Source organism: Paenibacillus sp. GYB004, from assembly GCF_036577605.1.
Taxonomy (GTDB): domain Bacteria; phylum Bacillota; class Bacilli; order Paenibacillales; family NBRC-103111; genus Paenibacillus_AB; species Paenibacillus_AB oceani.
Window position 1 is genome coordinate 1 of the sequence record NZ_JARBDB010000009.1, and the last position, 57,671, is coordinate 57,671.

The 57,671-nt window shown below is 56.2% G+C and carries 42 protein-coding genes (1 of these 42 running past the window's edge); 33 read left to right on the forward strand and 9 right to left on the reverse strand.

Annotated features, from left to right (window positions below; genetic code table 11):
- Positions 1-1,622 (forward strand): hypothetical protein (locus PV433_RS05610; RefSeq protein ID WP_442951482.1); only part of this gene is annotated, 1,622 nt, incomplete at its 5' end.
- Positions 1,623-1,640: 18 nt separating this feature from the next.
- Positions 1,641-2,210 carry a CvpA family protein gene (locus tag PV433_RS05615; RefSeq protein WP_332071200.1) on the forward strand — a complete coding sequence of 190 codons (570 nt, stop codon included), beginning with the start codon at positions 1,641-1,643 and terminating at the stop codon, positions 2,208-2,210.
- A gap of 155 nt (positions 2,211-2,365) precedes the next feature.
- Here PV433_RS05615 and PV433_RS05620 read toward each other — a convergent pair whose 3' ends face one another.
- The 3 genes from PV433_RS05620 to PV433_RS05630 form a co-directional block, all read right to left on the reverse strand.
- Positions 2,366-3,067, reverse strand: a complete 702-nt coding sequence (locus PV433_RS05620; RefSeq protein WP_332071201.1) for an SDR family NAD(P)-dependent oxidoreductase — start codon at positions 3,065-3,067, stop codon at positions 2,366-2,368.
- Between the two features lie 996 nt (positions 3,068-4,063).
- The gene (locus tag PV433_RS05625) at positions 4,064-4,432 is read right to left on the reverse strand and encodes a cupredoxin domain-containing protein (protein WP_332071202.1); all 369 of its coding nucleotides are present in this window, start codon (positions 4,430-4,432) and stop codon (positions 4,064-4,066) included.
- A 303-nt stretch (positions 4,433-4,735) separates the two neighbouring features.
- Entirely contained in the window at positions 4,736-5,104 is a 369-nt protein-coding gene (locus tag PV433_RS05630; RefSeq protein ID WP_332071203.1) for a phage holin family protein, read from the reverse strand.
- Positions 5,105-5,367: 263 nt separating this feature from the next.
- On the opposite strand from PV433_RS05630, the gene PV433_RS05635 reads away from it, so the two are divergent.
- Positions 5,368-7,737: an endonuclease MutS2 gene (locus PV433_RS05635; RefSeq protein ID WP_332071204.1), complete on the forward strand. Its 2,370-nt coding sequence runs from the start codon at positions 5,368-5,370 to the stop codon at positions 7,735-7,737.
- 103 nt (positions 7,738-7,840) lie between these two features.
- Here the strand turns inward: PV433_RS05635 and PV433_RS05640 are convergent, their stop codons facing one another.
- Positions 7,841-9,316 carry a hypothetical protein gene (locus tag PV433_RS05640; protein WP_332071205.1) on the reverse strand — a complete coding sequence of 492 codons (1,476 nt, stop codon included), beginning with the start codon at positions 9,314-9,316 and terminating at the stop codon, positions 7,841-7,843.
- Between the two features lie 283 nt (positions 9,317-9,599).
- Between PV433_RS05640 and PV433_RS05645 the strand changes: the two genes are divergently transcribed.
- From PV433_RS05645 to cysK, 8 genes are all read left to right on the forward strand, one after another.
- Positions 9,600-10,349 carry an IclR family transcriptional regulator gene (locus tag PV433_RS05645; protein ID WP_332071206.1) on the forward strand — a complete coding sequence of 250 codons (750 nt, stop codon included), beginning with the start codon at positions 9,600-9,602 and terminating at the stop codon, positions 10,347-10,349.
- 595 nt (positions 10,350-10,944) lie between these two features.
- Complete coding sequence (locus tag PV433_RS05650) at positions 10,945-12,258, forward strand: ABC transporter substrate-binding protein (protein ID WP_332071207.1); 1,314 nt, start codon at positions 10,945-10,947, stop codon at positions 12,256-12,258.
- 231 nt (positions 12,259-12,489) lie between these two features.
- Positions 12,490-13,158, forward strand: coding sequence for a tetratricopeptide repeat protein (locus PV433_RS05655; RefSeq protein ID WP_332071208.1), 669 nt, complete (start codon positions 12,490-12,492; stop codon positions 13,156-13,158).
- Positions 13,159-13,280: 122 nt separating this feature from the next.
- Positions 13,281-13,961: a PspA/IM30 family protein gene (locus PV433_RS05660; RefSeq protein WP_332071209.1), complete on the forward strand. Its 681-nt coding sequence runs from the start codon at positions 13,281-13,283 to the stop codon at positions 13,959-13,961.
- 260 nt (positions 13,962-14,221) lie between these two features.
- Positions 14,222-14,641 (forward strand): DUF350 domain-containing protein, encoded by a 420-nt coding sequence (locus PV433_RS05665; protein WP_332071210.1) that lies wholly within the window; start codon positions 14,222-14,224, stop codon positions 14,639-14,641.
- Positions 14,642-14,740: 99 nt separating this feature from the next.
- The gene (locus tag PV433_RS05670) at positions 14,741-15,205 is read left to right on the forward strand and encodes a hypothetical protein (protein WP_332071211.1); all 465 of its coding nucleotides are present in this window, start codon (positions 14,741-14,743) and stop codon (positions 15,203-15,205) included.
- Positions 15,206-15,596: 391 nt separating this feature from the next.
- On the forward strand, positions 15,597-16,982 hold the full coding sequence (locus PV433_RS05675) for an MFS transporter (RefSeq protein WP_332071212.1): 1,386 nt from the start codon (positions 15,597-15,599) through the stop codon (positions 16,980-16,982).
- A gap of 71 nt (positions 16,983-17,053) precedes the next feature.
- A complete protein-coding gene (gene cysK, locus PV433_RS05680; RefSeq protein WP_332071213.1) occupies positions 17,054-17,974 on the forward strand; it encodes a cysteine synthase A in 921 nt (306 codons plus the stop codon).
- A gap of 75 nt (positions 17,975-18,049) precedes the next feature.
- Here the strand turns inward: cysK and PV433_RS05685 are convergent, their stop codons facing one another.
- A complete protein-coding gene (locus PV433_RS05685) occupies positions 18,050-19,255 on the reverse strand; it encodes an ROK family transcriptional regulator (RefSeq protein ID WP_332071214.1) in 1,206 nt (401 codons plus the stop codon).
- Positions 19,256-19,664: 409 nt separating this feature from the next.
- Here PV433_RS05685 and hepB (PV433_RS05690) point away from each other — a divergent pair, with 409 nt between their 5' ends.
- The 9 genes from hepB (PV433_RS05690) to PV433_RS05730 all read left to right on the forward strand — a co-directional run bounded on the left by hepB (PV433_RS05690) (position 19,665) and on the right by PV433_RS05730 (position 33,801).
- A complete protein-coding gene (gene hepB / locus PV433_RS05690; protein WP_332071215.1) occupies positions 19,665-21,962 on the forward strand; it encodes a heparin/heparin-sulfate lyase HepB in 2,298 nt (765 codons plus the stop codon).
- Positions 21,959-23,419, forward strand: coding sequence for a sulfatase family protein (locus tag PV433_RS05695; protein WP_332071216.1), 1,461 nt, complete (start codon positions 21,959-21,961; stop codon positions 23,417-23,419). The genes hepB (PV433_RS05690) and PV433_RS05695 overlap by 4 nt, the downstream gene beginning before the upstream one ends.
- Positions 23,420-23,485: 66 nt before the next feature.
- Positions 23,486-25,759: a heparin/heparin-sulfate lyase HepB gene (hepB, locus tag PV433_RS05700; protein WP_332071217.1), complete on the forward strand. Its 2,274-nt coding sequence runs from the start codon at positions 23,486-23,488 to the stop codon at positions 25,757-25,759.
- 21 nt (positions 25,760-25,780) lie between these two features.
- Positions 25,781-27,037 (forward strand): hypothetical protein, encoded by a 1,257-nt coding sequence (locus PV433_RS05705; RefSeq protein ID WP_332071218.1) that lies wholly within the window; start codon positions 25,781-25,783, stop codon positions 27,035-27,037.
- The gene (locus PV433_RS05710) at positions 26,955-27,674 is read left to right on the forward strand and encodes a heparinase II/III domain-containing protein (protein ID WP_332071219.1); all 720 of its coding nucleotides are present in this window, start codon (positions 26,955-26,957) and stop codon (positions 27,672-27,674) included. The genes PV433_RS05705 and PV433_RS05710 overlap by 83 nt, the downstream gene beginning before the upstream one ends.
- 36 nt (positions 27,675-27,710) lie before the next feature.
- On the forward strand, positions 27,711-29,222 hold the full coding sequence (locus PV433_RS05715) for a hypothetical protein (protein ID WP_332071220.1): 1,512 nt from the start codon (positions 27,711-27,713) through the stop codon (positions 29,220-29,222).
- A gap of 34 nt (positions 29,223-29,256) precedes the next feature.
- Positions 29,257-30,648 carry a sulfatase family protein gene (locus PV433_RS05720; protein ID WP_332071221.1) on the forward strand — a complete coding sequence of 464 codons (1,392 nt, stop codon included), beginning with the start codon at positions 29,257-29,259 and terminating at the stop codon, positions 30,646-30,648.
- Between the two features lie 27 nt (positions 30,649-30,675).
- Positions 30,676-32,043 carry an extracellular solute-binding protein gene (locus tag PV433_RS05725; protein WP_332071222.1) on the forward strand — a complete coding sequence of 456 codons (1,368 nt, stop codon included), beginning with the start codon at positions 30,676-30,678 and terminating at the stop codon, positions 32,041-32,043.
- Between the two features lie 231 nt (positions 32,044-32,274).
- The gene (locus PV433_RS05730; protein ID WP_332071223.1) at positions 32,275-33,801 is read left to right on the forward strand and encodes an MATE family efflux transporter; all 1,527 of its coding nucleotides are present in this window, start codon (positions 32,275-32,277) and stop codon (positions 33,799-33,801) included.
- A 518-nt stretch (positions 33,802-34,319) separates the two neighbouring features.
- On the opposite strand, the gene PV433_RS05735 is transcribed toward PV433_RS05730, so the two are convergent.
- From PV433_RS05735 to PV433_RS05745, 3 genes are all read right to left on the reverse strand, one after another.
- Positions 34,320-35,021: a nucleotidyltransferase domain-containing protein gene (locus tag PV433_RS05735; protein WP_332071224.1), complete on the reverse strand. Its 702-nt coding sequence runs from the start codon at positions 35,019-35,021 to the stop codon at positions 34,320-34,322.
- A gap of 107 nt (positions 35,022-35,128) precedes the next feature.
- On the reverse strand, positions 35,129-35,758 hold the full coding sequence (locus PV433_RS05740) for a pyridoxamine 5'-phosphate oxidase family protein (RefSeq protein ID WP_332071225.1): 630 nt from the start codon (positions 35,756-35,758) through the stop codon (positions 35,129-35,131).
- A 118-nt stretch (positions 35,759-35,876) separates the two neighbouring features.
- A complete protein-coding gene (locus PV433_RS05745; RefSeq protein ID WP_332071226.1) occupies positions 35,877-36,407 on the reverse strand; it encodes a GNAT family N-acetyltransferase in 531 nt (176 codons plus the stop codon).
- Positions 36,408-36,778: 371 nt separating this feature from the next.
- Between PV433_RS05745 and PV433_RS05750 the strand changes: the two genes are divergently transcribed.
- The 3 genes from PV433_RS05750 (at position 36,779) to PV433_RS05760 (ending at position 41,823) form a co-directional block, all read left to right on the forward strand.
- The gene (locus PV433_RS05750; protein ID WP_332071227.1) at positions 36,779-38,611 is read left to right on the forward strand and encodes a right-handed parallel beta-helix repeat-containing protein; all 1,833 of its coding nucleotides are present in this window, start codon (positions 36,779-36,781) and stop codon (positions 38,609-38,611) included.
- 20 nt (positions 38,612-38,631) lie between these two features.
- Positions 38,632-39,975 carry an ABC transporter substrate-binding protein gene (locus PV433_RS05755; protein ID WP_332071228.1) on the forward strand — a complete coding sequence of 448 codons (1,344 nt, stop codon included), beginning with the start codon at positions 38,632-38,634 and terminating at the stop codon, positions 39,973-39,975.
- Positions 39,976-40,158: 183 nt separating this feature from the next.
- Positions 40,159-41,823, forward strand: a complete 1,665-nt coding sequence (locus PV433_RS05760) for an extracellular solute-binding protein (protein WP_332071229.1) — start codon at positions 40,159-40,161, stop codon at positions 41,821-41,823.
- A gap of 159 nt (positions 41,824-41,982) precedes the next feature.
- On the opposite strand, the gene PV433_RS05765 is transcribed toward PV433_RS05760, so the two are convergent.
- Complete coding sequence (locus tag PV433_RS05765) at positions 41,983-44,250, reverse strand: helix-turn-helix domain-containing protein (protein ID WP_332071230.1); 2,268 nt, start codon at positions 44,248-44,250, stop codon at positions 41,983-41,985.
- A gap of 401 nt (positions 44,251-44,651) precedes the next feature.
- Between PV433_RS05765 and PV433_RS05770 the strand changes: the two genes are divergently transcribed.
- The 10 genes from PV433_RS05770 to PV433_RS05815 all read left to right on the forward strand — a co-directional run.
- Positions 44,652-45,161, forward strand: a complete 510-nt coding sequence (locus PV433_RS05770; protein WP_332071231.1) for a DUF4912 domain-containing protein — start codon at positions 44,652-44,654, stop codon at positions 45,159-45,161.
- Positions 45,162-45,400: 239 nt separating this feature from the next.
- A complete protein-coding gene (locus tag PV433_RS05775; RefSeq protein WP_332071232.1) occupies positions 45,401-48,499 on the forward strand; it encodes a 1,4-alpha-glucan branching protein domain-containing protein in 3,099 nt (1,032 codons plus the stop codon).
- 30 nt (positions 48,500-48,529) lie between these two features.
- The gene (locus tag PV433_RS05780; protein ID WP_332071233.1) at positions 48,530-50,935 is read left to right on the forward strand and encodes a sugar phosphate nucleotidyltransferase; all 2,406 of its coding nucleotides are present in this window, start codon (positions 48,530-48,532) and stop codon (positions 50,933-50,935) included.
- Between the two features lie 59 nt (positions 50,936-50,994).
- Positions 50,995-51,252 carry a hypothetical protein gene (locus PV433_RS05785; protein ID WP_332071234.1) on the forward strand — a complete coding sequence of 86 codons (258 nt, stop codon included), beginning with the start codon at positions 50,995-50,997 and terminating at the stop codon, positions 51,250-51,252.
- 136 nt (positions 51,253-51,388) lie between these two features.
- Positions 51,389-53,398, forward strand: coding sequence for a glycoside hydrolase family 15 protein (locus tag PV433_RS05790; RefSeq protein ID WP_332071235.1), 2,010 nt, complete (start codon positions 51,389-51,391; stop codon positions 53,396-53,398).
- Positions 53,399-53,864: 466 nt separating this feature from the next.
- On the forward strand, positions 53,865-54,281 hold the full coding sequence (locus tag PV433_RS05795; RefSeq protein WP_332071236.1) for a VOC family protein: 417 nt from the start codon (positions 53,865-53,867) through the stop codon (positions 54,279-54,281).
- 353 nt (positions 54,282-54,634) lie between these two features.
- Positions 54,635-55,021, forward strand: coding sequence for a hypothetical protein (locus PV433_RS05800; RefSeq protein WP_332071237.1), 387 nt, complete (start codon positions 54,635-54,637; stop codon positions 55,019-55,021).
- Between the two features lie 71 nt (positions 55,022-55,092).
- Positions 55,093-55,692 (forward strand): GyrI-like domain-containing protein, encoded by a 600-nt coding sequence (locus tag PV433_RS05805; protein ID WP_332071238.1) that lies wholly within the window; start codon positions 55,093-55,095, stop codon positions 55,690-55,692.
- Positions 55,693-55,809: 117 nt separating this feature from the next.
- Complete coding sequence (locus PV433_RS05810; RefSeq protein WP_332071239.1) at positions 55,810-56,559, forward strand: sugar phosphate isomerase/epimerase family protein; 750 nt, start codon at positions 55,810-55,812, stop codon at positions 56,557-56,559.
- A 281-nt stretch (positions 56,560-56,840) separates the two neighbouring features.
- Positions 56,841-57,671, forward strand: the 5' portion of a protein-coding gene (locus PV433_RS05815; RefSeq protein WP_332071240.1) for an IS4 family transposase. 378 nt of this gene lie beyond the right edge of the window; the window shows 831 of its 1,209 coding nt (coding positions 1-831); its start codon is at positions 56,841-56,843; its stop codon lies off the right edge, out of view.

The following is a 57,671-nucleotide window of genomic DNA, read 5'->3' on the forward strand; positions in this document are numbered from 1 at the left end:
CGAAGCAGGAGCGTCAGAAGGCGGAGGAAGTGCGCAAGGTCGAAGAGGCGCTGGAGGACGAAATGGTTCGCGCCGAAGAAGCGCTGGAGCAGGAACGGCTGAAAGCGCAGCAGGCGCTTGCGGAAGAACAGGGTAAGTGGCGGCAATTGCTGGAAGCCGAGCGCCAGAAGCGAGAGCAGCAACGTTTACAGGCGGAGCAGGCGCTGCAGGAGGAGCTGGCGAAGCAGGAGCGTCAGAAGGCGGAGGAAGTGCGCAAGGTCGAAGAGGCGCTGGAGGACGAAATGGTTCGCGCCGAAGAAGCGCTGGAGCAGGAACGGCTGAAAGCGCAGCAGGCGCTTGCGGAAGAGCAGGGTAAATGGCAGCAGTTGCTAGCGCAGGAACGTCAGCAGGCCGAGCAAGCTCTACAGGAAGAACGGAGCAAGGGACAGCGGCTTCTGGAGGAAGAGCGTCGTAAAAGCGAGCAAATTCTTGTTGAAGAGATTATGAAAGCCGAACAGACGCTGGAAGAGGCGCTTCATAAAGGAAAACAGTCGCTGGAGCAGCAGTGGAGCGACAAGGAGCGGACGCTGCTGGAGCGCATTGGCCAACTCCAACAGTTATACGAGGAAGAGCGGCGCAAAGCAAGCCAGGAACTGGAGCAAGCGCGTCTTCAAGCACAACGGGCGGTTGAGCAGGAACGGCAGACTGCGGCAGCCTTTGCGGAGCAGGAGCGCCTGAAGATCCACGAAGCGCTGGAGGAAGAGCGTCTTCAAGGCATGCTCGCTCTGGAGGAGGAGCAGTTGAAAGCCGCGAAGGCTTTGGAGGAAGAACGTGCTAAAGCGGTTCAGGCTCTCGAAGCGGAGCATCGTAAGGCGATGCAGGCCGAAGAAGAGCGCAAGAAGGCGGTACAGGCGCTGGAGGTAGAGCTGCGTAAAGCGAAGCAGGCACTTGCGGAAGAACGTTCGATTCTTGAAGAAATGCTGGCGGAGGAACGTTCCAGAGCGAAGCAGGCTTTGGATGACGAACAGGACAGAGTCGGGCGGATTGCCGAGCAAGCGCGCGCTGAATTCGAACAAACGCTGAAGGAACAGCAAAGGAAGTTCGAACAGGCGCTTGCGGAAGAGCGGGCGAGAAGCGAATCGCTGCTGGCGGATGAACTTGCGAAAGCCAAACAAGCTCTCGAGGAAGAGCGCAGCAAGGCTAGAGCGGCTCTCGAAGAAGAGCGCAGCAAGGCCAAGCAAGCGCTGGAAGAGGAGCAACTGGTCGGGGAAATCGCCTTGGAGGAAGAGCGGGATGCCGCGCAGCGCAAGATCGCATCGTTGGAGGCAGAGCTCTCCGGACTGCGTTCCCAGCTTGAGGCTGCAGCGACTAGCGTGCGGGATGAGCTGACGGCGGAGCGTGAACGGGCTGCCAAGCTGGAACAGACGCTCCAGAATGAACGAGCGGAGTTCGAGGCGGAGCGGGACGACATGCGGCTTTCATTCGGCCGGGAGTGCGGCAGGCTGAAGCACGAGCTCGAGCAGCTGCAAGATGAACGACTGAAGGATAGCGAGCTGGTGGTGCAGCATCGGAAACTCCAGGAGGAATACGCGAAGCTGCAAAACGAATTCAACGAATGGATTCAACTCGTTGAGAAGGATTAGACGAGGGGCGCCGGGCGTATGAGCATGAATGAACTCAATACGCTGGACATTATCGCCGCCGTGCTGGTAGTCGGGGCTCTTGCTCTTGGCTACCACCGCGGCTTGATCGCCCAGCTCGTTTCCATCGTCGGCCTGTTCATCGCCTATTTGGCGGCTTACTGGCTGTACGATGACTTGGCCCCGATCATAGGACGGTTTATTCCGCTTGACAAGCTTAAGGGTTATCAGGAGTACGCGTTTCTGCTCGACAGTATCAATTGGAACGTCTACTTCAACAATGCCGTTGCTTTTGCGGTCATTTTTATAGTTGTCAAAATCGGATTTACGGTCGTCGGGCGAGTGCTGCACTGGATCGCTTCGATCCCGGGCCTCAAGAAGGTGAACAAATGGAGCGGCGCCCTGCTGGCCTTGTTTGAGGTAGTAGTGCTGTTTACAATCGCGGTGCTCATCATGAGCATCATCCCTTCGGACTCGCTGCAAAAGACTTTGTCGGAGTCCAGCGCGGCCACTTTCGTTATGGACCGGCTGCCCGAGCTTGCAGATCGGCTGCGGGAATTGTGGAATCAAATTCCGGTGGAAAGCGTCTAGTCGCGGCAGCGATGGTGGTGTTTATGGAGGATCGTGGTGACCGCATAAGAGCTTCCAGCATCCCTTATCTAGTCCCGAGGTGCGTATTTCGGGGAAATAGAGGGGGCTGGAAGCTCTTATTTGCCTCCGTTGCTTGGCCTAAGCTGGCTTGATTTTTAGCCTCCAGCCGCGAGTGGTAAGCCGCCGGCTTCGAACAGCTTGCCGTTCGGCCCATGTTTGGGCAACGAGGCCAGCGCTAGTATATCCGGCACCACGGCCGCCGGTTCTTGGCCGCTCGCGTGCATTTCCGTGCGGATTGTACCGGGGTTGTACGTATTGGTCAAGATGCCGTGCGTGATTTCTTCTTCCGCGATCGTGCGGGTTAGCGTTTCGAGGCCGGCCTTGCTAACGCTGTACGCGACGTAGCCGCCCGCTCCGTTCTCGGCCAGGCTGGAGGTGATATTTACGATCCGCCCATATTTGCGTTCGCGCATAAGGGGGAGGCATGCTTTGGTCATCAGGAATGCACCGGTTAAGTTAACGGATATTTGGTAGTTCCACGAATCCAACGAAGTATCAGCTACCGAGCCGAGTTCGACTACAGCAGCGTTATTGATTAATAAGTCGATGCGGCTGTAAGCGGTCCGGACAAATTCCTGCATCCGAAGAACGTCGCTCTCCGAAGCGATGTCCAGGCGAAGCGCCTGAGACCGGCCTCCGGCGGATGCAATTAGACGGGCCGTCTCTTCAAGTCTGCCGAGCCTCCGCCCGCACAAGATGACGATAGCCCCTTCCTCCGCAAATCGTAAAGCGGTTGCCCTTCCCAATCCGGAACCTGCGCCAGTCACAACTGCAACTTTCTCAGACAGTATTCCCATAATACCCACCTCTTTACTTTGTCTTTATCAAAATCATCTTAACAGAAATTTCCGGGTCCAGATAGACGTTTACGGTATAAAAATTTTTGATGAAAATGGAAACAATTGTTTAATAAAGGATCATGGGATGAAGGCCGTCCACAAGGGAGATATCCAACTAAAAGTATGAGCGGGAACAGAGCGGGTGGTAGATGGGTTGCCCAAAAGCAAGCGGAGAGGAAGTAAAGAGAAAGGGGAGGAGTTTGAGGGACGAAGAAAAAGTCGAAGGAACACAATGAAGAGCCGCAGGAACACGATATAAGGTCGAGGGGCGAAATAAAGGTCGAAGGAACGACGAGCAATAAAGTCGAAAAAAGAGAGATAAGAAATCGAGGGAACTAGATACAAGTCGAATGAAGCGAGATCAGAAAAGTCAGAGGAACGGCGCAAATGTCGAAGGAAAGGAGATAAACAGTCGAATGAAGTTAGTTAAAAGTGGAAGGAATGGATAAGAACAATCGGAGTAAGTCAAAAGAACGAGACAAGAAATTGAATGAGTTCAAAGTTGTAAGAGTCGAAATAAAAAGTCGAAGGAATGCGGTGAAAAGTCGAAGAAGGTGAGATAAAAAGTCGAAGAGTGCGAGCTAAGAAAAGCCGAAGAGTAGAGATAAGAGTCGAAGAACCGCGATAAGAAAAGTCGAAGAAACGTGACAAGAAGTCGAAAAAGTGAGAGAGGAATTCGAAGAAAGCGAAATGAGAAAGTCAGATGAAAAAACTTACTTAATAAAGAAACCCAAGCAAGCAAAACTAAATTCCAAGAACCCATTAGACAAGTACAAGTTTACCTTACGCTTTGCTTTACTCACTTTCTCACTCTCTCGCTTTAAAATTTTAATACTTTAACACGTAATACACATAACCGCCACAGCGTACGACAACAAAAAAACCTCCAAAGCCTGACGGAATTGGAGGTGTTGGTACCACAAGCGGCCATACATCGCTTGCAGCGGTTATAAATTACTCTACAATCAGCTTAGCTTTCATAGTGCTATGGCCGGAGCCGCAAGGCAAGCTGCAGATGATGTCGTAAGTGCCTGCTTTATCGAACGTAACGTCTTTCGATTTGTTGGTGCCCACGTCGATATTCAAGCCGTTGATTTTGATGGCATGTGCGCCTTCTTTGCTTTCCAGCGTCACTTTCAGTGTGTCGCCTTTTTTCACTTTGTATTCTTTTTGGTCGAAGTCCCAGTTGGTTGCTACTATTTTCAAGTCGCCGGTAGCTGGTCCGGAAGCGGTATTTACAGGCGCTTCTTCTTTTTTGCCGCAGGCGGCTACCACTGCCAGCACAGCGATCAGCGCGAGCAGGTACAAGATCGTTTTCTTCATACGGAATCCCTCCATAAGTGTAGTCCATCGGACTGTTGATCTTACGGCTTCATTATATCGAAATGGCGGGATAAAGTCAGTGACAGTCTCGTGAACCCTTAATGAAAAAGTTATGAACCTTTTTGTAAGTTTCGCTAAACCGCTTGCAAAAAAGCGGGGATTCGTTCCCGCGGCTTCCGGCATGAGCTGTTTGGAGTCCAATTCAGGGGGTCAACCGTCTGTGTAACGTCCATCGCCTGAATCAAAAAGCCGCGCATGCCAAAAGCCTGCCCGACGGGCAGGCCGTTAGCACAGCGAAGCAGTTTAACGGGCTTCTTCCCGGTTGCCCCGTCCCGCATCGAACGGTGTTGCGATGGGGATGAACAGGTCGATGATCCCGATAACCAGCGCCGCCAAAATAGCACCGACAATCGTTACAGATACGCCGCCTACGATGAACTGGGCTAGCCAGATGACGGCTGCGCTCGCCAGAAAACCGACGATACCCCGGCCGAACGGTGTAATCCGCTTGCCGAAAATTCCTTCCACGATCCAACCCAATACCGCGATGACTAAGGCGAGGAACAAAGCGCTCCAGAAGCCCCCTACGGCAAAATTCGGTACGATCCAGCCAACGAACATAAGCACGAAGGCCGCAACGATAAATCGGACAACATGGCCAAGAAATCGCATGTACGCTTCCTCCTTTGGAATGGTTCGCATAAACGGCTCGGGACAGCTTGTATGCCAGCTGCATCCGTCCGAATGGCGGCGATATCGGTGCACCCTTTATTTTTGCCTCATCTTGTCGCGCTATGTAGTCCAATTATTGGCGGCGACCGATTGCATCCGGTGGATAAAATAGGTCTAACCGTTCGTTCAATAGCTAATCCGGAACGCTTCGGATATAATAACTAACATACAGGTTTCGCGGATGGGAAGGAGTTTGAACGGTTTTGAACCCGAAAGTACTGCATACGCTTGAATATTATAAAATTCGTACGAAATTGGCGGATCACGCCGCTACCTCGCTTGGCAAATCGTGCGCCGAGTCGGTCGAACCGAGCTCGGACTTCGAAGAAGTCAAGAGGCTGCTGAAGGCGACGGACGAAGCCGTCAAAGTAGACCGGCTAAAAGGGGGCGCTCCGTTCGGCGGAATCCGGGACGTACGGGCGGCTCTGCACCGGGCCCGGATTGGCGGGACGTTAAATCCGGCCGAGCTGCTGGACATCGCGAACACGATCGCCGGAGGCCGGAAGCTGAAACGCTTTTTGCAAACGATGGACGAGCATGAGCCGATCCCTTCTCTCGTAGAGGCGGCGGAACCGGTTAGTGAGAACCGGGCCGTCGAGGAGAAAATCAAATCTTGCATCGACGATCAGGCGGATGTTCTGGACAGCGCCAGTCCAGAGCTGTCCAGAATCCGCAGCGAGCTGCGCACGAGCGAATCGCGCGCCAGAGAAAAGCTCGAGCAGATGATCCGGACGCCGTCCATTCAGAAGATGCTCCAGGACGCATTGATCACGATGCGCGGGGACCGTTACGTCATTCCGGTCAAGCAGGAATACCGCGGCAGCTTCAGCGGCGGGATGATCCACGATCAGTCCGCGTCGGGCGCTACGCTGTTTATCGAGCCTGAGGCAGTAGTGACTTTGAATAACAAGCTGCGTGAGCTAAAGCTGAAGGAAGAGCGCGAGATCGAGAAAATACTGATCATGCTGACCGGCTTCGTCGCCGAAGCGGCGGATGAGCTGACAGTATCGGTCGAGGCGCTGGGCGAGCTCGATTTCGTATTTGCCAAGGCGGGACTGGCCCGGGAATTAAAGGCCACGCTGCCGGTGATGAACGACCGGGGCTTTCTCAAGCTCAAAAAAGGGCGTCACCCGCTGTTATCCCCCGATCACGTCGTGCCGCTTGACGTGGAGCTCGGCAACCAGTTCGCCTCGATCATCGTCACGGGCCCCAACACAGGGGGCAAGACGGTTTCCTTGAAGACGATCGGTCTGCTCAGCCTGATGGCGATGACCGGCATGTTCATTCCGGCCCAGGACGGCAGCCAGATGTGCGTCTTCGATGCGATCTACGCCGATATCGGCGACGAGCAGAGCATCGAGCAAAGCCTGAGTACGTTTTCCAGTCATATGACCAATATTATATCCATTCTGAAAGGAATGACGCCGAAAAGTCTCGTTCTGCTCGATGAGCTCGGAGCGGGAACCGACCCGTCGGAAGGTTCGGCGCTGGCGATCGCCCTTCTTGAATATATTCACCGGATCGGCTGCCGGGTCGTGGCGACGACACACTACAGCGAGCTGAAGGCGTACGCCTTCGAGCGCAAAGGCGTCATTAACGCGAGCATGGAGTTCGACGTGCAGACGCTCAGTCCGACGTACCGGCTGCTCGTGGGCGTTCCTGGCCGAAGCAACGCCTTCGCGATTGCGGAACGGCTCGGACTGCCCCGCCCGATTCTCGAGATGGCACGCGGACATGTCGACGAGGACGATCGACGGGTGGAGACGATGATCGCTTCGCTCGAAGCGAACCGGGCTACGACCGAAGCCGAGCGAAGTAAGGCCGAGCAGATGCGCGCCGAGGTCGAGCGTCTACGCAACCAGCTGGAGGACGAGCGGGAGAAGTTCCGCGAACAGCGCGACAAGCTGATGGCCAGAGCCGAGGAAGAAGCGCGAGGCGCGGTAGCCAAGGCGCGCAGCGAGGCCGAGGAAGTAATCCGCGAGCTGCGGCGGCTTGCGCTGGAGGAACGTGGCGCGGTAAAGGAGCACAAGCTGATTGACGCCAAGCGGCGTCTCGATCAGGCGGTACCGGAGCTGAGGGACAAACGCGCTGCGCCGAAGAACGCCCAGAAACGTGCGGAAACGATCGGCGTCGGCGACGAAGTGCGGGTCGTATCGCTTGGCCAGAAAGGTCACGTCGTCGACATGCACGGCGAGACGGAAGCGACCGTACAGCTCGGCATTTTGAAGATGAAGGTGAACAAGTCGGATCTGGAGCTGATCAAGCCGGCGCAGGATGCAAAGCCGGTGCAGCAGGTGACGGCAAGCGTCAAGCGAAGCCGGGACGAGAATATCCGGACCGAGCTCGATTTGCGCGGCAGCAATCTGGAGGAAGCGATGATCGAGACCGACCGGTTTCTGGACGAAAGCTTCCTGAACGGATTCGGCCAAGTGTATATCATTCACGGCAAAGGCACAGGTGTTCTGCGCACCGGACTTCAGGAATATTTCCGCAGGCACAAACACGTCAAAAGCTACCGGCTGGGCAATTACGGCGAAGGCGGAGCGGGCGTTACAGTAGTCGAGTTGAAATAACCGACAATGAGCGCACAAAGACGCCTCCTGCTCCCTCTTAGGTGAGTATGGAGGCGTCTTCTGCATAAGAACATAAGACAAGATGGCGGACCATTCTGAGACTCTAGATCGACCGGAAGTTTTCGATCCGGTGGAATGTTATATAGTTGGCGTTATGAAAGTTGTGCGCTCCGTTAATCGCCGTTCTCGAAGCGACCAGTATATCGTCCCCGTTGAACAGCCAGTCCACGTACTGGAATCCGACCTTTTTGCAGTCTTCCGGCCAACCGTTATGCTCATAATCCAAAATATCAGCCGTGATGTGCCAATGCTCCAGATCTTCGGAATGAACCAGAGTCAGGATGTTGCGTTGCGAGATGCTCGGGTTTGTTACCCGGTTAACCAACGACCAATATTTCGACGATTGTGCATCCCAATAAACGGTGAATTTCGACAAATTGCCGTGAAAGTCGATCACTTTGCCAAAAGTAAGCGAACGTTCCGGATGATCCGTATCGGCGTACAACATGATGGCGCGGCCGTAATTGGGCGTGCCGCCGTTGGTCTGGTAGCGAAGCAGGTTGACGAGCGTCCCGTCCGGCTTCACGACCGCATTGCCTTCCAGCAGTCCGGCCAGGTTGCCTCCGCCTACGGAGCCGGGCCAGTTCACATCGTATTTGAGGAACGGCATCGTCGTCCAGCTCGCGGGATCGAGCAGATCCGCATCCGCAGGGGCCGAGATGAGACCCGACGCGTGCGAGCCCGTCGTCCACGAGCCGTAGTCGATTGCCGTCCACAGTCTCCCCTTGTACTCGATGACCGGCATCGGCGCCTTGTGCGGTCCGCCCGCTTCCCGGCTTCCGGCCGGAATGATGACGGTCGGCTCGCTCCAGGTCGCTCCCCCGTCGTCCGATCGACCGATCAGTAATGCTCCGTACTCCGTGCTTGTCGCAAGCATATAGAGCCGGTTCCGGTGCAGGAACAATTTCCCCCAGAAGCACGGATACAGGAAGTTAACAAACGCCCACGTCTCCCCATCGTCCTCGCTGCGGCAAATAACCGACGTATTCTGTCCTTCATTCCCCCAATAAATGTCGTGCGAAGCAAGCAGCACCCCGTCCTCCAGCCGGACGATCGAAGGGCTGGCAGGCGACCGGCCGGAAAACCCGTACGTGTAGTCCTCGGGATGAATGTAATTAACAACAATCCCCGGCACAACACCCGGACGGAATAAGCGAACCGGGCTGGACGATGCCGCAGACTTGCTGTCGCCGGCGCTGTCCGTACGGGTAACCCATACTTCGTACTCCTGGTCATTCGCCAGATCTGTAATCGTGATGCGCTCGTCCGAGGCGGACAACGGAACATGCACCGCCTCATCCTGTCCCCGCAACCGGTATGTAAGCGAATACGCGCGTCCGGAAGTGGAGCCCGAGGACGGCTCGAAGTCTTTCCAATCCACCGTCAGACGGCGGTCCCCGGGAGCGAGTCGCATAATATGGACGCTGCCATACGCCTTAGCCGACGGGTCGGCCGTTTTGTATAAATCTCTGGGGTCGGAATAATTCCAGCCTGAGTTGGCCGCATTGGTTCGATCCATGAGTACACACTCCTAATTGTTGTTTTGTTCCTTAATACAGAACAATGTTCAAAAAACATTCTTCGGATCTAGCATAATGGAAGATGCTGCCGTTAGCAATACTTTTTTATTGACAGTTAAATGTGTTAGGTCATTTACAATTAACCCCGCAAAATTCCGCAAAACCACTTTGATAAACGGGACATCTTCCTATAAGATAGAAGTAGGAATGAAACCGGTCCCGTGCTGGATAAGGCACGAACAGCTTCCCTTCCCTACTATTAGCGGATAAGAGGTAACGACGATGGCAGAAGAAATCAAAGTGAAATCTTTATATAAAGCTCTTAGAATCCTCGAGTGCTTTAACGTCCATAATCCGGAGCTCGGCATAACGGAAATCAGCGAGCAGCTCGGCCTGTACAAAAGCAATGTGCACAATATCGTCGATACGTTCGTCAAAGCGGGTTATTTGGAGCAAAATCCGGAAAACGAGAAGTATCGGCTCGGGATGAAAATTTTGGAGCTCGGCAACGTGATTTCAAGCAATATGAATATTCGCAAGCTGATGCTGCCCTACATGCAGGAATTGGCGGATTACACGAACGAGACTGTTTATTTGGGGATGCCGAGCGAAGCGGAAGTCATCTACCTGGATTCGTCTTCTCCCAAAAATCAGCTGTCCACACGATCGATGCTCGGCGTAAAGGCCCCGCTTTACTGCACAGGGATCGGCAAAGCGATGCTGGCTTTTTTGCCGGAGATCACGGATTCGCTATGCGCCAGAGGCCTTCGTAAATATACGGATCATACGATTACAGATCCGGCGGAGCTTCAGGCCGAATTGACGGCGATCCGAAGCCGCGGCTACTCGATCGACAACATGGAGCACGAATACGGAATCAAATGCGTAGGGATGCCGATTCTGAACAAGAAGAGACAGCTCGTGGCAGGAATTAGCGTATCCGGTCCTTCGCTGCGATTTGACGATGAAAAGATCCGGGACTACGCCTTGAAATTGGGCGAAATTGTACGGGCGATCGAAGAGAAGGTCTAAGGCGGACGCTTGGTATACAGGAACAAAAAAAGGGGCGATACGGTGCCGGAAGCGGACTTGTCCTGCCGTCGGGCTGTCCCGTAGCGCTCCCCTTTCAAGCCTAAAACTAAATGTTGTATTAGCGAAATCGATGTGATAAAGTGAAGCTGACTACAACTTATACGGAACTGCGTTCTTCGACAGAGAACATAATGGTGAAACGGCTATATTTTTTTGATTAAGAAAGTGAACAATGTTCTTTATTGGGGAACGATGTGGGGGTGAGAAAACGGTTAACCGGATACGGTATGGAAGCTGACGAGTGTGAGTGTGGATACTGACCTATATGTACTGACGTGTATGGATACAGGCCCGCAGGTAATTGACGTCGTATAGAAAATGGTCATATGCAGCCTAAATGCGGCCCCTAGCGAAGTGGTTTTATCATTTTCCTCGAATATGTAAGCGCTACCGTTTCTGTAATTTTCGAAAGCAGGCGGGATGCCACCTGCCGACAGGATGATAAGGATGGAATTGCGTAAGAGGTACGATATCGTTTTATTCTTCCCTCCAGTTTATTCTTATACCACAATTATGAGATAAAGGGGACGTTACGATGCGGAATTGTACAGCGAAGCTTCTGCTTGCAGGGATGGTTGCGGCAACCGGACTATTGGGCGGGTGCGGCGGAGGAGGACAGAAGGAAGCGGAGAGCGACGTTAAAAACGCGGTTAAAGCTCCCGATCCGGTTACGTTAAAGTTTTATACAAGGACGGTTATCGACGATTACGAGAAGTACGTTAACCAGTATGTGAAAAAGAAGTTCCCCCATGTAACGCTGCAGGTGGTGGAGAACAAAAAGGGCAGCACGATCGAAGAGCTGATCGCCATGAACGATATTCCCGATATTATATGGGAAGGGGTTACGAATCTGCAATCGGTTCTGCCCCTGGAGATCGCTCAGGACCTCCGGCCGCTGGCGCAAAAGCACGGGCTTGACTTCGGCGTGTACGATTCGAAGCTGGTGGACAGCATCAAGTCTTACTCCAAAAACGGCGAAGTGTATTATTTGCCTTATAATGTGCTTGCATTCGCTCTGCATTACAATAAAGACATCTTTGATAAATTCGGGGTTCCCTATCCGACGAACAACATGACCTGGGACGACGTGATCGCACTCGGCAACAAATTGACGCGCACCGACGGCACGATTCAATATGTCGGACTTAAGCCGCCGATCAATATTAACCGTCTGCAGATGCAGGCTTCGCTCCCCTATGTCGATCCGAAAACCGAGCAGGCTCTTGTGGCGAGCGAAGGGTGGAAGGAACTGTTCGAGACAGCGAAACGGATGTTCCCGAACCCGCTTCCGGCGCCAATCAAATCGCTGGGCGATTCGAGGAACGAATTTACGACGGCCAAGACGCTGGCTATGCTCCCGGATATTTTGCTCCTGCACAATACGGATATGGCAAAGCTGGAGCGGGAAGGGTTCAAGTGGGATTTCGTCACGTATCCCACCTTTAAGAACAAACCAAACGTAGGCCAGGGACTGTTCTCGGACGGATTCATTTTAACCAAGGCCAGCAAGCATCAGGACGTCGCCTTCCAAGTGATTTCCTATCTCAGCACGGACCCCGAGGTGCAGTTGGGAGCGACGAAGGACGGCAGAATTACCGGTCTTAAAAACGAAGACATCCGTAAGCAGGCGTTCGCCAACAATGAGCTGGCCAAAGGCAGAAATACGGCGGCGCTGCTCGGACAATCGTATCCGGTTCCCGCCCCGTCAAGCGTATATGACCGCGATGCCGCAAGCCTCGTTAACGGCAAATTGCTTTCCTTCATCAACGGGTCGATTGACGTAAACACGGCTTTGAGAGAAGCGCAGGATCTCGTTACCAAAAAAATAGCGGAGAAAAAATCGCAGTAAAAAATGCCGATCGAGTAAATGGCGACTCCGGCTGCAGCATCATCCTATACGATTCAAAGAAGCCTTTCGGGCTTCTTTTTTCTGTCTATCTGCAACGGCTCCCGCCTGGCGGCCAGCCCTCGGATAGAGACAGTTTTACAAACCCGTAAAACGATTTGCGCCGGCTCGTAGGCCGGGTCTGTATTCGGCTTCTCCGTCTTATGTTAGAATGGGAGAAGATGGAGGTGGATCATGAGTAAATTTTTCTTGTTCGCATTGTTGTGGTGGCTTGTAGGCAATCCGTTTTTAGCGCTGATCGTCCTGCTTGTCGTCTTGTACTTCATAGACCGGAGATTCATCGGACTCTCCCCCAGCCTGACCGCGCCTTTGCGCCGCAACCGGCGGTTGTCCCGTCTGAAGCGCGAGCTGCTGCTGTCGCCGCACAATGCGACCGGTAAGCTGGAAGCGGCCCGATTGTATATAGAGAAAGGGAAATATGCGGAAGCGCTGGAGCTCCTGGAGCAGGTCAGCTCCATCTACGATTCGGCCGACGTCGTGTATGAGATCGGACTGTGCAGGCTGAAGCTGGGACAGTTGGAAGAGGGCGAGAAGCTGATTTTGCAAAGTCTGGAGTCGAATCCGAAAGTGAAGTACGGAGAGCCGTATCTAAGGCTAGGCGAGGAGTTCGCTCCGGTGAAGCCGGATAAAGCGATCGGCTACCTCGAGCAATTCCGCGGGATGAACTCCTCTTCCAGCGAAGGGAGCTACAAGCTCGGACGGATCTACGAACGGCTCGGACACCGGGAGGAAGCGAAGCGGGCTTACGCGGAAGCGCTTCTCGTCTACAGGGGACTGCCCCGTTACAAGAGGCGGGCGGAACGGCGGTGGGCGTTCTTATCCAAATGGCGACAAATTTTTTGAAGAAAAACCGGTCCGTTTTGAAACTTCTTCACGCACGCCACGTATGAAATGGGTGTAAACAACGCGTTGATTTCCAATCGAATGTAAAGATGAACCTATAAACCCTGAGGAGGAACCAAAAGATGGGAATTTTCAAAAGATTGCGCGATTTAACGATGGCTTCGATCAATGACCTGCTGGATAAAGCGGAAGATCCGGTTAAAATGCTCAACCAATTTCTCCGCGATATGGAAGAAGATATTTTGGAAGCCGAGTCTGCGGTAGCGAAGCAGATCGCAATCGAGAAAAAATTCAAGCAGCAGGCCGATGAAGCGGAAGATATGGTCAACCGCCGCACGGAGCAAGCGATGAAAGCTCTCGAGCAAGGCAACGAGGAGCTGGCCCGCAAAGCGCTGCAGGATAAGAAAGAGCATCAGACCCGCTACGACGAGATGAAGCGCCAGTACGACATCGCCAAGACGAATGCCGACCAGCTTCGCAGTCAGCTTGCCGAGATGAAAGACGAATTCAACAAAATGAAAAACAAAAAAGACCTGCTGGTAGCCCGCGCCGAAGCGGCCAAGGCGCAAAAGCAGATCAATCAGGCGATGACGGGCTTCGGAACCGACAACGCAGCCAAAGGCTTCGACCGGATGACCGAGAAAGTGCTTCAGATGGAAGCCGAGGCGGAAGCGAGCAAAGATATCCGCAGCTCCAGCCGCACGCTCGACGACGAGCTGGCTCAGCTCGACAAAACCGGCGGGGTAGACGACGAACTGGCGGCTCTGAAAGCCCAAATGGAAGCCAAGAAGCGTCAATCCTGATCCGACGTCTTAACAAAAGATACGGATTCCTTCCCTTCGCGAGGGGATACAAGGGAACCTGACCGATACACAAACAGAAAATAGTGCGGAACCAGCGCATGCGGAATCGGCCTTCAGGGCCGGTTTCGCGTTGTTCTGCGTCTTTTTCAATATATCGGAAAGTATGTCTTAGAAGTGGCTCCAAATCTTGATAAATGCCAGCGTCAAAGACGCCTGTAGGCGTTTATTCTTGGCCATTTCGGGGAAGGCGGTTGATTCTGATGAACGAAGAGGTGGATGTTTTGTTGTCGAATCCGTTTTTGGAAACGCTCGCTTTTTTCTCCGTCGCCGTACTGGCCTTAGTCGTGTTTTTGGCGATATTTGAATTCGTTACAAAATATAACGACTGGGAAGAAATCAAAAACGGCAACGTGTCCGTAGCGATGGCGATCGGTGGTAAAATTTTCGGGATATGCAACATATTCCGGTTTGCGATCATGAACAACGACTCGATTTTGCACTCGCTGATCTGGGCCAGCATCGGTTTTGTGCTGCTGCTCATAGCGTATTTTATTTTCGAGTTTCTGACCCCTGTGTTCAAAATTGACGCGGAAATCCAGAAGGATAACCGGGCCGTCGGCCTTCTGGCGATGATTATTTCCATCTCGATGTCTTACGTAATCGGCGCAAGCGTGGTGTGATTATGAAATATTTATGGGGAACGTTACTGGCGCTATCGCTTGCGTTTCTAGCCGTAGGCGTTTATTATTTCGTTAAATACGCCTGATGGGGGAATGGTCATGAGCGACAATCCCGCCGCGGTATGTCCGTGGTGCCAGACGGAGATCGTCTGGGATGAAGAGATCGGTCCGGAGGAGACTTGTCCGCACTGTTTCAACGAGATAAACGATTACCGGAGTCTGCATGTCAAGCTGGACGGCGACGATCTCGAGCTTCTCTCGGATTCAGATGATGAGGAATTAACGGAGCTGAACGCCTATGAGCTGTCGGTCAAGAAACGTTTGGAGCAGCAGGACGACGGGATGGAATGCCTGCGTTGCCATGACGAGATGGTGGTGGCCGGCGAGATGAAAGTAGGCGAAGGGCAGTTTGTGCCGGTACAGCCGTCCGGCGAAGCGCCCGCTTTTCTGAAGCCTCCGTTTAAGCTGAATATGTTCGTATGTCCGTCCTGCTTTCAAGTATCCTACTCGTTGTCCGATGAGGACCGGGTCCGGCTCGTTAATTCGTGGTCGAAAGGATCGTAAGGCCGCGAGGCGCCCGCTTCTTCGGAAGCGGGTTTTTTATCGTTACAGAAGTTTAGATTTGCTAAAGTGGTAAAGCTCCAAAGCGTTACTTCAAAAAAGTAAATTGCGAGTTTCTGTACCAAGAATAGCTACCGCTTACGCAGGGTCATTCATCGTGGAAAAGGCTTCGTTTAGATGCTTTTCTTATTTTGTCCGGTGCCGGTGCAAGCTGCCGTCCAAACTACACGGAGCGCGGATAGCAGGAAAACAGGCTAATTTTTTTCCCGCTTTGGGGAACGTTATAAGAAGCCGCAGACGCCTGGCGTTATATTCAAGCTGGACAAGCAGAGGCAGGAGACTGACGATGCCCGTTCCGCTTGCAGGTGGCAATTTGAGCATATAGGTGAGGCACATGCAGCTAGATCGACAGCGTACCGGGGAGATGGCCGTAACGGGCGGCGAAGCGGGAGGGGTCGGTCCCTTCGGGCCAAAATCGAAGGAAAAGCAGAATGGGTACTTCCGGGACCGGGATCGGGATCAAGGCCGGGATACGGATAACGATTCGAGCCGCCCCGCCGGCGGCAGTTCGAACCAATCGTCGCAAGCGTTCGATTCTCAAACGTGGCTGCTGCTGATCGTAAATACGTTGTTCGGAGCAGCCAATGCGTTGTCGGGCACGTTCGTTAACGTTTATTTATGGAAAGCCAAAAACGACTTTGCTTTGATCGGCTGGTTCGCTTTTTTTCACCAAATATCGATGGCCCTGACGTTTTGGCTCGCAGGCAAATGGGTGAAGGAAGGAAATAAGATGAACAGTCTGCGGCTTGGCGTAGCCGTTGCCGCTCTTTTTTATATGATCGTGCTGCTGCTCCAGCAGCAGGCTGTCGAATACGTATGGCTCCTCGGCTTCGTGCAGGGGATGTCTTCGGGGTTTTTCTGGCTGGCGTTTAATGTCGTATATTTTGAAGTCACATCGGCCGACAACCGGGACCGGTTCAACGGATGGGCGGGCCTGCTCGGCTCCTCGATCGGGATGGTCGCTCCCTGGATATCGGGCTGGCTCATTACGAGACTCCCCGGAACGAGCGGGTATCGGCTCATCTTTGCCATATCGCTGGCCGTTTTTGTCGTCGGCGTGGTAGTCAGCTTTTTTCTCAAAAAGCGGAAGGTGGCCGGAACTTACGAATGGGCGCACGGATATCGCACGCTGAAAAACCCCGAGAGCCCTTGGAGAACGGTGTTTGCCGCTTTAATCGCCCAGGGGGTGCGAGAGGGCGTATTTGCCTTTTTGATCGGCTTGATGATCTACATCGCCACCAGCAACGAAATGCAGATCGGCAACTTCTCGCTGATTACGTCGGCGGTTGCTCTGGTCAGCTTTTACGTGGTCGGCAAATGGCTGAAGCCTCCGCACCGCAAAGGGGGAATGCTGATCGGGGTCGTGTTTATGATCGCCGTCATTCTACCTTTTTTCTGGCAGGTGAGCTTTACGACGCTGCTGCTGTTCGGGATCGGAACGTCGCTGTTTATTCCGCTGTACACGATTCCGATGACTTCCTCCGTATTCGATATTATCGGACGTGACCGCGACAGCTCCGAGCACCGAGTCGAATATGTCGTCCTGCGGGAGCTTGGACTGAATGTGGGACGAATTGCCGGGACACTCGTCTTTATCCTGGTCGTCTCCTGGACGACGGCTCCTCAGGCGATCAATTGGCTGCTGCTCGGAATCGGCAGTTCGCCGTTGTTGGCATGGCTGTTCATGCGCGATAAGCTTGTCGTCCGTTCAAATCAGTAAATCCCGATAACGATACCATGAATTATATGATATAATAGACGTACATCAGAAATGGGAGGCACGTACGTCACATGAAACCGAAGATGGTGCAGAGCGTAACCGAGCTGATCGGCCAGACGCCGGCAGTCCGGATTAACCGGCTTGTAGGGGAAAACGACGCGGAAGTGTATGTCAAACTTGAATATTTCAATCCGAGCGGAAGCGTCAAGGACCGCGCTGCTTATAATCTGATCGCGCAAGCGGAGAAGGACGGCAGGCTGAAGCCCGGCGCTACGATCATCGAGCCGACAAGCGGCAATACCGGGATCGGGCTGGCGATGAACGCCGCGGCCAAAGGGTACCGCGCCATCCTGATCATGCCCGACAATATGACGAAGGAACGGATCAACATCCTGAAAGCGTACGGAGCGGAGGTTGTCCTGACGCCGGCGGCCGAGCGGATGCCAGGTGCGATCCGCAAAGCGAAGGAGCTGCACGAGCAAATTCCGAACAGCTTTATCCCGCAGCAGTTCGAAAATCCGGCCAATCCGGATATTCACCGGGTAACGACAGCTTTGGAAATTATCGAGCAGACGGACGGCAGGCTCGACGCATTCGTCGCTACGTCCGGAACGGGCGGGACAATTACCGGAACCGGGGAAGTGCTGCGCGAGCATATTCCGGGCATCCAGATTTACGTTGTGGAGCCCAAAGGCTCGCCGGTGTTGTCCGGAGGGCAGCCGGGACCGCACAAGCTGGTCGGGACGAGCCCCGGATTTATTCCGCAAATCCTGAATACGGACGTCTACGATGAGATCGTGCAGGTAGCCGATGAAGACGCGCTCCGTACGACGAGGGAGCTGGCGGCGCGCGAAGGGATCCTGGTAGGGCCTTCGGCCGGAGCTTCGGTATGGACCGCGCTTCAGGTGGCCCGGAAGCTGGGTAAAGGCAAGCGGGTGTTGTGTATCGCTCCGGATACCGGAGAGCGGTACCTCAGCATGGATATTTTTTGAGCGCAATAAAAAAAAGAAGACCGGCCGGACTTTGGTGTCCGCAATAGCCGGTCTTTTTGTTGTTTTGCGAATCGTTTACGGAGCGAAAAAGGAGAACGACATATGTTGATCGAGCGCCATATTCGCCGCGCCGAGCGAGCCGCCGGCTTCCTTGAACTCGCCGATATGGACGACGGTGGAGCCGGACAGAAGACCCATGGCCCGCTGATGCATCACTTTGACGGCAGTTTGGGTATAGGTGCTGCACGATTTGGGAATGGAGCCGCCGAGAATGATCGCTTCCGGGTTGAGCAAATTGACGAGATTGGCTAAAGTAACGCCCAAATAGGCGGCAGCGTTCGTCACGACCTGTATCGCCAGTTCGTCGCCCTGTTCCGCCGCTTGGCAGATGTCTTCGGCGCCCAGCATCTGCAGATCGAAGCCCTGCCGGAGCTGCAGCGAAGAGTGAGCCCCGGACCGCAGAAGCCTGCGCGCCTCCAGCTCCATGGCGGGAGCGGCGGCCATCATTTGCAGGCAGCCGTTGTTGCCGCACGGGCATAACGGCCCGTCGATCGCGACCGTCGTATGGCCGATTTCACCGGCGCCGCCGATCGCTCCGTGAATGAGCTCGCGGTTGACGTAGATGCCGGCCCCGATCCCGGTATCCACCCCGATATAGATCATATGCCGGTAGTTTTTGCCGGCCCCGTACCGGCACTCGGACAAGCCGCGGGCGCGGCTGCGGTTCATGACGACGGCCCGCCAGCCTAACGCCTGCTCCAGCATGGTGCCGAGCTCGACTCTCTGCCAGCCCAAAACCGCCGAGCTGAGCAGCAGACCGTTGTTCGAATCTACCAATCCGGGAACGCCGATCCCGATCACGGGGATGACTTTGGGGCCCAGCGTTTGGATAAAGTTCGGGATTTCGGCGGCGAGTGCGGCGACGGCCGCTTCCGGCGTCAGCGGAGCGAACGGGATCTGCTTCTTCTCCACTGTATTGCCGAGCAGATCGAAGGCTCCTATTATCCAGGATTGATGATTCAAATCCGCGCCTAATATGCAACGGGAATAAGGGACCAGCTCCAGATTGGTTGCCGGTCTTCCCCCGGTAGATGGACGGACTTCGGTTTCGTGGACAAGTCCCAGCTCGATAAGTTCCTGGATCGCGACGGATATTGTCGCCCGGCTTAAGTCGGTCTGCCGGGTGAGTTCGATCCGAGACATCGGTCCGTACACCCGGAGCATCTGGAGAATGGCGACTTTACTCCCTTTTTGATCGTACAGTTTGCGGCTAGGTTCCAAAACGTTTCCCTCGCAATTCGTTCATAGGTTGCTGCGCTGCTTCTACCATAACAAACGGAAGACGGATTGGCAATGTTTTTAGTGGAATCTATTGATTGAAATTATTCATAACTAGTTGGTTTTCGATAAAAAATCTGAACAAAAATTAAATGATTTGCGAATCTAAGTTTAAATATTGACATAAGTTAAAAGTGTAGCTTATGATCGAACTGTTAGCGAACGACCGGCGAAAGATGCGACTGTGTCAGAATGGCAGCGGTTGCAGAAATCGCCCTGCTTTCCTCATGCGGGTACGAGCCGGCGGCAGCTTTGTAAGATGAGGTCTGACAGCAGAATCAGATGCGGCACGATGATAGAGCGGATGGTACAAAAACAGCTGGCTGTCCGCAAGCAAGGGAGGTTAGATCGAATGTTTCCAAAACCACCAATAACACCGCCTTCCGGTCATCCCCGGCTATTTATGCGGAAGGAGCATGTGCCGGAGCTGAGAGATAAGGCGGCGAGGCCCGAGGTCAAGCAGGCTTGGGAGCGTCTTCTTCAGTACAGTTCGTTTTCAGTGGAAGAAGCCGGCACCGAGAGTTGCCCGGGAGACGTCTACGTCATCGAAGCGAATGCGCTGTTGTATGTGCTCATGGACGACCGGGAGGCCGGGGAGAAAGCGAAAGCGCTTGCGTTGTCCAGTATTACGAAACCCTTTAATCCGGCCTATCAGGACATCTCGAGGGAGATCGGCCGGCTGATGCTCGCGGGGGCGATCGTGTACGATTGGTGCTACGATTTGATCACGGATGCGGAGAGAGCTTTCCTGATCCGGCATTTCAAGCGGCTGGCGGAGCTTCTTGAATGCGGTTACCCGCCCGTCCGCGAAGGCGCCTTCGTCGGCCACAGCAACGAGTGGATGATCCAGCGGGATATGCTGGGAACGGGCATTGCGATCTACGACGAGGAGCCGGACATGTACGATTGGGCGGCCGGGCGATTTTTCGACCAGATGCTGCCTGCGCGCAATTTCTTTTATCCGTCGGGCTGGCATCATCAAGGAGACGGCTACGGCGGTGTCCGCTTCCAGGGAGAGTTGTTCCCGACCTTCCTGTTCGACAGGATGGGCTTCGGCAACGTATACGACGAATCGCAGCGGGAGGTCGGGTACCAGTGGATCTACACCCGGCGTCCGGACGGCAAGCTGCTGCGGGACGGAGATACGACGCCGGTTATGTTGAAGCAGACCAAGTATACGCGGCTTCATTTCCTTTATTTGATACTCGCCGGATATTATAAAGATCCATATTTTACATCCCAATGGCAAAGGGACGAAGGCAGGCTTCAGGACAAGGACGTGTTGTTCGCGTTCCTGTTCGCCGATCCGGACGTGGAAGCGAAACCGCTGCACGAGCTGCCGCTAACCCGGTACTTCGGAGAGCCGACGGGCGTCATGGTGGCGCGCACGGGGTGGGACGAAGGCATCGGCTCTGCGACGGTCGTCGCCGAGATGAAGGTGGGCATGTACCAGTACAACAACCACCAGCATCTGGACGCAGGCGCGTTCCAATTGTATTACAAAGGCCATCTGGCGATCGATCCGGGTTCTTACAAAGGCTCGTCAGGCAAATACCATTCCCCGCACAACAAGTATTATTTCAAGCGGACGATCGCGCATAATTGTGTGCTCGTCTACGATCCGGGCGAGTTGGAGAAGGTTCCGTACGTCAAGGACGGAGGGCTCGTATGGCCGAACGTGAACGACGGCGGGCAGCGATGGCCCAATGAAGGTAGACCGCCGCTGACGCTGGACGATTTGCTGACCCAAGACTTCAAGCGGGCGGATGTGCTGGCCCATGCGATCGGACCGGACAAGGCAGTCCCCCGCTACTCCTATTTGAAAGGAGATCTGACGGCGGCGTATTCGGACAAAATGAAGCAGTTCCAGCGGTCGTTCCTGTTTCTGAACTTCCAAAACGAAACGCATCCGGCGGCGCTGATCGTCTTCGACCGGGTCGTCGCTTCGAATCCGGGGTTCCCGAAATATTGGCTGCTGCACAGCATCGAAGAGCCGGAGACCGAAGGCGGCCGAACGGTCGTGTCGCGCCGCGAGGACGGCTACAACGGGCAGCTGGTTAACGATACGCTGCTGCCGGAGGGCGGCAATCGGGAGATCGTCAAGGTAGGCGGCCCCGGCAAGGAGTATTGGGTGTTCGGCACCAACTACGTGAACGATTATCCCGGGACGAAGGAGCAGGGCGAATGGCGGATCGAAGTGAGCCCGCGCGAGCCGTCCGGGCTGGACTACTTCCTGAACGTCATGCAGGTGAAGGATGCGGACGGTCCGGCGGCGCTGTGCACGGAGAAGCTGGAGAGCGACGCGCTGGTCGGCGCGGCGATTCACGATTGGGTCGTCCTGTTCGGCAAAAGCGGGATGCCGCTCGACGATGGTCCGGCGATCCTTCCGGTTCCTGCGGAAGCGAGCGAGAGAGCCGGCGGGATGCACTTGTTCATCGCCGATCTGTCGCCCGGACGGTGGGCGATCGAACGGTCCGGCGGCGGGACCGGCCCAGAGACGGAGTGGGGCCAGGCGGCGTCTTATGAAGTGTCCGAGGCAAGCGGCGTATTGTACTGGCGGCAAAACGGAGGATCGGCAGGGGAGTATCGCGTACGCAAGCTGGACGGGACCGGCTCGGAGCCGGCCGGCGGGAAGGAAGGCGGCGCATGAGCAGTAAGCCGAACGTGGTCGTGATCATGGCGGACCAGCTTCGCTGGGACGCCCTGGGTCCTCACACGCCGAACCTGAACCGGCTGAAGGCGGAAAGCTTCGTGATGGAGCGCGCGTACTGCGCGTCGCCGCTCTGCGTTCCGGCCCGCGGATCGTTTTTTACCGGGAAATATCCGAATGTGACGGGCTCGCTGATCAACCCTTGGACGGAGCAGGAGAAACAGCATGGCATGGTGAGGCCGGATCATACGAACTGGTACCGGCTGCTGGAGGACGAATGGGACAGCTGGCATACCGGCAAGCAGCATCTGTTCACCGAGCCGAAGCTGGAGCAGGAGCCGGACAGCCGGACCTACTGGCTTCCGCTGGAAGGGCGCTACGAGCGGTTTTTGAAGGCGCAAGGCAAGCGGAAGCCCGGTGGAGCGGCGTTTCAGGGCATCGTGCCTGAGCTCGTCTACGGGAAACTAACGCGCAAACGGAACTATTCGATTCCGACAACGGGGAAGTATGAAGAAGGTTTGGAAAATTTTTATGACGGCTTTATTTTGAACGACTCGCTCGAGGCGATCCGGGGCAGAGACCGGAGCAAACCGTTCGCCTTGAGTGCGATGTTCCTCGCGCCGCATCCGCCCTTGGACATTCCGGAGCCGTGGTATTCCATGATCCGGGATGCGAAGCTGCCGGATAACGTGGGGGTGTGGTACGAGAACCAATCTCCGCTGCAGCTCTACAATTTGACCGGCAAGCTCGGCGCCTCGTATACGAGGGACGACTGGCAGAACATATGGAACGTCTACCTGGGGCTTGTCGCGCTGCTGGACCATTGCATCGGAGAACTCGTAGCCGAGCTGCAACGGCAGGACATGTACGACGACACGCTGATCGTATTCGCCAGCGATCACGGGGAGATGCTCGGCTCGCACCGGCTGTGGCAGAAAATGTGCATGTACGAAGAAGCGGTGCGTACGCCGCTGTTCCTGAAGTTTCCGGCCGGCTTTCGGGCGGCGGCAAGCGGCACGAGCGAGCTCGTAAGCAGCGTAGACGTATTGCCGACGCTGTGCGACTATCTTGGCATCGAGCCGCCGGATGGCATGTCCGGCGTATCCTTGATGCCGTTGATCCGGGGAGAACGGAGCAGGCTGGAGCGTGAGCGAATCTTCATCCAGTTTGACGGGAACGGGGCGAGAAGCAATTTTCAGCGGTGCATAATCGAGGGGGACTGGAAGCTTATTGTCGATCTGTTCAAGGACGAGACGTTTATCGAGCTGTACGATGCGGCAAGCGACCCGTCGGAAACGAACAACAGAGCGTTCCGGCCGGAGCAGCACCGGAAGCGCATCGAAGCGATGCTGGCGCACTTGCGCGGGCATATGCGAAGTACAGGCGACCTGCTGAATATTCCCGCCGACGCGTACGACCGTTTTTTAGCGGATTACTCCGCCTTTCATACCAGTTGATGTAAACATGAATCCGGACTTTGATCCGGAGCCCAATAAACGTGTGTTGAAAGGAGGGTTTTCGCCATGTATCCGAAGCCGCCGCATACGCCGCCGCCGGAGCATCCGCGCCTGCTGCTGAGAAGCCGGGATGTGCCCGGATTGCGGGAGAAACGATCGAAGCCGGAGATGAAGCAGGTATGGGACCGTCTCGTTTCGTTCAGCCAAGTTCCTATCGACGGGGCTCCGTCTTGCGAGAAGCCGGATGAAGCTTACCTCATGGAAGCGAACGCGCTTATGTACGTACTGGACGGCGACACCGAAGCGGGCGGGCACGCCCGGAAGCTGGCGCTGCGAAACGTCGCCAAAACGTTCAATCCGGCGTATCAGGACATCTCCCGGACGATCGGACGGCTGATGCTGGCCGCCGCGGTCGTGTACGACTGGTGCCGGGATCTGCTGAGTGAAGACGAACGGCGGTATATGGCCGGACATCTCCGCAGGCTGGCGCAGCTGCTCGAGTGCGGATATCCGCCCGTGAAGGAAGGGGCGATCGTCGGCCATACGAGCGAATGGATGCTGATGCGCGATCTGATCGGCACCGGAATCGCGATTTACGACGAAGACCCGGAGATGTACGACGTATCCGCAGGCCGCTTTTATGCCGAGATGGTTCCGGCGCGCAATTTCTTTTATCCGTCCGGCTGGCATCATCAAGGCGATAACTACGGGACCTACCGGCTGCAGGCCGAACTATACGCTACCTGGGTCCTCGACCGGATGGGGGCGGGCAATCCGTATGACGCCTCGCAGGGCGGCATGGGCTACCAATGGCTGTACACGCGCAGGCCGGACGGCAAGCTGCTGCGGGACGGGGACAGCGACAACCCGTTGTATGCGGAGGACCGGTACATCGCTTTTTTCCCGCTGCTGTACTTGATGCTCGGCAGTTATTACGAGGACGGCTACCTTATGGCCCAGCAATTCCGCGAGTTTAAGAATATAACGGACATGTACGTCTTTCACGCGTTTCTGTTTTACAACCCGGACGTCCGGCCCAAGCCGCTTAAGGAGCTTCCGCTTACCCGGTATTTCGGCTCCCCTGCCGGCATCATGATCGCACGGACCGGCTGGGACGAGGAGATGGACCGAAGCTCGGGAACGGTCGTATGCGAGATGCGGGTGGGCGAATACCAGTACAACAATCATCAGCATTTGGATGCGGGCGCGTTCCAGCTGTACTACAAAGGTTATTTGGCCATCGATTCGGGCATATACAAAGGGTCGTCCGGCAAATACCATTCGCCGCACAACAAGTATTATTTCAAGCGGACGATCGCGCATAATACGGTGCTTGTATACGATCCCGATGAGCTGAAAAAGGCTCCATATGTCAAGGACGGAGGTCTCGTATGGCCGAATGTGAACGACGGGGGCCAGCGCTGGCCGAACAAGGGCCGTCCGCCGCTTAGTCTGGACGATCTGCTGAAGGACAAGGAGTTCAAGCGCGGCGAGGTGCTGGCGCACGCTTACGGCCCTGATCCTATGGAGCCGGACTTCTCTTACCTGAAAGGCGATCTGACTTCCGCTTATTCGGACAAGATGAAGCAGTTTCAGCGTTCGTTTCTGTTTTTGAATATGAAACACCGGGATCATCCGGCGGCTCTGATCGTCTTCGACCGTGTCGTGTCGGCGAATCCGGACTTCAAAAAGTATTGGCTGCTTCACAGCATCGAGGAGCCTGAGATCGACCGAAGCCGGACGATCCTATCCAGGAGCGAGGACGGATACAACGGGCGGCTCGTCAACGATACGCTGCTGCCCGCTCCGGACGATCAGGAGATAACGGCCGTCGGCGGCCCCGGCCGATCGTTCTGGGTGTTCGGCACGAACTATGTCAACGACTTCCCGGAGACGAAGGAGCAGGGCGAATGGCGGATCGAGGTCAGCCCGCGCACGCCTAACGAGCTGAATTTTTTCTTGAATGTGATGCAGGTTCAGGATGCCGACGCTCCCGAAGCGCTTCCAACAGGAACGGTTGAGGCCGGGCAGTTGTCCGGGGCGAGAATCGGCAGGTGGATCGCGTTGTTCGCAAGAAGCGGCGAACGGCTGCAAGAGGAGCTGACTGTGTCACTCCCGCCACTTGACGAGGCGGCACCGCATTCGTGGAACGTAGTTATCGCCGATCTGGCGGAAGGATTGTGGACCGCGATTGGCGGGGACGGGAGCAGCTCGCTTTCGCATGCGCCGTCGCCGTCAGGAAGGCGGACGGTCTGCGAAGTGACCCGGGAAGGCGGCATCCTGTATTTGCCGGGCTGGACCGGAGCCCTCCGGCTTATACCGCCGGGATTGAGCGGATAACGAGAAGGAGGAGGAGCGCTGTTGATCACAATTTCCGAGCTGTTCTCCACGGGCGGCCAGGCGGCGGAGCTGTTGTCCCGAGCGGAGTACCGTCCGTATCCCGATATCGGGCAGCGTGCCGACTGGGAGTCGCTTCCGGCGGAGCTGCGGCAGTCGGTGGTGGCGGAGGGAGAACGGTATTTGAATTTCCAGTGGCCGCTGCTCACCGCTTCGATGTATATGGAGTTTTTGAATAACGGCAACCGCACCCGCTATGATGAACGGTACCATCTGCGGAGAAGGGCGGTAACGAGCCTGGCGCTGGCTGAATGCGTGGAGAACGCAGGACGCTTTCTGAACGACCTGATCGACGGGATCTGGCTGATCGCCGAGGAGACGAGCTGGGTCATCTCCGCGCACAACCGGCAGTCCCAGCGCAGCTATCCGGGCTTGCCGGACGCGGAGAGCGAGCCGGGCATCGATCTGTTCGCCGCCGAGACCGGCAATCTATTCGCATGGCTGCACTATTTGCTGAAGCCGGCTCTGGATGAACGGAATCCGCTCGTCAGCCGGCGGATCGCCTCCGAGCTGCGCCGCCGCATTCTCGATCCTTATCTGAACCGCGACGATTTGTGGTGGATGGGGCTCGGGAAACGCGAGAAACGGCTGAACAACTGGACGCCGTGGTGCACCTCCAACTGTCTGAGCGCGTTTCTGCTCGCAGAGGAGGACGAAGACAGGCGGCTTGCCGCCGTGCGCAAGGCGATGACCGGCATCGACCGGTTCCTGGCGGCGTATCCCGCCGACGGCGGCTGTGACGAAGGACCCGGCTACTGGAACAAAGCGGGCGGCTCGTTGTTCGATTTTCTGGAACTGCTCCATGCGGCTACGGACGGGCGGTTCGACGTATACGGGGAGCCGTTGATCCGGCGGATCGGCCAGTATATCTATAACGTGAATATTCACGGCAACTATTTCCTGAACTTCGCCGACGGTCCGCACCGGATTACGATCGAGCCGGATCTCGTCTACCGGTATGGCGAACGGATCGGGGACGGGAATATGAAGGCGCTCGGGCGCGTTTCATCGGATGCTCGGGGTGCGCGGCTGGAAAAACATGAAGTTTCTGTCGCTTCTGCGTGTGCTGCCGGCTCTGTTCCATTACCGGACGGTCGAGAGCAATTCCCGGCCGCTGACGTTCCGCCGCGACATCTGGATGGACGGCATTCAGGTCATGGCCGCGCGGGAGACGGAAGCGCCGGACCGCGGATTGTACGCCGCGATGAAGGGCGGTCATAACGAGGAAAGCCACAATCATAACGATGTCGGGCATTTTGTCGTATATGCGGACGGGCAGCCGGTGCTGATCGATGCCGGGGTGGAGGAATATTCGGCCAAAACGTTCAGCGACCGCCGTTACGAAATATGGACGATGCAGTCCGGCTATCACAGCGTTCCGACTATAAACGGACATATGCAGCGCAACGGTTCCCGTTACCGTGCGGCGGAAGCGAGTTATTCGGCGGGGGACGGGGTTACACAGTTAACTTTGAATATTGCGCCTGCCTATGAGCCAGAAGCCGGTATCGTCTCGTGGGTGCGCACGTGCCGGATGGTCCGGCACCCCCGAAGCGCGGTGGAGTTGGAGGAAAGTTATTCGTTCGGCAAGCCCGAAGAGGCCGGCTTCGCCTTGAACTTCATGACTTGCTGTTTGCCGGATACCGGAACGGAAGGGGTCGTGCTGCTGAGCCGCGGGGGATTGGCGGCGCTTCGGATGGATTACGAGGCCGGACAATTCGAAGCTAGCGTCGATACGATCGTGCTGGAAGATAAAAAGCTGCGGAACTCGTGGGGCGATTGCTTGTACCGGATCGTGTTGACGCCCGTGCGACCGAAGCGGTCCGGATCGCATCTCATCCGGTTTACACAACCTTAGCATCTTCGACCATACCAACTGGAGAGGAACTTGAACATGCCTTTATACTGGGGAGATTTACATAATCATTGCGGGATCAGCTACGGCTTCGGAGGACTTGAGAATGCGCTGCTGGCGGCCAAAGGCCAGCTCGACTTTTGCGCGATTATCGGCCACGCTTCGTGGTTCGACATACCGGAGCGTACCGAGGGGCTCGAATATTTGGTCGATTTTCATAAGGAAGGGTTCGCCAAGCTGCGCGGACATTGGGACTACGTGATCGATACGGTAAACCGGTTCAACGTGCCGGGCGAATTCGTCACCTTCCAGGGCTACGAGGCGCATTCGAGCCGGTACGGGGACCATCATTTTCTCACCCCGGACGACGAGCTTCCGATCGTGGAAGGCGAATCGCCGGCGGATATCGTCGCGAAGCTGGCGCCGCGCCGGGTTATCGCGGTTCCGCATCATGTCGGCTACACACCCGGCTACCGCGGAGGCAACTGGGACAGCTTCAACGCCGCGATCAGCCCGATCGTCGAGGTGTATTCCAAGCACGGCTGCGGCATGTCCGACCAGAGCTTGTACCCGTATTATCACGACATGGGACCGAGGGATTCCCGCAGCAGCGTCTACGGCGCGCTGGCGCGCAAGCACCGGCTCGGCTTCGTCGGCTCGACCGATCACCACGCCGGGTACCCGGGCTCGTATGGCGACGGACGGTTAGCCGTAATGGCCGACTCCAAGACGCGGGAAGCGATCTGGGAGGCGATCCTTGCCCGGCGCACCTATGCGGTAACCGGCGACAAGATCCAATGCAGCTTCACGTTGAACGGGATGCCGATGGGCAGCGAGGTGCAGGCGGCGAGCGAGCGAAACGTGGAGCTGCGCGTTAGCGCATGCGACCGGATCGATAAAGTGGTCGTGTATAAAAATTTGCAGCCGTGGAAAGTGATCAACGGCGATAGGCTTTCAGTTGCAGGTATCCGCGAAGGTTCGGAGAAGGCCGGCGTATACAAAGTGAGAGTCGAGATGGGCTGGGGCAACGCCAAAAACGGGTTTGCCTGGAACGGCACCGCAGACATCCGCCACGGCAAGCTGGCTTCCGTGGAAACTTGCTTCCGCGGCCGAAGCGTGCTGGCGCCTTCTCCCGAGATGAAGGACGATCCGACGATGAATGCGCTTGGCAACCGGCTCCTCGGCCAGTCGGACCGTTCGGTGGAGTGGAGCTGCACGACGTTCAAAAACCCGACGACGCTGCACCCGCATACGGCTGCGCTTATTTTGGAAGTGGAAGGCGATGAGAGCACCGAGATTAACGTCCGGCTGAACGGCGCCGAGCTGTCGGCCACGGTGGGGGAGCTGCTGGGCGGCAACGTGACCCGTCATCTGCAAGCGTACAATTCCGAGGCGATCGTCCTGCACCGGGCCGTTCCGCAGCACGCTTATACGATAGCGGAAGCTTGGACGGATACCGCCGTCGAATCCGAATGCGACGTGTACCATGCGGAGATTCGGCAAATGAACGGACAATGCGCCTGGATCTCGCCGATTTACGCGCTTGCCTGAGCCGGATGGCCGGAAGGAGGAGAGGGACAAAGCGATGAACCGACCGAACATACTTTTCATCATGAGCGATGACCATGCGGCGCATGCGATGAGCTGCTACGGCAGCCGGATAAACCGGACCCCGAACCTGGACCGGATCGCAGACGAAGGGATTCGCTACGACAACTGCTTCTGCACGAACTCGATATGCGCCCCGAGCCGGGCTGCTATTTTGACCGGCGTGTACAATCACCTGAACGGGGTCAAGACGCTCGGTGACCGTTTCGACGGCCGCCAGACGACCGTATCCAAGCTGCTTCAGCAGGAGGGATACCAGACCGCGATTATCGGCAAATGGCACCTCGGGCACGGCGGCGACAGCGATCCGACCGGCTTCGATTATTGGAACGTGCTGCCCGGTCAAGGCGACTATTACGATCCGGAGTTTATCGAGATGGGGGAGCAGCGCCGCTACGAGGGCTATGTGACCGACATCATTACGGACCGTTCGATCGAGTGGATCGAGGGGCGGGACCGGACCCGGCCGTTTTTCCTGATGTGCCACCATAAAGCGCCGCACCGGCCTTGGATTCCGGATCAAAAGCACGCTCATCTGTACGAGGACGAGACGATTCCGGAGCCTCCGACGTTCGACGACGATTATTCGGGGCGGGCGGCCGCCGCGGAAGCGGCGATTATGCGAATCGACCGGGATCTGAACAAGCGGGATTTGAAGCTCGATCCGCCTGAAGGCTTGACGGAGAAGGAACTGAAAAGCTGGAAATACCAGCGCTACATTAAAGATTATTTGCGGTGCGTCGCCTCGATCGACGACAACGTCGGACGCCTGCTCGACATGCTGGACGAACAAGGGATCGCGGACGACACGATCGTCGTGTATACGTCTGATCAAGGCTTCTTTTTAGGCGACCACGGCTGGTTCGACAAACGCTTCATGTACGAGGAATCGCTGCGGATGCCGTTTATTGTCCGATACCCGAAAGAAATCCGGGCCGGCCGCGTGCAGGAGGCGATGGCGCTGAATATCGACTTTGCCCCGACGTTTCTGGACTATGCCGGCATTCCCGTTCCCGGATCGATGCAGGGCAAAAGCCTGCGGCTGCTAATGCGCAGCGAAGTTCCGGACGGGTGGCGCACCTCGATGTATTACCGGTATTGGATGCACCTGAGCGAGCACGGAGTGTACGCCCATTACGGCTTGCGCACGCATGATTACAAGCTGATTTATTATTATGCGGATGCGCTGGGGGCGACCGATGCGATCGACGACCCGAAGACGCCGGAATGGGAACTGTTCGATTTGCGCAAGGACAGCAGCGAGATGAATAACGTGTATTCCGATCCCGCCTATGCGGATACGGTCCGACAATTGACCGGGGAGCTTCAGCTCAAGCAGCTTGAAGCGGAGGATACGCCTTATCCATAAATCATCGACATGACAAGGGGGATACGTATGGACAACAAGTGGATTCGAACGCCGGGGAAAATCGTCTCGGCGGCCGTAGTGGCGGCCGGCCTGCTGGCCGGGTGCGCCGGAGGGGCCGGAGGCGGAGACAAGCAGGAGGGTGCAGGAGCGGGCGAGGGGCCGGGGTCGGCCTCCTCCAAGAAAGAACCGATCGAGCTTATCTTTTACCAGACCGGCAACGCCGACTGGAAAGAAGAAGATTTTATGAACCATTACGGCAATTATATACGGCAGAAATACCCGCACATCACGCCGAAATTCGTTCCGGTTCCGGCAACGAAGTCGATGGACGGGCTGTTATCCGCCGGACAGCAATTCGATATTTTCATCTTCTCCATCGGCCATACGCATCTGAATTTAATCCGCAACGGGTTTAACTACGACATCTCCGAGCTGATCAAAAAGAAAAATGTCGATTTGAACCGCTTCGAGCCGTTTACGATCGACCAGCAGCGCGAAATCGCAGGCGGCGGCATATACGGACTGCCGTTGTCCAACACGTCCCCCGTCCTTATGTACAACAAAGACATCTTCGATAAATTCGGGGCCCCGTATCCAAAAGACGGCATGACCTGGGACGAGATATACGAATTGGCCAAGCAGGTCACCCGCAGCGACGGGGGTATCCAATATTACGGCCTGCTGGCTTCGCCGGAGCATCTCTCGAAGACCAACCAGTTCTCCGCTCCGTTCATCGATCCGAAAACGCTCAAGCCGGCGCTGGACGACCCGAAAATGATGACCTTTCTGGACAATCTGAAACGGTTTTACCGGATCATCCCGCCGCCTAACGGCAAGCCGCTGGAAGGGAACTTCTTCGCCTCGACCGGACAGTCCAGACTGTTCTCCGTTGACAAAACGCTGGCGATGTGGTCGCACTTCTCCAGCTCGGCGGTCAATTTTCCCGAAGACCTGAACTGGGATTACGCGGCGCTGCCTTATTTCAAGGAACTGGGAGCCGTTGGTCCGCAAGCGTTCCCGGGCTATATCTATATCAGCAAGACGAGCAAATACAAGGACGACGCGATGGATGTCATTCAGGCGCTGACCTCCGACGAGTTCCAGACGATCCGGTCCAAGCAAGGCATCGAAACCGCCCTGAAAAATCCGGAGATCAAGAAGACATTTGCCCAAGATTTGCCGAAGTACAACGGGAAAAATATCAACGCGATCTTCCCTCCGAAATATGCGGCGCCCGCTCCGCTTACCGAATACAACGATCTGGCCTGGAAACGGCTTAACGAAGCTTTCGGCGACATCGGGCGCGACCGCAAGGACAATGTCTCGGCGATCCGCGACGCTACCGAGCTGCTAAGCAAAGATATTGCCGCGGAGCAGGCCAAAAAGAAACAATAGCTTAATAATGTAAACGCTTCCTTTGGGTGAAGTAAGCCTTATCCCGGATGAGCCGGTTCGGAATGACCGCCGTCAGGATTGCCGTTTTGGCAGTCTTGGTTAGCGGTTGCCGAACCCGCAGACGGGGTGTGTCCGCTTCACCCAAATTCATTTTGGTCCGGTCTGCTGACGTCTATCTGTGGTATGATGGAGAAAATCGATCCTATCACAGCGAAACGAAGGTGTCTAGAAATGAGCACGGAAACCGAGCGTCAGCGGCAAGGGCAGCCAGCGGCGGCGCACGGGGCGGAGGCTGAATCGGCCGTAGCTGCGGATACGGATTCGGCAAGCCGGCCCGATGCGCCGGAGACGCCCGGCGGCTCGCCGGATGCGGATGCGGGAGCGGAAGCGCAGAAGGCGGCGGACGGATTTCTCGTCGACCCGGACGATCCGAAGGCGGTGCGTCAGTCGATCTTCCGGCTGGCCGGTCCGTCGCTGGTCGAGATGTTGCTGACGAACTTTACGCAGATGCTGAGTATGATTATGGTCGGGAGGTTAAGTCCCGAAGCGGTGGCTACGGTTGGCTTGACCAACCAGCCCTTTTTTCTTTTGCTGGCGTTATTTATGACGTTAAACGTAGGGACGACAGTCATCGTAGCCCGCTCGATCGGGGCGGGTAAGGTGGAGGAGGCGAACCGGGCGGCAGGTCAGGCGTTTTTGCTGAATATCGTCCTGTCGGTGATCACGATCGCCTTCAGTTATATGTTCGCGGGGGAACTGCTCCGGATGATGGGGGGCTCCGAGGAAGTGGTCGAGCACGGCTTGACCTATGCGAAGATCGTATTTCTCTCCATCGGTTTTACGACGATCTCGATGTCGCTGACCGCTACGCTGCGCGGGGCGGGAGATACGCGGACGCCGATGAAGATCAACGTGTTTGCGAACATACTGGTCGTTCTGATCGGGTTTCCGCTAATTTACGGGCTGGGGAGCTTTGCCGGCCTGGGCATTACCGGAGCGGGGATCGCCACGATCACCTCGCAGTTCGTCTCGATGGTTTGGGTGACGGGCGTTATGTTCAGCGGCAAATACAAGGTCCGGCTGTCGCTTCGCCATCTGTTCCGGCTCGATAAGGAGATGATCGCCCGCATCTGCAAAATCGGCTTGCCTTCCGCACTAGAGCAAATCATTATGCGACTGGGCATGCTGATTTTCGTCAAGGTGGCGGCGAGTCTCGGGACGATGGCGGTGGCGGCGACCCAGATCGCCTTCAGCATATTCGGCCTGACGTTCATGCCGGGCATGGCGTTCTCGATCGCTGCCTCTACCTTGGTCGGCCAGGCGCTCGGCGCGAGCCTTCCGGATCTGGCGGAGCGGTACGGCTGGCAGGTGCGCAAGATCGGCATGTACGTCGCCGGAGGGATCGGAGTCGGGTTTATCCTGTTCGCTCCGCAAATTATGCTGCTGTATACGACGGAGCCGGAGATTATCGAGAAGGGCGCGCTGGCGATCCGGATCATGGGCTTTATGCAGGTGTCCCAGGCGACGCAGTTCATCCTCGGCGGCGCCCTACGCGGGGCGGGTGATACGAGGTACCCGTTGTATTCGACGTTTATCGGCGTATGGGGGTTCCGGGTGGCGCTCAGCCTGCTGTTCGTGTACGGCTTCAAGATGGATCTGTACGGCATCTGGCTTGCGGCGGCGGCGGACCAGTTCGTGCGTTCGGTGCTGATCTTCCGGCGCTTCAAGAAGGGAGCCTGGAAGACGGTCCGGGTGTGACGGGGGTTGGTGCGGGAGCTGGCGATATGGGGGAAGAAGCAGAGCAAAGCTAAGATAAGCTAAGCGAGGCAAAGCAAGGTAAGGCAAAGCAAGGTAAGGCAAAGCAAGGTAAGGCAAAGCAAGGTAAGGCAAAGCAAGGTAAGGCAAAGCAAGGCTAAGCAAGGCGAAGGCAGTCCAAGAGCGTGGTGGCTCTGGGCTGCCTTTTGATTTAATTATGCAAACATAGCTTTACAGAAGACGAAAGACGTCGTGCGATATAACGTGCTGGCTGAGCAGGGTTTTAACGAACCGTACCACTCTTATTTCCGCGAAAAGGCTGTTTTTCTAATCTAACGAACTCCAGCTATCTTATGTAGTGGTATTTAGACGGTGATGAGCGCATATGCAGGAAATAACGACTCTGTAGTTCGTAACCACTGCAAATCGTTGTATTTTGACTAAATAAGGATTACTGGGTTCGTAAGCATTGTGTGCGTCCTCAACGGCCCTGTCTCATCTCCCAAACACTGGCGAAACGTTCAAACCATCCGGCTTAGTTCGATGTAGTCCCATGACTCCATCCAAGCCCGATGGAGTCGACGGGGATCGGTCATAACCGGAGCTTCTTTGTAGATGGCGGTTACTGCAAGGACATGATTGCGGATTGATTCGGGGAAGGCGGTTAGTCCGGATACATCGAGTGGCGCGACATAGGTATGTGTTCCTGCTGCTATAGCAGTCAACGCGAGTCCTTCCAACAGTCGTTTGGCCAAGTGCCGGCTTTCGTGACGCTGCAAGGTGGATTGGTTGAGGCGGACCTCGCCGTCCTTCCGGATCATAGGTGAGATTAACTTTACCAGTTGTTCTCCCCGCGGCGGTTCGGGGAGAAATTCGTCCGGTCTGGCTCCGTATACGACTTCAGCGTCGTAACGGGATGAATAGAGCCAATACGCCCGAATCCCTTCGCCCATCTGTTGCAGGCGGTCGTCGCCGATTCGTTGGATGACCAGACCATTGCCGCCCGGCATATCTTTCGCTGCCGATTCGACTTCGCGTTTGAGTTCGTTATCCCGCTTGTCGGGCCGCTCGAAGGCGAGGACCAAGTCGATATCGGATACGCCCCATACTGCGTCTCCTCTCGCAACCGAGCCTTTGATATAAATAGATTGCAGGCGGGGGCCGAGATGATTGTGGAAGCGTCGGACGACGTAATCCGTCAGAGGTTTATAGCGAGTATCCATTCGTTGCATCACCCACCCAGTTGAAGAGTTTTCCGATGCACTTCGATATTGCCGCAATTAGGCAGCCGGCCGCTTGTGCGGACAGATTGCTGGTGGAAAAGCAGCGCCTAGTACAGACGCTGCGCATAACCTTCCCGCAGCCGCTCCTCGATTTGTGCGGCGGTAACTCCCGGAAGCTTGGCGTGGTCGGCGAGGATTTTGGAGGCGGACGGCAGCAGCCCGGACCAGGATTCCGGCTCCCACAGCCGGGACCGCTTCATCGCTTTGGCACAATGCAGGAAGCATTCCTCCGCTTCTACCGCGATACCTAGCAACGGCCGTTTCCCGTTTACGGCCATCGGTTCGAGCAGGTCCTCGTCCCGTATGATGCAGGCGCGTCCGTTAATCCGCAGCGTTTCTCCCATTCCGGGAATAAAAAAGATCAACCCCGCCCGGGGATTGGACAGCAAATTGCGCATGGAGTCGATTCGGCGGTTGCCCGGCCTCTCCGGTATGATCAGCCGTTTGTCGTCAAGCACTTGAACGAAGCCGGGGGCGTCGCCGCGCGGCGATACGTCGCAGCAGCCGGAGGCGTCTGAGGTCGAGAGGACCAGAAAGGGAGAGCGGCTAATAAAATCCCGGCAATGCGAGTCGATGCTGGCGATCACTTTGCGGTCGACGAGCTCGCTGGGGAAGCCGATGATCGAGCGAAGCTCCTCTTCGCTGGATACGATACGGGTATAGTTCACGGGATGCACCTCTTTCTTTTTCTAAAGTAAAGCTGAAGTTTCAAGCGCAGCCGCACCTTTCTGCTTCTCTGCTTTTCTGCTTGCAAAAAGCTGCCCCTTTACGCCAACCTTTACTGACTCTGACCAGCTAGCGCAGGGAGATCCAAAACCGTTTGACCATATTCCCGTTTTCCTCGACATGTTCGGATTCGAATACTCCGCCGTTTTTGAGAATCGTCCTTTCCGAACCGGCGTTATCCCGGTCGCACACGACGAGGGCTTGGTCCACTCCGAGCTCTTTCGTTTTGAGCAGAGCCAGCGATAGAAGAGCCGTGGCGTACCCTTTTCTCCTCCGGGAAGGGCGTATGCCGTATCCGATGTGACCTCCGCTCCGCAGAAGCTTCGGGTTCAGCCGATGCCGGATATTGACCGCTCCCACGAGCTCCTGCTCCTCATTCAGCAGCCAGTAGGTCGAATGGGGAACCCAACCCTCCTCCGTCAGCTTCTCCTCGGAATCTTGGGAGTACAGAAATTCGAGCATCGCTGCAAAATCCGACGGATCTTTCTCGACCACCCACGGGACGATGTCTTCTCCGCTCCGGACCCAATCCTCGTAAAACTCGTTATAACGCTTCTCGTATTCGGCAGTTGGCTTTACCAGCGTAACGGACGGCTGCATGGAATCACCTCTTCTTGAAATTTGATCCATACTAGCACCCCAGAGCCGATTATTCAATAGTTGTTTTCTTTGAACGCCGCAACCCGGCCCACCCTTCCCACGAAAAATCCACCTTTTCCCAGTATGAACCGACACATACAAGTTTGCAACAGCCGCGTCCGTCATCAATGCTTGTTTATTGCGCTCGAATGTTTATCTGAAAGGGATCGCACGCCGACCGCGCCGACTGTCATCTGTTATGATTTTGTGCAATCGTTACGATTGCCCCGGCATCTGCACGGAATCTTGAAAGGTGTGAATGGCCGGTTCCCCCCGGCCCGATTACGATGAGAGCGTAACTTCCAATCATCGCAAATGAAGGAGGGGCTCACATGGAGAACGACAGAAAGGAAGGAATTCCGTCTTCGCCCACACATACCGATCCTGGAGACAAGGAGCGGTCGGTAAGCCGGAGGGCCGTACTCGCCGCGCTAGGCGCAGCCGGCGTATCGCTGACCGCTCATGCGGTGCTGGGGGGGAACCGCACCTACGCAGAGAATGCGCAGGTTAGCGGCCACGTCTACGGCGGGGGCGGGCATGGCCCCGGCGGCAACGGGCACGCCGGACATAAGGGACATGTGGATTGGCACAACGTGTACGAGCACGGGGCGAAAGGCGACGGGCTCGCGGACGATGCCGATGCGTTCCAGCAGCTCTTGAACCGGGCTGTGGCGGATGGCGCAGCTGTTCTGTATATCCCGCGCGGCACGTACAAGCTGGGCCGGATGCTCCGCATTTACCGCAACACGAGCCTGATCGTCCACCCCGGTGCCGTTCTGCTGCGCTGCCACAACGACAGCTTCCTGCTGAACGGCGATGGGGGAACCCAATACGACGGATACGAAGGGCACGGGAATATTAGGATCGAAGGCGGGATATGGGACGGCAATATTTTGCAGTATCCTGACGCGTACAACGGGTTCAACTTCGGACATGCCCGCGGTATAACGGTCCGGGACGTGACGATCAAGGACGTCGTATGGGCCCATGCGATCGAAATCAATGCGAGCCGCGACGTGCTGATCGAGCATTGCCGGTTCCTCGGCTTCAGAAACGCCGAAGACGGATCGCGTTATTACTCCGAAGCGATTCAGATTGACGTGCCGACTCCGCTCAGCTTTGGAGGCTTCGGCAAGCATGACGGCACGCCGTGCCGGAACATTACGGTGCGGGGCTGTTATTTCGGCGCGAGCGGCACCCCGGGCACGACCGCCTGGGCGGGGGGAGTCGGGACGCATGGAGCGATTCACGACGTGTGGTCAGGCAATATCAAAATCCTGGAGAATACGTTCGAAGGCTTGTCCTACTGGGCGATCCGGCTGTTCAAGTGGAACGATTGCCTGGTCGACGGCAACACGATTCTGAACTGCGGAGGCGGGATTACGGTCAGTACGCCTTCCCCTAACAGCGAATCGACCAAGGACAAGAACGGCGTTCAACGGGGCACCCCTCAGGCCGGGCGGGGCATCCGGATCGTGAACAACACGGTTTCCGGCGCGGAGACGTACGGCGGGATCGTATGCTACGGGCACGAGCAGGCCCGGGTCGATGAAGTGTCCATCCTTCATAACACGGTGCGCGACGCAGGCGTGAACAAGCACGGGATCGCGACTTCGTGGTGCCGCTTGGTCCGCATCGAGGGGAATATCGTGAATAACGCACGCAGAGGCATCCATCTCGAGAATACGACGGATGCCCAGGTGGAAGGCAACCGGATCGGGAACATTGCGGTGAACGGCATCGAGTCGGCGAAGTGCCGGAATGTGACAATCGGCGGCAACGATGTGTCCGTCTGCGGGTATTACGGGATATCGCTAAGCGAGACGTCCCGGTTCGGCATCCGCAACAATACGATCGAAGCGGCCGGCCGGCTCGAGCATAACCGGTACGACGGGATTATCGTCAGTACTGCGAATTCGGACGGGGCGGTCGTGGAGAACCGGGTCCGGCAGGCCGATAGCGGCAACCAGACCCGGTACGGGCTGCAAATCGTCGCGACCAGCCAGCATATCGAGACGTCCGGCAACCGGCTGGAAGGCGTATCGGGAGCGTATCGGAACAGCTCGCCGACTTCCGGCGACCGGCTTCTGCTTTACTCGCCGACAGGCGACTGCTACCGGGTAACAGTCGACGCTTCGGGCGTCTTAACGGCAACTTTACAATAACTAACGGGGGAATGGATGTTATGTTGAAAAAACCGGTATCTTTACTTAGCCTGGGATTATGTACGGCGCTGCTGCTCAGTTCCTGCGGCGGAGCGGGAGGCGGCTCGGAAGCGGGCGGCCAGACGAAGGACGGAGACGGCGCGGCTCAGCAAGCCGCGAAGAAAGCCGAGCCGGTAACGGTAACGATCGGCGTGCGGGCGACAGGGTACTTGACCGAAGCCGAAATTCAGCGATATATCGTAGAGCCGGTAAGCAAAAAGTATCCGCACATCACGGTGAAACGGATCGTGCTGGACGATAAGACGAATTCGTTTGAAAACCTGCTGGCCGCAGGAGACCTGCCGGATATTATTTTCCACACCTCGCTGCTGCTGCCCGATCTGAAGCGGCTGAAGATGGATCAGGATTTGTCCGGCTTGATCAAGTCCGAGAAGATCGAGCTCGGCAAGTTTAACCCGTCTGCGATCGAGGCGGTTAAAATTACGAGCGAAAACGATTATTTGATGGGCATCCCTTACACGATGCATTTTAACGCGCTTTATTACAACAAGGACATCTTCGATAAATACGGAGTCGCTTATCCGAAGGACGGTTTGACGTGGCAGGACGCGACCGAGCTGGCCAAAAAGCTGACCCGCAAAGAGGACGACATCCAATACCGCGGCTTCGAGCCGGATTCGGTGTATCGCGCAGGCTCCCAGCGCGGGCTGCCGCTTGTCGATCCGAAAACGTTCAAATCGCTCGGCCAGACGGACGAATGGAAGAAAGTCATCGAGATGGCCAAAGACGTGTACGAGATTCCCGGCAATTCGACGATCCAGACGTTCAGCTCCGGCATAAATGCTTTCGTCAAAGACCGCAAGCTCGCGATGCTCGCCGGCCTCAACTGGCTTCCGAATCTGGCCGAAGTCAAGGATCAGTTCCCGAACTGGGATATCGCGACATACCCCGTCTGGCCGGATAAGCCGGGCGTCGGGACGCAGATCGACCTGCACGTCATGATCGTACCGAGTACGAGCAAGAACAAGGAAGCGGCGATGCAGGTAGTGGGCACCGTCGTCTCCGACGAAGTTCAGCTGGATATGGCGCATAACGGCCGGGTGTCGGTGCTTGGGGATAAGAAGTACCAGGACGAATTCGGCAAAAACCTCGATATTTTGAAAGGGAAAAACGTTCAGGCGATCTTCAAGACGGCTCCGGCCAAACCATTCCCTTCGACGCTGTATGCGAACAAAGCGTTTAACGAGATTACGAAGGTGGCGACCCAAGTCGTCAAAAACAAAGTGGACATCAATACGGCGCTGCGCAGCTACGACGAGCTGATGGACAAACATATTCAGGACCAACTGCAGCAGGCGAAGTAACGGATTAATGCCGGCGAAACTAACGGACCCAGCTTGCTGCGGATACGTTTCGCCGGGAAATCGCTTTCCCGCTTGCTGTTAAACTTTCGTAACGGCTGCCCGGAGCGCTCCCATTTTGGTATAATGCAAGAGCGGTTTAAGGGACGGAACTTGTTGATGCGGATCGGGAAAGGAGGGGCGCCGGTGGAGATTTTGAAGCGGTTGGTTGCGATGAAGCGAAGCAGGGGCTTAAAGGTGACGGCGGCGATCGCTGCAGCGGGGCTACTGGCTGTCTGCTCGGTTCTAGCGATAAACCGGGGGCCGGCAGGACCTGCCGCTACAGCCGGGGAGCCGCCCCTCCTGCTTCCGGAAGGAATGCCGATCTTAAGCAAGCCGGTGGAGCTTACGTTTCTGGCCGGCAAGGCGGCGACGAGCGCATCCGATTGGAACGAAGTGCTGCTCTGGAAACGGTACGCCGAGAAAACGAACCTGAACGTCCGGTTCCGGCTCGCCCCGTTCGAAAGTATCGGAGAGGAGAGACGGCTGGCGCTTGCCACCGGAACTTATCCGGATGCGTTCTACGCGGCGCGGTTAACCCAACCCGAGCTGATGCGATACGGCAAGGAGGGCGTGCTCGTCGCGCTGGACGATCTGATCGAACAGTATGCCCCGAATATTAAAAGCTTGCTGGAGCGGTACCCGGAATTGCGCCGGTCGCTCACGATGCCGGACGGGCATATCTATTCGATCCCTTCCTTCTACGATCCGGACTTTTTGTCGATGCTGATCGGTACGCCGCTGTGGCTGAACCGCAACTGGCTGGAGCAGCTCGGCCTGCCGGAGCCGGAGACGACCGAGGAGCTGTATGCGTATTTAAAAGCGGTCAAACAGACGGACCTGAACGGCAACGGGGCGGCCGACGAGATTCCGTACGGAGGTCTCGGGATCAATGTGCTCATTCATCATGTAAAGGGGGCCTGGGGACTCGGCAACCGGGGGCTGGCCAATCCGTTCGTCGATTTGGACGAGGCGACCGGGCGGCTGCGGTTCATCCCGACAGACCCGAAGTATAAGGAAGTGCTGGAGTATGTGCACAAGCTGTACGCCGAAGGACTGATCGAAAAAGATATCTTCACGATCGGCAGCAGCGAGTTTTATGCCAAAGGTACGCAGGGGCTTTACGGCTCCATGGTCATGCCGAGCCCGTACACCTTGATGAATCAGAGCGGTTATGTCGGTTCCCCGGCTTTGGCCGGCCCGCACGGGGACAGGCTGTACTCTCATGTGAAAGCGCCGCTTGTCCACGTCGGGGCGTTTGCGATCACGAACAAAAATCAGCACCCTGAAGCGACGGTACGCTGGATCGATTATTTGTTCAGCGAGGAGGGCAGCAAGTTGTTTTATATGGGGATTCCGGGGGAGAGCTACGAGGAGACGGCAGACGGCGAGCTGCGCTACTTGCCTGGCATAACCGACAATAAGGACGGTCTTACGATCGAGCAGGCGCTCACGCCATATGTGACCTGGCTAGGGGGAAGCTACCCCGGCTTCGTCCGGCAGCAGTTGTTCAAAGGGTCCGAGAGCTTGCCGGAATCGGTCGAGGCGGCCCGCAAAGTAAAGCCTTACGCCGTTAAGGAAATATGGAATCCGTTCAACTTCTCCCCGGGAACGCTCGGAACGGAGATCAACTCCTACGTCAACAACACGCAGGCGAAGTTCATTACCGGCGACCTCCCTTTCTCCGACTGGGACAAATACATCTCGCATCTGAAGATGATCGGCCTGGATTCGTACATGTTGCTGTATAACGAGGCGTATCAGGCTTATGTGAACGCTCCGGCATCTCCAGAGGGACTGCAACAGCGCTGATCCATCCGCGGGTCTTGCTTGCCCTGCCCTGCCGGGCCGGCTACACCTGCGACTGCGCTGCGGCTTCTGTGAGGGCCGGAAGCGGTCTGCATCTTCCGCAACGAAAATGGCGCCGGCACGGGCAACAATAAGTCCCGGCATGCAGCATGCGGCATACGGTTATAACTGCAATCCGGCATTGCCCTCGAGCGCCGCTCTTTTCCGGTAGTCGCCGGGGGTGAGGCCGGAGCTTTTTTTGAACATCCGGATAAACGAGGTGTCGTTGCGGTAACCGATCTTCTCGCCGATGTCGCGGATGCTCATACTCGTGCCGGCCAGCATTTCCTTGGCCTGTCGGATGCGCACGTTGTTCAGATGATCGCTGAAGTTCGTCCCCGTCTTCTCTTTAATATAAGCGGACAAGTACGTGCTCGACATGTTCATCCGGTCCGCGACCGAATCCAGCGAAAGATCCTCGGAGTAATGCTCCTCCAAATAAGCGAAGAAAAACTCGACAACCGGGTCTTTCTCGTCCCGTCTCCTTTTGACCGCTTCGGCGGCGACCCCAATGAACGTCTCCAGGAAACGCTTGTAATCGTCAAGCGTAAAGCAATCCTCCAAATCCGCCACCATATCGCTTAACTGACCGGCCGGTTCCGGCTCGATTTTCGCCTTGTCCGTCACTTTCAGCACTTTGGCCGCCACGCCTTGGGCGAAGGTCCGGTATTGGACGCGAAACGCTTCTTTCCTCGCCATATGCTCCAGCATCCGAACGACGAGCTGTACGCATGCGGCTCCTCCGCCTTCCTGCAAATGACTGTAAAGCTCTTGTTCCTCCTGGGCTGTAAAGACGAAATGATGAACCTCCCGCACATCGTCCCAGATCAGCTGCATGCCGTCCTGAAGCTTCGCTTGCCGGGCTCTCTCCAGCGTCTCCCGATAAGCCAGATTGAAGTCCGACCCTTCGGGATAAAACGAGCTGACGGCTGCGGTAACCGCATAATGGCCGCTGTCCTGATCGAATATCGCCTTCAGCGCCGCCAGCGTCCGCTCCAGCAGTTCGCGCCGGTCGTCGCCGAATACGACCGACACGAGCTGGTTGCTCTCCATCTGCAGCGTCCGCGAGTTCGGGAACGGCTCGGCGAACATCAGATCGATGCATTCCCGGGCGGCGTATGTAAGACGATCCGGCTTCGCCGGCATGGCTTGGTGCCTGCTGGTGCGGATATGCAGTTGGAACAGGACGATCCGGAACGGCCGGTTCTGCACGATCGTATCTTTCCATTCGTTGGAGCCGGAGGCGAGCTTTTTTAATTTGCTGATGTAGCCGAAGTCGGTGAGCAGCGACGTTTTGCTTTGCAGATCTTCATGAATTTCGTTGCGCTCGCGAATCAGCTCCCGGGATATTTCGTTAATCAGCTTAAATTCGTAAATGCTGCTGCGGACCACCTCGGGACTGCGAAGGCGCAGCGACGCGATGATTTGCTTCACCGGTGCGTTGATTTTGCGGCTGAATACGACCGAGGCGGCGGCCGCGATCGCAACCGACACGGCAAACAGGACAAGCAGCGTCACTTCCAGCTTGCGGATTTGCGAAGCGATGCTCGAATAAGGCACGGACGTCATGTAGGTCAGATTCGTTTCTTCGCTGTCGTATGTAAAGTAATATGTATTGTCCTGCAGCGTGTAATCTTGATCTTCCGCCAGCGGTATCGGCTTGCTTGCGGTGTCCGGGCCTGAGGAATCGAATATGACCGATCCGTCCGAATGCACGATCGTAAACGCCGGGCCGTTGTTGCCGTAGAACGACTCGTGCAGCTGTCCGGCGTCCAGCATGCCGATAATCATATGCGGGTAACCCGGCAGCTTGACCGTCATCGGGATCAACTGCTTGTTCTGCTTATCCGACGAGACGATCGAGAACAGCCGGTTCGGATGCAGCTGGGTCGTAGCGGCCTGCGAAAATTGCCGGTTCCAGAACCCGAGCGTATACGGCTCGCTTACATAAAATTGCGAGAACGTCCGGGCCGCGTCGCCGGTGCCGTTTTTGTCGACGGTGAACGAGGCGGCGGCGTAATACACGAACACATTATCCATGTAGAGAAACGGGTTGTTGATATCCCGCCGGATGCTCTCCACGATGTCGGCCGGTTTCAAGTAATTGACCGCTCCCGGATCTTTGGCGGCAAGCTGCCGGCCGAAGGAGACGACCTGCTCGTTCTGGTACAGCTTGAACAGCATCGTTTTGATGATGGCGATATGTTTCTCGTACCGGTCCGCGGCGGTTTTAAGAGCTACCCGGTTATTTTGTATAATTTCGCGCTCGATATTGGTTTTGAAGAAGGCGAACGACAGGAAATTAAAGGAGGCCAGCAGCGCGATAATCGCCAGGAAGCTGATCAAGCTTTTGACCAGCAGAGAGTTGACTTTGAGCGGTAATTTCAACAAGATTCGCCAGACCCCTTTACTTCGGATGCATCATCTTTTGCGAAAGCGCTTCACAACGTAACGTAATTGTACCGTACAATCGGAGCGGTTGCATGCAAAAAAAGGTGAAGAAACTGTAAAGTGAGACGGGGACGGCAAAGCGTATGACCATGATGTGTCGTGCCGGGAGGTCGAGGTCGCCCCCAAAGTGCCAAGGTGCCGATGAACGTACCCGAGGTTACTCCCAAAGTATAGGCCGCAAGCATACTACAACCCGGTTACCTCCAAGTGCGCGGGTTTGTCTGTGCTTCCCCCTCCGCCATGCCCGCAAACATGTGTACAAACGTTGGTCACAACTGTAGGCATAAAATTGAAAAACGTATCGTATTGTAAAAAGTATCCAAGTTGAAAGGGGGAGCCGTTTGAACGAAAGCAGGATGGAAAGCGAAGAAAGCTGGGAGACGCCGCGTGCGCTCCGGGCAAGCACTTTAAGGCTGATGGCGCGGGACGCCCATACGCTGTATGCGTACTGGGAGATAGCCGACCGGAAAAAATGGCTCGCCTCGCAGCATTTCGGCTGCGACTGGAGCGAACTGCCCAAAGTGCTGCGCCTGTACGATGTTACTCATAAATGGTTTGACGGGCACAATGCGAACGAGGTCCGCGAGATCGTGCTGACTCCGGAAGCCGACAACTGGTACGTGCCCAAGCTGAACGCCAACACGGTGTACATGGCCGATTACGGCGTGTATACGTGGGAACGTCAGTTCGTTCCGTTTCTCCGGTCGAACGCCGTCCGCACCGCCCGGGACTGTCCGGCCGGCTGGGGCGAGCCGATTGTTTGCGTCGTCCCCGAAGCGTCAAATCCTCACCCCCCGGCGTACATTCCGCCATACAGCCTAGAGAACTTCGAACGCGGCCAGTCTTGTTGAACGGTTCGGAACCGGCAAGTTCGCCAGGCATGAAAGCGAAGCGGACCGCGAATTTCCGGCCAGAAACAAGTCGCCGCCTGTGCCCTTGAATGAACTTCACCGAACAGCTGCGATGCAGAAGCTTGTCTAGCGGTGACCCCGTGTACGTTTTCGTTTGTACAGACCGTTCCGCCTTCGCGCGGAAAACTAGTAATGTCCAGAAACAAGAGAGAGAAGCAGATTCATAGACGGGGGTTCCGATGTATAAACGATGGAAAACGAAGACGGAATGCACAGGCTATCTGGCGCTGATTTTACATGCCCATCTGCCCTATATCCGTCATGCCGACCGGGAGGACGTCATGGAGGAGCGGTGGTTTTACGAGGCGATGACGGAAATGTACTTGCCGCTGCTTGAAGTGTTCGAAGGACTTGTCCAGGACGGGATCGATTTCCGCCTGACGATATCGATGACCCCCACGCTGCTCGCGTTATGCGACGATCCGCTTATGCAGCAGCGATACGACCGGCATCTGGGCCGGCTGATCGAGCTTGCGGACAAAGAGAAGCGCCGTCTTCAAGACGACAAAGCGCTGTATCCGCTGGCGGTACAGTATGCGGATAAGTTCCGGAAGCTTCAGGCCAGATTTTACAGCTGCGGCCATAACATCATTGGAGCGTTCCGGCAGCTGCAGGATATGGGAAAGCTGGAGATTCTGACATCGGCGGCGACCCACGGCTTTTTGCCGCTTATGCAAACGGAGGAAGCGATCCGCGCCCAGCTCCGTACGGGAATCCGCGAATACGAGCGGCATTTCGGCCGTAAGCCCGCGGGCATATGGCTTCCCGAATGCGGGTATGCCGAAGGAATTGACCGGCTGCTCAAGATGGAGGGCATCCGCTACTTTATTTGCGATTCTACGGCGGTCCGGTATGCGTCGCCTGCGCCGAATCGCGGATTGGCGGCTCCGCTCATGACGCCGTACGGCGTGACGGCTTTCCCGCGGGACCCGGAGTCGTCCGAGCAAGTATGGAGCGCGGCGAACGGGTACCCGGGGCATTACGATTACCGGGAATATTACCGCGACATCGGCTGGGATCTGGGCTGGAACGATGCGGACGAGTGGGAATACATACGTCCGTACGTGCTGCCTACGCACGAGCGCATCCATACGGGGCTGAAATATTACCGGATTACGGGAAGCGGCCATCACCGCGAGCCCTATAATCCCGAATGGGCGCGCAAAGCCGCCGCAGAGCACGCCGATCACTTCATCCGGAGCCGCGTGCTGCAGGCAGGGGAGTGGAACAGCTGGCTTGACCGGCTGCCGGTGATCGTATCCCCTTATGACGCCGAACTGTTTGGACATTGGTGGTACGAAGGGCCGATATGGATCGATATGCTGTGCCGCAAAATGTACCACGATCAGTGTCAGCTCAAAATGACTACGCCCGGCGACTATTTGCGGCAATATCCGGTTGCCGACACGGGCACGGTTAACGCCTCGAGCTGGGGCCGGAATCATTCGTCCGAAGTATGGCTTCAGCCGGATAACGACTGGATTTACCGCCGGCTGCATGCGGCGGAACGGCGGATGGTCCGGCTTGCGACGAAACGTCTGCTCGAAGAACCTGCCGGTCAGGAGCAGGGCGGGGGCCCTTCTGCGGGGATACGAAGCGTCAGACTGCCTGAACCGACGCGGGAGCGGGCGCTGAATCAGGCGGCCAAGGAGCTGATGTTGGCCCAGAGCAGCGATTGGGCGTTTATTATGGACAGCCGGACCGTCGTCGATTATGCAGTCCGGCGGACGAAAGAGCATCTGGGCTGCTTCCACAAGCTGTGCGCCATGCTGGAGGAGGGGCGGATCGACGAGCCTTACGTGGCCGCACTGGAGCGAAGGCACCCTTGCTTCCCGGAAGCGGACTACAAAGATTATGCCGCAGTAATCCGCAGCTCGCCGATCCCGCTCATCCCGGATGCAGAAGTGTGGGAGGCGGTGCTCCAGGATACGAGGGATAAGCGGAATACGTTTATGCTCGCCTGGGAATACCCGCCCAAACATGTGGGGGGTCTGTCGCGGGCGGTAGCCGACTTGGCGGAGGCGCTGGCGGCGCGCGGCGAAGCCGTCCATGTCGTTACGACGTCCTTTGAGGGCGCGGCACCGTTCGAGGGGCGAAACGGCGTCTACGTGCACCGGCTGCCGGTATTATGCTCCGGAGACACCGACTTTTATCACTGGACGTTCGAAATGAACCTGGCGATGACCGATCATCTGATCGCGTGGAAAGAAAACGGCGGCCGCATCGATTTGCTGCATGCGCACGATTGGATGGTATTTCATGCGGCGCGCGAGATGAAGACCAGCTTCGGGCTGCCGCTGGTGGCGACGATTCATGCCACGGAATGGGGAAGGCAGCAGGGCAAGCTGCATTCGGCGCTGTCCGGCAGCATCCATGAGCTGGAGTGGAGGCTGACTTACGAGGCGGCCCGCGTCTTCGTATGCAGCCGGTATATGAAGGAGGAGGTCGTCCGGCTGTTTCAGCTGCCTGGGGACAAGGTCGATATCGTGCCGAACGGGATTCGAACCGCGGGACGGACGACGGGCCGTTCGGAGGAACAGCCGCCGGGCGAGCGGGAGCTGCTTGAAGAGGAGTGCGAAGGATGCGTGACGGAGGCGAAACGCAGCTGGTTTCAGCCGGGAGACCGGGTCGTCCTATTCATTGGGCGTCTGGTGTACGAGAAGGGGGTGCAGGTGCTTCTGGAGGCGATGCCGGCGGTACTGGCCCAAGTGCCGGGAGCGAAGCTGGTCGTAGCCGGAGCCGGACCGATGCGTCAGACGCTGGAGCAGCGCGCCGCCGAGATGGGACTCGGGGACCGTGTCGCGTTCTGGGGATTTATCGATGACGGGACGAAGGCGGAATTGTACGCCGCAGCCGATCTGTGCGTCTTTCCGAGCTTGTACGAACCGTTCGGGATCGTAGCGCTCGAGGCGATGGCGTCGCGGACGCCGCTCGTCGTCTCCGATGTCGGGGGGCTCGCCGAGATTGTCGAGCATGGAACGACGGGGTTCAAGGCGCTGCCCGGGCATACCGAATCGCTGGCCTGGCATGTGACGGAGCAACTGCTGAACGGCGAGGCGGGGAGACGGATGGCGGACCGCGCTTACGAACAGGTACGCACCTGCTACAGTTCGTCTGCCATCGCAGGGGAGGTGCAGAAGCTGTACGACGGGCTCGCGCCGCATGCCAGTTTGCGAAAGATTACGGTTCCCGGCGCACAGCGGGGCGGCAGCCCGAACCGGACCGGCGATACCGCGAAAGTGATCTCATTTGCCGCTAACAGTCGTTTGAAATCGTAATTCAATATATAAGACCCAGGGGGGAAACGCTTGAAGGCAGTCATCATGGCAGGCGGCAAAGGAACGCGGCTGCGGCCGCTCACTTGCCAGCTTCCGAAACCGATGGTTCCGCTGTTGAACCGGCCTTGCATGGAATACATTATCGAGCTGCTCAAGAAGCATGGCATTACGCAAATCGGAGTGACGATGCAGTTCATGCCCGAAGTGATCCGAAGTTATTTCGGAGACGGCCGGGAGTACGGAGTCGAGCTGTTTTACTTCGAGGAAGAGTCGCCGCTCGGTACGGCCGGAAGCGTAAAAAACGCGTCGGCATTTCTCGACGAACGGTTCATCGTCATCAGCGGAGACGCGTTGACCGACTTTGACCTCAGCCGCGCGATCGAATACCACCGGAGGAAAGAAGCGCTTGCGACGATCGTGCTGACACGGGTCGACCATCCGCTCGAATACGGCGTAGTGATGACGGACGAAGACGATAAGGTCATCCGTTTCCTGGAGAAGCCGGATTGGAGCGAAGTGTTCAGCGATACGGTCAACACCGGCATTTACGTGATGGAGCCTGAAGTGCTTCAGTGGGTCGAGGAAGGCAAGGAACAGGATTTCAGCAACGATCTGTTTCCCCTCCTGATGAGACGCGGCGAGCCGCTGTACGGCTATGCGGCGGAAGGGTATTGGTCGGATATCGGCAATCTGACGCAGTACCGGCAAGCCCAGTTCGATATGCTGGACCGCAAAGTGGATGTGCGCATTCAAGCCAAGGAATGGAAGCCCGGCATTTTCGTCGGGGAACAAGTGGCGCTTCCGCCCGGGAGCGAGAAGTGGGAAGGTCCCTTATACATCGGCGACGGGACGGTGATCGAGCCGGAAGCGGCGATCGGTCCGTACTGCGTTTTCGGAACGGGCAACCGGATCGCGCGGGGCTGCGCGCTTCGCCAAGCGATTCTGTGGGACAGCAACTATCTGTCCGAAAATAACGAGCTTAGCGGCGCTACGCTGTGCAGCCGCATCCGCAGTTATCCGGAGACGGTCATCGCAGACGGCGCCGTGGTCGGCAGTCACTGTACGCTCGGTCCCAAGGCGCAAGTGCTCTCCCGCGTCAAAATATGGCCGCGCAAACGGGTACGCGAACATGCGATGCTGAGCAGCTCCGTCATCTGCGGAGACGATGCGGTGAAGCCGATGTTTGCGGACGGCACGGTGCGCGGGTACGCCAACGAAGAGATCACCCCGGATTTTGCGGTCAAGTTCGCCGGCGCTTACGGAGCCTCGCTGGCTAAAGGCAAACGGCTCGCGGTCAGCTCGTCGCCGGACGGCTTCGCCCGGCTCATCCGCTCGGTTCTCGTACCGGCGCTGCAGGCGGTCGGTGTCGATGTCATCGATGCGGGCGACAGCTGCTCTTCAGTCGCGCGCTTCGGCGTCCATACGCTGGACGTGGACGGAGGCATCCATGTACAGTGCGACAATGCGGGCGGCCGCGTCGTCTGCTGCTTGGAGTGCTTGGATGCGGCAGGTCTTCCGATCGGCAAAAGCGCCGAACGGAAAGTCGACAACGCGTTTGCTCAGGAAGATTACTCGCGCACGGAAGCGGCGAGCATCGCCGAAGTGACCGCTGCCCTCAGCATCGTCGAACGGTACGGGAAACGGATCGTCGCCGAGCTCGGCTACGCCAGCCAGATGGGGCTCAAGCTGGTTGTCTCGGTATCCGATCCGGTCGTGCGCAAGCTTGTCGGCAAGATGGCGGATGCCTTTCGCTGGGAGATTGCCTTTGTCGATCCGGGGCCCGGCGATGCCGGACTCAAAGCCGCGATAACGGAGCGGGCGGCCGATGCCGGAGTGATCTTCGAGGCAGGCGGCCAAAGCTTCAAGCTGTATGACGAAACCGGCCATCCGGTATCCCGTGAACACGTCAACGTGCTGTTATATATGTCCTATTTTCGCTGCTTCCGGGGACGCACGATCGGGGTGCCGCTCAGCGCTCCGTCGTTCCTCGATTCGGCGGCGTCCGGGTTCGGCAACCGCATCGTTCGTACGAAGCGAAGTTCGCGAGCCGTCATGGAGCCGTCAGACGGGCATCCGTTCCATCCGGTATACGATGCGCTGTTCGGTCTCGGACTGCTGGCGCGCAATGTGCTGCACAGCCGGATGAGCGTGTCGAAGCTGCTTCAGTTTTTGCCGGCTTTCTCGCTGCATCACACTTCGATCGAAGTGCCCTGGGACGAGAAGGGAAGGCTGATGAGGCTCTTGACCGAGCAGGCCAAAAACCGGCGGGCCGATTTGCTGGACGGCATTAAAGTATATGACGAGACCGGCTGGGTGCTGCTGCTGCCGGAATCCGACGAGCCGAAGTTTACGCTGATCGCTCACGGCGAGCGGGAAGACAAGGCGATGGAACTGGCCGAGCGGTATCGTCAGGAATTAATCCGACATATTCAATAGCGGGAACAGGCCGATCCGGGCGATATATGTTCCTAGAACAGAGACGAGGTGTGCGGCGAATGAATGAAATCCCGATCGAATCGAAGCAAATCGGGTTCGTCGAATACGACCGTGAGCGGTCCTGCATGATCGCACATTTTACGACCGGGGAAGTGCGTGTATACTCCGTATCCTGGGAGGAATACTCGGTTCTCGGCTCATCGGCCAATAAGTACGATTGTTTCGTACGGATGACCAGCAGCCGTCCGCAGCGGCAGCCGGCTGATCAGCCGGCTGGTGCGGAACGAAAGCAGATGCCGATCCGGCAAAGACGGTGAAGCGAGAGAGTGCCTTAGCTTGCACGAGGCAGGGCGGAACTGCCGACGTTCGTTGGGCCGTGTCCGGAAGGACACGGCTCCACGTTTCCAGGGGGGATGCAGCCGGTGAATACTTCTTAGAGAGGGTGAGCGGACGATGCCTCGCCATTTTGCCGTCGGTAACGGCAGCATGTTGATTAATTTGGACCGGTATACCCGTATCCGGGATCTCTACTATCCGTATGTCGGGCAATTGAATCATGTGGGGGGGTATCCTTGCCGAATCGGCTTGTGGGTGGACGGAACGTTCGTATGGCTGGGCGAGGAAGGCTGGAGCTGGAGCTCCGGCTATGTGCCCGACTCTCTCGTAACCCGGGTGACGGCTTATCATCCGGAGCTGGAGCTGTCGCTGGAGATCAATGACGGCGTTCATCAGCGCGACAATATTTACTTGAAGCGGATTCGCATCGACAACCGGAGCGGGGGGGAGCGGGAGATCCGGCTGTTCTTCACCCAGGATCTGGCCATTAATGAAACTGAGGTGGGCGATACAGCCGCCTATTACCCGCATAACCGGACGGTGTTTCACTACAAGAAGAACCGGTATTTTATGGCCAACGGCCATGCCGGCGGTACGGGCATCGACCAATTCTCGATGGGCGTCAAACGGTTTCATCACGCGGAAGGGACGTGGAGGGACGCCGAAGACGGCCACCTGATGGGCAACTCGATCGCTCAAGGCTCGGTGGACAGCACGATCGGCTTTCGGCTGAAGCTGGAAGCGGGCGCCTCGGACTACTGCTATTACTGGCTGTCGGTCGGGGAGTCGCTGGCCGAGGTCAAGCGGCTCGATCAATACGTTCGCGACAACGACCCGGGCAAGCTGCTCGACCGTGTGCAAATATACTGGCAGCGGTGGTCGAACAAACTGGAGCGCCAATTTGCGGACTTACCGGAAGCGGTCGTCTCGCTGTATAAGCAAAGCCTGCTGATCGTCCGCACCCAAACCGACGTGCACGGAGCGATCGTGGCCGCCAACGATACCGACATTATGAATTATAATCGCGATCACTACAGCTACATGTGGCCGCGTGACGGCGCGCTGGTCGCTTATGCGATGTCGATGGCGGGGTATCACGAGACGGTGGTTCCGTTTTACGAGTTTTGTGCGGACGTCATCGCGCCGGAAGGATACTTGCACCATAAATACAACCCGGACGGGACGGTCGGATCGAGCTGGCATCCGTTCATTGCAGGCGGTCAGCCGCGGCTGCCGATTCAGGAGGACGAAACCGCGCTGGTGCTATTCTCTTTGTGGCACATGTACCGGCAATCCGGCAATATCGAACTGTGCCAGTCTTTGTACGGTACTTTGATCCGTCAGGCGGCCAAATTTATGCGCAGTTACATCGATACCGAGCTGCGGCTTCCGAAGCCGAGCTACGATTTGTGGGAGGAACGGTACGGCATCTACACGTTCACCGCTTCGGCCGTCTACGGCGGGTTGAAGGCTGCCGCCGACTTCTGCGAATTGTTCGGCGATACGGAGCGGAGCGACCGGTACCGGCAGACCGCCGAATATATCAAGTCCGGCATTTTGCGGCATTTGTGGGATGAGGAAAGCGGCCGGTTCGCGCGCGGGTTGTACCGGCAGGACGGCACCTGGGTGAAGGATATGACGCCCGAAAGCAGCGTGTACGGCATATTCGAGTTCGGCGTGCTGCCGGCGGACGACGAGCGGGTACGAAGCACGATGAATTTCCTGAAGGATCAGTTGACGATTCAAACCGGCGTGGGAGGCATCGCCAGGTATAAAAACGATTACTACTTCCAGCGCTCCTCAGATATCGAGCGGATTCCGGGCAACCCTTGGATCATCTGCACGTTGTGGATGGCCGAGTGGGAGATTGAGTGTGCGAAGTCGATGGAGGACCTGGCATCGCCGAAGGCCACGCTGGAATGGGTGACCCGTCAGACGCTCGAGACCGGCGTACTTCCGGAGCAGCTCGATCCGTTCGACGGCAGCCCGCTGTCCGTCGCCCCGCTCACCTGGTCGCACGCCACATTCGTTCTGGCCGTTGTGAAGTATACGAACAAGGTCAAGGAGCTGGCGGAGCGCAGCAGCGTTGGCGGGAGCGATGGCGAATGCAGCGGCGGCGAGCAATAAAGAGTTGTGCTTCGTTGCCGACTGAAGCTGTTCGTGCCGTCTATGCGATTTTTCGTATACAATCGTTCGATTTGGTCGCGAAGTGATCCATTCTGTATGATTTTTCATACAAATTCATCGACTTACCTTGTGGAACGGAACATGAATGTGATTTTTCATACACAATTGTTCGAACCCATCGGTCAGCGGCTCGGCTTCCGGTTGCTAACGCCGATCCGGTCCCGTTAATTTGAAAGCTGAGCGGTAACCTTATGAGTTTTGGCGGGATCTGTTAGATATCGCGGATTTAGGCGTGTTCGCGCTTGCGGGTATGATGGAGAAGCAAGGGGAAAGTGGCATATAGAAGCGGGTCCGGTGCGAACCGGGCCTTTTTGAGCGTCCAATTGCAAACCAAGTGTCAGGTTTTTGAAGCATTCATCGTTTACTTATCGAGATCATTCTTAATTTCTGAGAGGATGTGCCTGATATGAGCAAACTGAGTTTGGTAGTCAAAGATATGACGCTGGAAATCCCGGTTCAGGATATTAACCAATCGGTGGACTGGTATGTGAATCATCTCGGATTCGAGCTGATCCCGCCCGCCAAAGGGGTGGCGGAATTAAAGCTGGCCTCAGGGATGCGAATTTGTCTATTCCGTCCGGATACGCAAAATGAGGACAGCTACTGGTATGTCAAGGATGCAGATAACTACAGGGTTCGCGCCTGTTTGCGGGTTGCGGATCTGGAGCGTCTTCATAAGGATCTGACAGCGTCCGGCGTCCGGACGAGCGAGATCGAGGGCGGCCCCGGCTGCGGCTGGACGTTCCATTTCCACGATATTAACGGGAATAAGCTGATTGCGTGGAGCGGTTATACGGAGCATCATGACTGGTACTATGAGTGAGAGAAAATGAACGGGAATGGAGTAACGGAGGGGGAAAAGTCGACTCTATTTACAGCGAAAAGGCCATTATGATAGAGTGGTAACATATTACATATCCTGATCAGTTTTGGCGAAGGAATGTTCGGCCTATTCACGTTCCCTTACCCTAAGAAAAAGGAAAGTCTAACACTTCAAAGTGATAGACTTTTCTTATCATTTAAGGGAGTTTGGTTGATAACTCTTATGGAATTGACTCTAAGTAGTGGGATTTAACAATCGGCTGATTATCTATAAAAATCTATTAGGAGGGAACAGGATAATGCGTTGTCGGTTGTATGGAGCCGGGCTTGCGCAGACTGCGGGAGAACTGGAGGGTGCATAAAGAATTGCATCACAGTTCGATAGTTCAGATTTCTTCGGAGGGTGTCTATTACAAGGAGAGCCTTCATGAACCTATAAAACGTATTTCTTTCAGGGAATGCCGGAAAAACTGGGTTGCTTATGTTAATGAATCTGATGAGTTTCATACAACGGATCTGATTGAGGATCAGACAAAGTGCGTGGGCTGGAGAGACTCTTGTCATATGCCTCCATATATCGAGCTTTTCTCGGAGCCGAGAGTACGCTTTGTTTTTAATGACAGTAACCATATATCTGTAAAAGTATGGAATAAAAGAGTTTCCCGCAAAGAAACGAAGCATTTTCTCAACCTGCAGACCAGGATTAATGAAGTCGGATGGACTACCTATGATTTGAGCTGAGCATGTGGGTATCTCATTTGGTGGGAAAGAGATTACTTTCCAAAGAAAACTTTCGAAAAGAGCTGACCCGTATGGTCCTAAACGACAACCGCAAGCTGTACAGAGAAGTATACGACATGAAGCCAAATCGGACGGAGATTGTGACCATTCCCGCCTTGCAATATATCATTCATCGGGGGATCGGGACTTTAAACGGGATCGGGCGGCCAAATAACTGTTGGGCGATCTGGAAAATCGTCAACCAACTGAAGAGGTTGACTAAGAATAATCTAGGGTATGTTTTTAAATTGATGCCCCATGAAATCGAGTGGCACGAGCAGGACGGGGACAGGTGGACATATACGGAGCTGATGCAGGTTCCCGATCTCATCGACTTTCCCTTATATGAAGAAGCGCGGGCGAATGTGGAGAAGCGGTACAAAAACGAAATCGTTCCTGGGACGGAGTTCGTCGCTAGGCAGCAGCATTTATGCGCACAGAGGCTTCATATGGGACCTTACAAGGAAACGGGACGTACGGTGGAACGAATCGTAGAAGATATTCGGGAGCAAGGGTACAAGGTAATTGGCGACCGGTATGAAATTTACGTAAATCCTCCGGAATGCCAGCCAACCCCCAATCAATGGAAGACGATCGTAAGAATGCCGGTTTCAGCTCTAAGTACAACCTAACAGGATACGTCTCCGGTCCGGCCGGCAATTTGAAGGAAGGCAACGAGGTTGCCAGGAAGATTTTGGGCGAGGGCCAAAACGAAACCAATCTAAACGAATGCTGCAGGAGGAACGCAAATGATCAAAACCGGGCTCTTATCGGTTACGTTTCGCAAATTGTCTTGGGAACAGGTGCTGCAACTTGCCACAGAAGCCGGTCTGGATGCAATTGAATGGGGAGGAGACATCCATGTTCCCCATGGCGATATCGAAAGGGCGTCGGAAGTGGGACGACGCACCCGGGAGGCAGGGCTGGAGGTCGCTTCGTACGGCTCCTATTATTGTGTAGGCAACACCGAGAAGGGCGGGCCCTTTGAAGCGGTGCTCGGTGCGGCTGTGGCGCTGCAGGCTCCTGCAATCCGGGTATGGGCGGGGGACCGCGGTTCGGACGTGTCGGATGCGTTGTGGCGGACGGGCGTGGCCGAGGATACGAGGCGGATCGCAGAGCTGGCCGCACGGGAAGGGATTTCGATCGATTTCGAATATCACCGGAATACGCTGACCGATACGGCGGAGTCGGCGGTCGCGCTGCTCCGGGATATCGACCATCCGAACGTCCGCTGCAACTGGCAGCCCCCGTGCCCGGGCGATTTCGATGCGTCCCGCCGCACCTTGGACGCCGTGCTTCCGTGGCTGGCAAATATTCATGTGTTCCACTGGCTGCCCGGACAGCGGCTGCCGTTGTCCGAAGGCCGGGCCGACTGGCGGCAGTACGTTTCCGTCATCGCAGCACAGGCCGGGAAGCATTACATGATGCTGGAATTTGTGAAGGACGACAGTCCGGAGCAGTTCCGAAGCGATGCGGAAACGTTGTTGGCGTTGCTTTGAGAGAAGCCGTCCGGGAATTGAGCCTGGACAGCTTCTTTTTGGCTCCCCCCTACGTAAGCATTCTGGAGGGAAGCTTTCCATTGACGGCTTACCTTTTGGCAGCCTGGTCCAATAAGAACTATTAGGACCACTAGCGTTGCATAAAAGCTAACATCATAAAACATCTTCTTTTATTTACTAATAATGTTAATAAATGATGCATTTTCATGGTAAACAAATAAAAAATCTCCTATTGTAAGAGTAAGGCATGTTATCCATACCTCTTACAAAGGAGATTACCCATGGATAACACTACAAACCAACCAGTTATTTGTCAATATCTTTCTCATCTACCTTTTGAGAATTTGCCCATGTATTTGTACGACTACCGAATGAAGAAGCTGAAGACAGCAGACTGTATCCGCCTTTTTGTCGCATCCTACTTGTTAGAACACGCTTCTTCTCGCGATATCGAAAAAGCGTTACGTGCCGAAGAGTCCTTGCAAGAAATGCTGAATGTCAAAAGCATGAGCCATTCTCAATTGACTCGAAGGTTGCCGACTCTTCCAACAGAGGTGCTGGAACGGCTGCTCATTCGCGTATGTGGACGTATTCGGCAATTGACGAAGGCAGAGCAGGGGCTGCCCAAATTAGGAAAACTACACATCGTGGACTCGACTTCGCTGCTTATCCCTGCAGGGCTAGGCCAGTGGGCTAAGGTTAGTAAGCATCAAACGATGGTGAAAATGCACCTTCGTCTCGTGGTTGACTCTCCTCATGTACTCGTTCCGGAAGCGATCATTCCTACAACTGGGAACGTCAACGACGGGACTGTAGTGATGGAACTGGTGGTAGCCAAGGATGTCCTGTATGTAATGGACCGGGGTTACGTGAATTACCGACATATGGATGAGTGGATTCGTCAGGAATTCCAGTACATCATTCGGATCAACGATAACCACCAGGGAAACCTTTTAGAAACGTACCCCGTTCCCCCCGGAACATCGATCGTTCGAGATGCTAAGATCTGGCTTGGTAGTAAGTTTAGATCGATGAAGAATCCGGTACGCTTGGTCGAGTACCTGGACGATAAAGGACACCTCTACCGCGTGGTCACAAATCGATATGATCTT

Excerpts from the sequence above, each read along its gene's own strand:
- PV433_RS05615 (WP_332071200.1), top strand. The coding sequence starts at position 1,641 with ATGAGCATGAATGAACTCAATACGCTGGACATTATCGCCGCCGTGCTG.
- PV433_RS05630 (WP_332071203.1), bottom strand. The coding sequence starts at position 5,104 with ATGCGATTTCTTGGCCATGTTGTCCGATTTATCGTTGCGGCCTTCGTG.
- PV433_RS05715 (WP_332071220.1), top strand. The coding sequence starts at position 27,711 with ATGCCTTTATACTGGGGAGATTTACATAATCATTGCGGGATCAGCTAC.
- PV433_RS05790 (WP_332071235.1), top strand. The coding sequence starts at position 51,389 with ATGCCTCGCCATTTTGCCGTCGGTAACGGCAGCATGTTGATTAATTTG.
- PV433_RS05725 (WP_332071222.1), top strand. The coding sequence starts at position 30,676 with ATGGACAACAAGTGGATTCGAACGCCGGGGAAAATCGTCTCGGCGGCC.
- PV433_RS05620 (WP_332071201.1), bottom strand. The coding sequence starts at position 3,067 with ATGGGAATACTGTCTGAGAAAGTTGCAGTTGTGACTGGCGCAGGTTCC.
- PV433_RS05785 (WP_332071234.1), top strand. The coding sequence starts at position 50,995 with ATGAATGAAATCCCGATCGAATCGAAGCAAATCGGGTTCGTCGAATAC.
- PV433_RS05695 (WP_332071216.1), top strand. The coding sequence starts at position 21,959 with ATGAGCAGTAAGCCGAACGTGGTCGTGATCATGGCGGACCAGCTTCGC.
- PV433_RS05670 (WP_332071211.1), top strand. The coding sequence starts at position 14,741 with ATGAGCGACAATCCCGCCGCGGTATGTCCGTGGTGCCAGACGGAGATC.
- PV433_RS05665 (WP_332071210.1), top strand. The coding sequence starts at position 14,222 with ATGAACGAAGAGGTGGATGTTTTGTTGTCGAATCCGTTTTTGGAAACG.
- PV433_RS05775 (WP_332071232.1), top strand. The coding sequence starts at position 45,401 with ATGTATAAACGATGGAAAACGAAGACGGAATGCACAGGCTATCTGGCG.
- PV433_RS05720 (WP_332071221.1), top strand. The coding sequence starts at position 29,257 with ATGAACCGACCGAACATACTTTTCATCATGAGCGATGACCATGCGGCG.
- hepB (WP_332071217.1), top strand. The coding sequence starts at position 23,486 with ATGTATCCGAAGCCGCCGCATACGCCGCCGCCGGAGCATCCGCGCCTG.
- PV433_RS05660 (WP_332071209.1), top strand. The coding sequence starts at position 13,281 with ATGGGAATTTTCAAAAGATTGCGCGATTTAACGATGGCTTCGATCAAT.
- PV433_RS05675 (WP_332071212.1), top strand. The coding sequence starts at position 15,597 with ATGCAGCTAGATCGACAGCGTACCGGGGAGATGGCCGTAACGGGCGGC.
- PV433_RS05750 (WP_332071227.1), top strand. The coding sequence starts at position 36,779 with ATGGAGAACGACAGAAAGGAAGGAATTCCGTCTTCGCCCACACATACC.
- PV433_RS05645 (WP_332071206.1), top strand. The coding sequence starts at position 9,600 with ATGGCAGAAGAAATCAAAGTGAAATCTTTATATAAAGCTCTTAGAATC.
- PV433_RS05755 (WP_332071228.1), top strand. The coding sequence starts at position 38,632 with ATGTTGAAAAAACCGGTATCTTTACTTAGCCTGGGATTATGTACGGCG.
- hepB (WP_332071215.1), top strand. The coding sequence starts at position 19,665 with ATGTTTCCAAAACCACCAATAACACCGCCTTCCGGTCATCCCCGGCTA.
- PV433_RS05655 (WP_332071208.1), top strand. The coding sequence starts at position 12,490 with ATGAGTAAATTTTTCTTGTTCGCATTGTTGTGGTGGCTTGTAGGCAAT.
- cysK (WP_332071213.1), top strand. The coding sequence starts at position 17,054 with ATGAAACCGAAGATGGTGCAGAGCGTAACCGAGCTGATCGGCCAGACG.
- PV433_RS05805 (WP_332071238.1), top strand. The coding sequence starts at position 55,093 with ATGGTCCTAAACGACAACCGCAAGCTGTACAGAGAAGTATACGACATG.
- PV433_RS05640 (WP_332071205.1), bottom strand. The coding sequence starts at position 9,316 with ATGGATCGAACCAATGCGGCCAACTCAGGCTGGAATTATTCCGACCCC.
- PV433_RS05795 (WP_332071236.1), top strand. The coding sequence starts at position 53,865 with ATGAGCAAACTGAGTTTGGTAGTCAAAGATATGACGCTGGAAATCCCG.
- PV433_RS05730 (WP_332071223.1), top strand. The coding sequence starts at position 32,275 with ATGAGCACGGAAACCGAGCGTCAGCGGCAAGGGCAGCCAGCGGCGGCG.
- PV433_RS05735 (WP_332071224.1), bottom strand. The coding sequence starts at position 35,021 with ATGGATACTCGCTATAAACCTCTGACGGATTACGTCGTCCGACGCTTC.
- PV433_RS05650 (WP_332071207.1), top strand. The coding sequence starts at position 10,945 with ATGCGGAATTGTACAGCGAAGCTTCTGCTTGCAGGGATGGTTGCGGCA.
- PV433_RS05625 (WP_332071202.1), bottom strand. The coding sequence starts at position 4,432 with ATGAAGAAAACGATCTTGTACCTGCTCGCGCTGATCGCTGTGCTGGCA.
- PV433_RS05710 (WP_332071219.1), top strand. The coding sequence starts at position 26,955 with ATGGACGGCATTCAGGTCATGGCCGCGCGGGAGACGGAAGCGCCGGAC.
- PV433_RS05810 (WP_332071239.1), top strand. The coding sequence starts at position 55,810 with ATGATCAAAACCGGGCTCTTATCGGTTACGTTTCGCAAATTGTCTTGG.
- PV433_RS05745 (WP_332071226.1), bottom strand. The coding sequence starts at position 36,407 with ATGCAGCCGTCCGTTACGCTGGTAAAGCCAACTGCCGAATACGAGAAG.